The 57,020-nt window shown below is 56.7% G+C and carries 53 protein-coding genes, 1 tRNA gene, 1 rRNA gene and 1 other RNA gene; 22 read left to right on the top strand and 34 right to left on the bottom strand.

All coding sequences use genetic code 11. The features are described from left to right. Positions 1-340 precede the first annotated feature (340 nt). Positions 341-829 (bottom strand): tetratricopeptide repeat protein, encoded by a 489-nt coding sequence (locus tag BMZ24_RS17820; protein WP_092194189.1) that lies wholly within the window; start codon positions 827-829, stop codon positions 341-343. A 216-nt stretch (positions 830-1,045) separates the two neighbouring features. On the opposite strand from BMZ24_RS17820, the gene BMZ24_RS17815 reads away from it, so the two are divergent. The 7 genes from BMZ24_RS17815 to trxC all read left to right on the top strand — a co-directional run bounded on the left by BMZ24_RS17815 (position 1,046) and on the right by trxC (position 11,381). Next, complete coding sequence (locus BMZ24_RS17815) at positions 1,046-2,653, top strand: FG-GAP-like repeat-containing protein (protein WP_092194187.1); 1,608 nt, start codon at positions 1,046-1,048, stop codon at positions 2,651-2,653. A gap of 145 nt (positions 2,654-2,798) precedes the next feature. Continuing rightward, positions 2,799-4,169: an outer membrane homotrimeric porin gene (locus BMZ24_RS17810; RefSeq protein ID WP_092194185.1), complete on the top strand. Its 1,371-nt coding sequence runs from the start codon at positions 2,799-2,801 to the stop codon at positions 4,167-4,169. A gap of 313 nt (positions 4,170-4,482) precedes the next feature. Next, a complete protein-coding gene (gene hisD / locus BMZ24_RS17805) occupies positions 4,483-5,793 on the top strand; it encodes a histidinol dehydrogenase (RefSeq protein WP_092194183.1) in 1,311 nt (436 codons plus the stop codon). After that, positions 5,790-6,689: a phosphoribosylaminoimidazolesuccinocarboxamide synthase gene (locus BMZ24_RS17800; RefSeq protein ID WP_092194181.1), complete on the top strand. Its 900-nt coding sequence runs from the start codon at positions 5,790-5,792 to the stop codon at positions 6,687-6,689. The genes hisD and BMZ24_RS17800 overlap by 4 nt, the downstream gene beginning before the upstream one ends. Positions 6,690-6,715: 26 nt before the next feature. After that, positions 6,716-7,480, top strand: coding sequence for an enoyl-ACP reductase FabI (locus tag BMZ24_RS17795; RefSeq protein WP_092194179.1), 765 nt, complete (start codon positions 6,716-6,718; stop codon positions 7,478-7,480). A 123-nt stretch (positions 7,481-7,603) separates the two neighbouring features. Next, positions 7,604-10,144: a fused MFS/spermidine synthase gene (locus tag BMZ24_RS17790; protein ID WP_092194177.1), complete on the top strand. Its 2,541-nt coding sequence runs from the start codon at positions 7,604-7,606 to the stop codon at positions 10,142-10,144. A gap of 805 nt (positions 10,145-10,949) precedes the next feature. Further along, the gene (gene trxC, locus BMZ24_RS17785; RefSeq protein WP_092194175.1) at positions 10,950-11,381 is read left to right on the top strand and encodes a thioredoxin TrxC; all 432 of its coding nucleotides are present in this window, start codon (positions 10,950-10,952) and stop codon (positions 11,379-11,381) included. Positions 11,382-11,461: 80 nt separating this feature from the next. Here trxC and BMZ24_RS17780 read toward each other — a convergent pair whose 3' ends face one another. Further along, on the bottom strand, positions 11,462-11,848 hold the full coding sequence (locus tag BMZ24_RS17780) for a type II toxin-antitoxin system VapC family toxin (protein WP_092194173.1): 387 nt from the start codon (positions 11,846-11,848) through the stop codon (positions 11,462-11,464). Beyond that, a complete protein-coding gene (locus tag BMZ24_RS17775; RefSeq protein WP_092194171.1) occupies positions 11,845-12,105 on the bottom strand; it encodes a toxin-antitoxin system HicB family antitoxin in 261 nt (86 codons plus the stop codon). The genes BMZ24_RS17780 and BMZ24_RS17775 overlap by 4 nt, the downstream gene beginning before the upstream one ends. 175 nt (positions 12,106-12,280) lie before the next feature. On the opposite strand from BMZ24_RS17775, the gene BMZ24_RS17770 reads away from it, so the two are divergent. The 7 genes from BMZ24_RS17770 to BMZ24_RS17745 all read left to right on the top strand — a co-directional run bounded on the left by BMZ24_RS17770 (position 12,281) and on the right by BMZ24_RS17745 (position 16,695). Beyond that, positions 12,281-12,372 (top strand) — tRNA-Ser (locus BMZ24_RS17770). A gap of 14 nt (positions 12,373-12,386) precedes the next feature. Continuing rightward, an RNA gene (gene ffs / locus BMZ24_RS17765) (signal recognition particle sRNA small type) lies at positions 12,387-12,482 on the top strand. Between the two features lie 175 nt (positions 12,483-12,657). Continuing rightward, complete coding sequence (locus BMZ24_RS17760; protein ID WP_244150409.1) at positions 12,658-13,509, top strand: Tim44 domain-containing protein; 852 nt, start codon at positions 12,658-12,660, stop codon at positions 13,507-13,509. Between the two features lie 83 nt (positions 13,510-13,592). Continuing rightward, on the top strand, positions 13,593-13,715 hold the full coding sequence (locus tag BMZ24_RS20390; RefSeq protein WP_264080956.1) for a hypothetical protein: 123 nt from the start codon (positions 13,593-13,595) through the stop codon (positions 13,713-13,715). A 33-nt stretch (positions 13,716-13,748) separates the two neighbouring features. Further along, complete coding sequence (locus BMZ24_RS17755) at positions 13,749-14,561, top strand: hypothetical protein (RefSeq protein ID WP_092194167.1); 813 nt, start codon at positions 13,749-13,751, stop codon at positions 14,559-14,561. Between the two features lie 243 nt (positions 14,562-14,804). Next, positions 14,805-15,797, top strand: coding sequence for a carbonic anhydrase (locus BMZ24_RS17750; RefSeq protein ID WP_208599884.1), 993 nt, complete (start codon positions 14,805-14,807; stop codon positions 15,795-15,797). Positions 15,798-15,945: 148 nt separating this feature from the next. Further along, positions 15,946-16,695: a transporter substrate-binding domain-containing protein gene (locus BMZ24_RS17745; protein ID WP_161949225.1), complete on the top strand. Its 750-nt coding sequence runs from the start codon at positions 15,946-15,948 to the stop codon at positions 16,693-16,695. Between the two features lie 170 nt (positions 16,696-16,865). Here BMZ24_RS17745 and BMZ24_RS17740 read toward each other — a convergent pair whose 3' ends face one another. Beyond that, positions 16,866-17,258 (bottom strand): NINE protein, encoded by a 393-nt coding sequence (locus BMZ24_RS17740; RefSeq protein WP_244150408.1) that lies wholly within the window; start codon positions 17,256-17,258, stop codon positions 16,866-16,868. 185 nt (positions 17,259-17,443) lie between these two features. On the opposite strand from BMZ24_RS17740, the gene BMZ24_RS17735 reads away from it, so the two are divergent. Beyond that, positions 17,444-18,550, top strand: a complete 1,107-nt coding sequence (locus BMZ24_RS17735) for a M20/M25/M40 family metallo-hydrolase (protein ID WP_092194162.1) — start codon at positions 17,444-17,446, stop codon at positions 18,548-18,550. A 405-nt stretch (positions 18,551-18,955) separates the two neighbouring features. Here BMZ24_RS17735 and gatB read toward each other — a convergent pair whose 3' ends face one another. The 5 genes from gatB to BMZ24_RS17710 all read right to left on the bottom strand — a co-directional run bounded on the left by gatB (position 18,956) and on the right by BMZ24_RS17710 (position 24,755). Then, complete coding sequence (gatB, locus tag BMZ24_RS17730; protein ID WP_092194160.1) at positions 18,956-20,386, bottom strand: Asp-tRNA(Asn)/Glu-tRNA(Gln) amidotransferase subunit GatB; 1,431 nt, start codon at positions 20,384-20,386, stop codon at positions 18,956-18,958. A 17-nt stretch (positions 20,387-20,403) separates the two neighbouring features. Continuing rightward, the gene (locus BMZ24_RS17725) at positions 20,404-21,057 is read right to left on the bottom strand and encodes a DUF4254 domain-containing protein (RefSeq protein ID WP_092194158.1); all 654 of its coding nucleotides are present in this window, start codon (positions 21,055-21,057) and stop codon (positions 20,404-20,406) included. A 9-nt stretch (positions 21,058-21,066) separates the two neighbouring features. Beyond that, positions 21,067-22,209 (bottom strand): murein transglycosylase A, encoded by a 1,143-nt coding sequence (gene mltA / locus BMZ24_RS17720; protein WP_092194156.1) that lies wholly within the window; start codon positions 22,207-22,209, stop codon positions 21,067-21,069. Further along, positions 22,206-23,975 (bottom strand): ARMT1-like domain-containing protein, encoded by a 1,770-nt coding sequence (locus BMZ24_RS17715; RefSeq protein WP_092194154.1) that lies wholly within the window; start codon positions 23,973-23,975, stop codon positions 22,206-22,208. Before BMZ24_RS17715 ends, mltA begins: the two co-directional genes overlap by 4 nt. Positions 23,976-24,215: 240 nt before the next feature. Next, positions 24,216-24,755 carry a bacterioferritin gene (locus BMZ24_RS17710; RefSeq protein WP_092194152.1) on the bottom strand — a complete coding sequence of 180 codons (540 nt, stop codon included), beginning with the start codon at positions 24,753-24,755 and terminating at the stop codon, positions 24,216-24,218. A gap of 179 nt (positions 24,756-24,934) precedes the next feature. Here BMZ24_RS17710 and BMZ24_RS17705 point away from each other — a divergent pair, with 179 nt between their 5' ends. Next, a complete protein-coding gene (locus BMZ24_RS17705) occupies positions 24,935-25,810 on the top strand; it encodes a DMT family transporter (protein ID WP_092194150.1) in 876 nt (291 codons plus the stop codon). A gap of 74 nt (positions 25,811-25,884) precedes the next feature. Here BMZ24_RS17705 and BMZ24_RS17700 read toward each other — a convergent pair whose 3' ends face one another. After that, complete coding sequence (locus BMZ24_RS17700) at positions 25,885-28,017, bottom strand: Tex family protein (RefSeq protein ID WP_092194148.1); 2,133 nt, start codon at positions 28,015-28,017, stop codon at positions 25,885-25,887. 157 nt (positions 28,018-28,174) lie between these two features. Between BMZ24_RS17700 and BMZ24_RS17695 the strand changes: the two genes are divergently transcribed. After that, positions 28,175-28,819: a flavodoxin family protein gene (locus BMZ24_RS17695; protein ID WP_092194146.1), complete on the top strand. Its 645-nt coding sequence runs from the start codon at positions 28,175-28,177 to the stop codon at positions 28,817-28,819. Positions 28,820-28,867: 48 nt separating this feature from the next. On the opposite strand, the gene BMZ24_RS17690 is transcribed toward BMZ24_RS17695, so the two are convergent. The 20 genes from BMZ24_RS17690 to BMZ24_RS17595 form a co-directional block, all read right to left on the bottom strand. After that, on the bottom strand, positions 28,868-29,899 hold the full coding sequence (locus tag BMZ24_RS17690) for a DUF1786 domain-containing protein (RefSeq protein ID WP_092194144.1): 1,032 nt from the start codon (positions 29,897-29,899) through the stop codon (positions 28,868-28,870). A gap of 228 nt (positions 29,900-30,127) precedes the next feature. Then, positions 30,128-32,722 carry an ATP-dependent chaperone ClpB gene (gene clpB, locus BMZ24_RS17685; protein WP_092194143.1) on the bottom strand — a complete coding sequence of 865 codons (2,595 nt, stop codon included), beginning with the start codon at positions 32,720-32,722 and terminating at the stop codon, positions 30,128-30,130. A gap of 25 nt (positions 32,723-32,747) precedes the next feature. After that, the gene (locus BMZ24_RS17680) at positions 32,748-33,062 is read right to left on the bottom strand and encodes a chaperone modulator CbpM (RefSeq protein ID WP_092194141.1); all 315 of its coding nucleotides are present in this window, start codon (positions 33,060-33,062) and stop codon (positions 32,748-32,750) included. A gap of 9 nt (positions 33,063-33,071) precedes the next feature. Further along, positions 33,072-34,028, bottom strand: coding sequence for a DnaJ C-terminal domain-containing protein (locus tag BMZ24_RS17675; protein ID WP_092194139.1), 957 nt, complete (start codon positions 34,026-34,028; stop codon positions 33,072-33,074). A gap of 81 nt (positions 34,029-34,109) precedes the next feature. Further along, the gene (locus BMZ24_RS17670; protein ID WP_092194137.1) at positions 34,110-34,736 is read right to left on the bottom strand and encodes a YkgJ family cysteine cluster protein; all 627 of its coding nucleotides are present in this window, start codon (positions 34,734-34,736) and stop codon (positions 34,110-34,112) included. A 171-nt stretch (positions 34,737-34,907) separates the two neighbouring features. Continuing rightward, positions 34,908-35,255 (bottom strand): DVU0772 family protein, encoded by a 348-nt coding sequence (locus BMZ24_RS17665; protein ID WP_092194135.1) that lies wholly within the window; start codon positions 35,253-35,255, stop codon positions 34,908-34,910. 62 nt (positions 35,256-35,317) lie between these two features. Further along, entirely contained in the window at positions 35,318-36,742 is a 1,425-nt protein-coding gene (locus BMZ24_RS17660; RefSeq protein WP_092194133.1) for a cobyrinic acid a,c-diamide synthase CobB, read from the bottom strand. A 9-nt stretch (positions 36,743-36,751) separates the two neighbouring features. Continuing rightward, positions 36,752-36,988, bottom strand: coding sequence for a dissimilatory sulfite reductase D family protein (locus tag BMZ24_RS17655; protein ID WP_092194131.1), 237 nt, complete (start codon positions 36,986-36,988; stop codon positions 36,752-36,754). A 69-nt stretch (positions 36,989-37,057) separates the two neighbouring features. Then, on the bottom strand, positions 37,058-38,218 hold the full coding sequence (dsrB, locus tag BMZ24_RS17650) for a dissimilatory-type sulfite reductase subunit beta (protein WP_092194129.1): 1,161 nt from the start codon (positions 38,216-38,218) through the stop codon (positions 37,058-37,060). Between the two features lie 14 nt (positions 38,219-38,232). Then, positions 38,233-39,546, bottom strand: coding sequence for a dissimilatory-type sulfite reductase subunit alpha (dsrA, locus tag BMZ24_RS17645; protein ID WP_092194128.1), 1,314 nt, complete (start codon positions 39,544-39,546; stop codon positions 38,233-38,235). Positions 39,547-39,725: 179 nt separating this feature from the next. Further along, the gene (locus BMZ24_RS17640; RefSeq protein ID WP_092194127.1) at positions 39,726-40,349 is read right to left on the bottom strand and encodes a tetratricopeptide repeat protein; all 624 of its coding nucleotides are present in this window, start codon (positions 40,347-40,349) and stop codon (positions 39,726-39,728) included. A 10-nt stretch (positions 40,350-40,359) separates the two neighbouring features. After that, positions 40,360-40,731, bottom strand: a complete 372-nt coding sequence (locus BMZ24_RS17635) for a hypothetical protein (RefSeq protein ID WP_092194126.1) — start codon at positions 40,729-40,731, stop codon at positions 40,360-40,362. Then, positions 40,724-41,260 carry a YkgJ family cysteine cluster protein gene (locus BMZ24_RS17630; protein WP_244150410.1) on the bottom strand — a complete coding sequence of 179 codons (537 nt, stop codon included), beginning with the start codon at positions 41,258-41,260 and terminating at the stop codon, positions 40,724-40,726. The genes BMZ24_RS17635 and BMZ24_RS17630 overlap by 8 nt, the downstream gene beginning before the upstream one ends. Positions 41,261-41,591: 331 nt before the next feature. After that, complete coding sequence (locus BMZ24_RS17625) at positions 41,592-41,780, bottom strand: ferredoxin (RefSeq protein ID WP_092194124.1); 189 nt, start codon at positions 41,778-41,780, stop codon at positions 41,592-41,594. Between the two features lie 177 nt (positions 41,781-41,957). Continuing rightward, positions 41,958-43,112 (bottom strand): sulfate reduction electron transfer complex DsrMKJOP subunit DsrP, encoded by a 1,155-nt coding sequence (gene dsrP / locus BMZ24_RS17620; RefSeq protein ID WP_092194123.1) that lies wholly within the window; start codon positions 43,110-43,112, stop codon positions 41,958-41,960. A 10-nt stretch (positions 43,113-43,122) separates the two neighbouring features. Next, positions 43,123-43,917 (bottom strand): sulfate reduction electron transfer complex DsrMKJOP subunit DsrO, encoded by a 795-nt coding sequence (dsrO, locus tag BMZ24_RS17615; RefSeq protein WP_092194121.1) that lies wholly within the window; start codon positions 43,915-43,917, stop codon positions 43,123-43,125. After that, the gene (dsrJ, locus tag BMZ24_RS17610) at positions 43,914-44,300 is read right to left on the bottom strand and encodes a sulfate reduction electron transfer complex DsrMKJOP subunit DsrJ (RefSeq protein WP_092194119.1); all 387 of its coding nucleotides are present in this window, start codon (positions 44,298-44,300) and stop codon (positions 43,914-43,916) included. The genes dsrO and dsrJ overlap by 4 nt, the downstream gene beginning before the upstream one ends. Then, a complete protein-coding gene (gene dsrK, locus BMZ24_RS17605) occupies positions 44,300-45,931 on the bottom strand; it encodes a sulfate reduction electron transfer complex DsrMKJOP subunit DsrK (protein ID WP_092194117.1) in 1,632 nt (543 codons plus the stop codon). The genes dsrJ and dsrK overlap by 1 nt, the downstream gene beginning before the upstream one ends. Continuing rightward, complete coding sequence (gene dsrM, locus BMZ24_RS17600) at positions 45,931-46,944, bottom strand: sulfate reduction electron transfer complex DsrMKJOP subunit DsrM (protein WP_092194115.1); 1,014 nt, start codon at positions 46,942-46,944, stop codon at positions 45,931-45,933. The genes dsrK and dsrM overlap by 1 nt, the downstream gene beginning before the upstream one ends. A 51-nt stretch (positions 46,945-46,995) precedes the next feature. Beyond that, positions 46,996-47,514 (bottom strand): RsbRD N-terminal domain-containing protein, encoded by a 519-nt coding sequence (locus tag BMZ24_RS17595; RefSeq protein WP_092194113.1) that lies wholly within the window; start codon positions 47,512-47,514, stop codon positions 46,996-46,998. A 54-nt stretch (positions 47,515-47,568) separates the two neighbouring features. On the opposite strand from BMZ24_RS17595, the gene BMZ24_RS17590 reads away from it, so the two are divergent. The 4 genes from BMZ24_RS17590 to purE are packed head-to-tail and all read left to right on the top strand — an operon-like array spanning position 47,569 to position 53,772. After that, the gene (locus BMZ24_RS17590; RefSeq protein ID WP_143077952.1) at positions 47,569-50,139 is read left to right on the top strand and encodes an LPS-assembly protein LptD; all 2,571 of its coding nucleotides are present in this window, start codon (positions 47,569-47,571) and stop codon (positions 50,137-50,139) included. 3 nt (positions 50,140-50,142) lie between these two features. Next, entirely contained in the window at positions 50,143-51,975 is a 1,833-nt protein-coding gene (mutL, locus tag BMZ24_RS17585) for a DNA mismatch repair endonuclease MutL (RefSeq protein ID WP_092194109.1), read from the top strand. A 40-nt stretch (positions 51,976-52,015) separates the two neighbouring features. Next, positions 52,016-53,290: a phosphoribosylamine--glycine ligase gene (purD, locus tag BMZ24_RS17580; protein ID WP_092194107.1), complete on the top strand. Its 1,275-nt coding sequence runs from the start codon at positions 52,016-52,018 to the stop codon at positions 53,288-53,290. Then, complete coding sequence (gene purE / locus BMZ24_RS17575) at positions 53,290-53,772, top strand: 5-(carboxyamino)imidazole ribonucleotide mutase (protein WP_092194105.1); 483 nt, start codon at positions 53,290-53,292, stop codon at positions 53,770-53,772. The genes purD and purE overlap by 1 nt, the downstream gene beginning before the upstream one ends. Positions 53,773-53,835: 63 nt before the next feature. Here the strand turns inward: purE and hflC are convergent, their stop codons facing one another. Next, the gene (hflC, locus tag BMZ24_RS17570; protein ID WP_092194103.1) at positions 53,836-54,684 is read right to left on the bottom strand and encodes a protease modulator HflC; all 849 of its coding nucleotides are present in this window, start codon (positions 54,682-54,684) and stop codon (positions 53,836-53,838) included. Continuing rightward, entirely contained in the window at positions 54,684-55,766 is a 1,083-nt protein-coding gene (hflK, locus tag BMZ24_RS17565; protein ID WP_092194101.1) for an FtsH protease activity modulator HflK, read from the bottom strand. Before hflK ends, hflC begins: the two co-directional genes overlap by 1 nt. A 99-nt stretch (positions 55,767-55,865) precedes the next feature. Between hflK and rnhA the strand changes: the two genes are divergently transcribed. Then, the gene (gene rnhA / locus BMZ24_RS17560) at positions 55,866-56,342 is read left to right on the top strand and encodes a ribonuclease HI (protein ID WP_092194099.1); all 477 of its coding nucleotides are present in this window, start codon (positions 55,866-55,868) and stop codon (positions 56,340-56,342) included. 70 nt (positions 56,343-56,412) lie between these two features. Here rnhA and BMZ24_RS17555 read toward each other — a convergent pair whose 3' ends face one another. Further along, positions 56,413-56,919 carry a DUF456 domain-containing protein gene (locus BMZ24_RS17555; RefSeq protein ID WP_092194097.1) on the bottom strand — a complete coding sequence of 169 codons (507 nt, stop codon included), beginning with the start codon at positions 56,917-56,919 and terminating at the stop codon, positions 56,413-56,415. 24 nt (positions 56,920-56,943) lie between these two features. Continuing rightward, positions 56,944-57,020, bottom strand: a 5S ribosomal RNA gene (rrf, locus tag BMZ24_RS20545); the annotation flags it as partial.

Genomic DNA, 57,020 nt, shown 5'->3' with positions numbered 1-57,020 from the left:
AAGTATTGCAACTTACTGATATTATGGAGTGCTACAAAAACGGACTGCGGAAGTATTCGTCAATGAAGAGCGCCGGAACCGGCCACAAAGCGATTTTTTGCCCAAAACCGGGGCGTTTCGCCCCGCAGGGACATTTCGCCCCAAATGGGAAGTTCGGCAGGCAAATCACCTGGAATCATGGAGGAAATATACACAGGGAGAAGCGAGCGGGGCGTTTTGCCCCGGCCTGGAAGGCAAATACATCGGGCGCGCAAAGAAGCATCTTTCACCCGCAAAAAAAGTCCTTGCGGGACCAAACGCAAAAAACGGGCACAGGTCAAAAATCGAAAGGCTGATAGCGCTACACTTGCATCAGCGCCTTTTCCACGGCCTCGGCCACTTCCACTCCGGTCAAGGGCTCTCCGGTCTCAAAAAGGGCGCGATGCACGTTGATTTCGCGCATGACGGCGATGTGGTCGCGGTCCACGAAGCCTTTCCAGACCTCCATGCACTTTTCCAGCTGGTCGCGCCGGGCATAGGCCAGACCCAGATACAGGCAGGCCAGGTATTCACCGGGATGCTGCTTGCAGACCATGAGCAGATGATCCTTGGCCTGCACGTATTCGCCCAGATGGTAATGGCACATGCCCTGCCTGATCCTGGCCTCCTTGTGGGCGCGGTTCTCCTTGAGCACTTCCTTATACAGGTCTCGGGCGACGCCAAAGTCCTTGCGCACATAGGCGGCATCGGCGGCACCAATGTCCGCGCCGATACCGGAAACGGGCTTGTCTCCGCCCGACTCGCGCAGGCGCCGGGCCATGCCGAAGAGAAGATCGCGTCTTGAGATCATGGATACCTCTATTGTTATTGTTAAGATGCGATGAAAAACAAAATCATGGATTCCCGCCTACCCATGCCGGGCAAACGTGCGCGGGAATGACGCCGAACCCAACCCGTCGCATCCACCGCAGTTGTTGACATTCCCCGGATTCCTTACCATGAAGAACCACTTTATTGTTAGCCATTCAACCGACAAAGTCCGAAATCTGTATTCCCGGAGGAGACAATGTTCAAGAGACTTCTCATCAACCTCGCCGTCCTGCTTCTTTGCGCCGCCCCGGCCCTGGCCCAGGAGGCCAAGACCTTCGCGGTGCTGCCCTTTGGGGTGCATGGACCGCAGGAGTATCAATATTTGAGCCAGGGCATTCAAAGCATGCTGACCACGCGCCTGACCTGGCCCGAAAATTTCACTCCCCTTGATGCAGGGACAGTCAAAAAGACCGTGACCAGCCTGCCAGCGGATTCCGGCGCGGCCGAAAAGATTCGCCAGGCGCTGGGCGTCGACTATCTGGTCTGGGGATCTTTGACCGTCATGGGTCAGGAATGCAGCCTGGACGTCAACACCATGGACCCCACGGGCGCAAACCAGCCCCGCCCCACGCAGACGCAGCTGAGCAAGGTCATTCCGAGCCTTGAGACGGTCGCCCAGGACATCAACACCCAGGTCTTCGGCAAGCCCGAAACGGCCGTGGCCCAGGCGCAGCCCGTGGTCACCCCCATGAACGAAGCCCTCATCGTCAACGAAACCAAGACAGGCACGGCCTACGCCAACCCGTCCCTCAAGTACGAAGACGCCGACACCTCCATGGGCCGCTGGCGCAGCCAGACTTTGCCTTTCGCTTCGCGCGGAATGGTGGTGTGTGATGGAGACGGGGATGGACAGAATGAAGTGTTCCTGATGACGGACAGCAGTCTCATTGCCTACAGGGTCACCAACGGGGAAATGAGGCAGGTTGCCGAACTGGACCTGCCGAGAAACCGTAATTACGTGCGTCTGAACAGCATCGACATCAACCGCGACGGCCGCCATGAACTGGTCATCTCCGCCGCCCTGGACAAGGACCCCAAGTCCCTCATCGTCGACTTCGACGGCAAGTTTTCCGTCAAGGCCGACTCGATTCCTTACTTTCTCGGAGTCCTGAACATGCCGCCGTCCTTTATGCCTACCCTGGTTGGGCAGGGAACGGGACGCTCCAAATATTTGGACAGCAAGATCCACCAGATCATCAAGCGGAACGACTCCTACGACCTCGGCCCGGCTGTCGATCTTCCCTTGGGCGGCACGGTCTTCAACGTGACCTTCCTGCCCTTCGAGGAGAGCCATCAGATCGTCATCATCGATGACTATGACCACATGAGAGTGTACAGTTCCACAGGCACACTCTTGACCACCACGGATGAAACGTATGCCGGGTCAAATCTGGGCATCGAGTACCACTCGGCCCCCTTGGGACTGCAGCCACCCTCTGAACGGGACGTGCCCCCTAACAAGGTATTCATCCCTCTACGAGCCATCCCGTCTAATCTGGACAAGGACAGCCGCAACGAACTCATCATCAGTCGCAACATATCCGTTTCGGCCCAGTTTTTTGCCAACTACAGGGACTATCCCCAAGGCGAGATCCATTCCATGTACTGGGATGGCGTGGGCATGAGCCTTCAGTGGAAGACGGCCCGTATCAAAGGCACGGTCACGGACTACGCCCTGGCGGACATGGACAATGATGGGACCCTTGATCTCGTGGTCAGCATCAACTCCCACACCGGCATGGCCGGGACGGCCAAAAAGCGCACCATGGTCGTGGCCTACCCTTTGGACGTATCCAAGCAGTAGGCGGATTCAAAAAACTGGACAGTTAAAAAAATTATACTTTTATCCCTGAACGCCACAAAAAAGGCTTGCTTTTTGGACCGCAACTGGACTAAACGCATTTCAGGCGTCAGATGAGTTGTTTTTTCACAGCAAAAGGAGAAAGAAAATGAAACGTTTTGCACTCGTAGCACTGCTGGCAGCCATGCTGTTCAGCGTCGCCACCAGCGCTTCCGCCACCGAACTGAAAGTGCGCGGCAGCTTCGACGTTTACGGAATGTGGTCCGCCAACCTGAAAGATCATGATTCCGAAGTTGCCGATGGCGACAACTACACCACCGTGCAGCGCATGCGCACCTACTTCGACTACGTTGCCAACGAAAACCTGAAGGCCGTTCTCGGTCTTGAGCTTGACAACGTATGGGGCGCCAGCAACGGCGGCACTTGGGGCACCGACGGAAAGGGCAATGTTGAAGTCAAGCACGCTTACCTCGACTTCAATTTTCCTGACACCCAGATCAATGTGCAGGCTGGTCTGCAGGCCATCGCCCTGCCCGGCGTTTTCGGCAACCCGGTTTTCGATGACGACGCCGCTGCCATCACTGTTTCCGCCCCCATCAACGAGATGTTCGGCGTGACTGTCGGCTACACTCGCGGTGTTGACGGCAGCAACTCCTTCAGCAACGATCTGCAGGAAGACGGCACCGCAAAAGATGATGTCGACATGGCTTTCATCGTCGCCCCCATCACCCTTGACGGCTTCAGCGTCAGCCCCTACTTCGGCTATGCTTGGGTTGGCGAGAACACTGATAACGAGGCTTCTTTCTACAGCATCAACGCCTCCGGCCAAGTCGAAAAGACCGACGCCGATGCTGGCATCGAAGATGACGGAACCGTTTGGGTTCTCGGTTTCAATGCGGCTCTGACCATGTTCGATCCGCTGACCTTCGCCGCCGACCTGATTTACGGCGTTGGCGAAAGCGATGACTACGAGACCAAGGGCTGGTACGCCGCTCTGGCCGCTTCCTACAAGATGGACATGCTGACCGCCACCCTGTTCACCACCTATGCCACCGGCTATGATGACGAAGAAGACGAAGACAACGTCCTGCCTACTCTGGCTGAAGGTTGGGGCCTGACTCCTTATGTTGGCGGCGCCCGCGCTGGCATCGTTGCTAACGACTCCTTCGGTACCGACGCCCTTGGTGTTGGCAGCGACGGCACCGGCCTCTGGGTTGTCGGCCTGGTCCTGGACGACATCACCTTTGTTGAAAAACTGAGCCACAAGCTTGTTATTGCCTATGCTCAGGGCACTTCCGACGACGATGCTATCAACGCCGCCGGAGATAAAGTTGCCTTCACTGAAGACGACGATCTGTGGGAAATCTGGCTGGTCAACAAGTACATGATTTATGAAAACCTGGCTGCCTACAATGAGCTCGCATACTTCAAGGCTTCCAGCGAAACCTACGAAGACGCTTATAACGATGACCTGGATGCTTCCTACTTCGCAACCATCGGTCTGACCTACAAGTTCTAATTCGGGTTTTCACACCTGACGCCACTTTGGGCCGGAGACGCAAAACTCCGGCCCTTTTTTATTTGTAAGCAGCCTTCATGAGGAGTGAATCGTGTTGACGAGGCTTCACGCCTGATGAAGGAATTGACTTTTGGGGGGTTCGGGGCATAGACTTTTTGCGTTGCGCAAAGCGACTCCCCGGAAAGAGGGGATGGATTCCCGCCTTCGCGAGAATGACACGAAGCTGTGAACGTATTTCTGTCATTCCCGTGAAAACGGGAATCCTGCTTTCATCAGCCCACCACCATACTTCAGAACCCATGCGAGAGCATTCATGCCTTTGAGATTTCTTGAATATACGTCACCCGATGACTGGACCGGGATCACGTCCTGGCTTGCGCGCCGGGACGCTGGCGAGGACAATGTCGAACCGCTGGTGCGAGACATCCTCGCCCAGGTTCGTGACCGTGGTGACGAAGCCGTTGCCGAGTACACCCGTCGGTTTGACTGCCCCAGCCTTACGCCCACGCAACTGGCCGTCCCCAAAGCGGACATTGCCTGCGCCCTGGAACAGATACCCGCAGAGGATGCGGCCATCATCCGTGAAGCAGCCGCCAACATCCGCGATTTTCATCTACGCCAGAAGCAGAACTCCTGGATCACCACCCCGGCCCCCGGAACCACGCTGGGGCAGCTCGTGCTGCCCGTGGACCGTGCTGGGCTTTACGTGCCCGGCGGTCAGGGCGGGGAGACCCCGCTCATATCGAGCCTGCTCATGAACGCCATCCCGGCGCAGGTCGCGGGCGTGAAAACCATCTGCGTGGTCAGTCCACCGCGCAAGGATGGGACACTCAACCCATATATTCTGGCTACTGCCGCCATTCTAGGGATCGACACCATTTTCATGTGCGGTTCCGCCTGGGCCATAGCGGCCCTGGCCTACGGCACCGAGTCCATCCCGAGGGTCGATGTCATCGCCGGTCCGGGCAACATCTTTGTGACCACGGCCAAACGCCTGCTCGTCGGGCAGGTCGGCATCGACATGATCGCAGGACCCAGCGAAATCGCCATCCTGGCCGACTCCACGGCCACACCCAAATGGCTGGCCGCCGACATGCTTTCCCAGGCAGAGCATGATCCGCTGGCTTCAAGCATTCTCATTTCTCCGGACAACCGCCTTCTTGACGAGGTCAAAATGGAACTTGCCCTGCAGCTATCCACGCTTCCGCGTCAGGAAATCGCGTCCAAGTCCCTTGCCGAGTGGAGCGCTCTCGTCCATGTGCCTGATCTTGCAACGGGCATGGAACTCATCAACCGTCTCGCGCCCGAACATTTTGAACTGAGCGTGGCCGACCCCTGGGCCTGGATCGGTTCGGTGCGCAATGCCGGGGCCGTTTTCATGGGCCACAGCACCCCCGAACCCGTGGGCGATTATTTCGCGGGGCCGAACCACGTGCTGCCAACTCTTTCCACGGCACGCTTTTCCTCAGCCCTGTCGGTGGACACTTTTTGCAAAAAAACCAGCCTGATATGCACAGACCAGGCCTACATTGGCACCCACGGTTCAAAGGTGGCCCGTCTGGCCCGCCTGGAAGGCCTGGAAGCTCATGCCCGTAGCGTCGAACAACGTTTGGAGAACCCATGAAAATCGTTACCAAAACTAAAATTCGTGAATTTCCGCTCATCTCTCGCGGAAAAGTCCGCGATATCTACGAAATCGACCCACAGACCCTGCTGATCGTGACCACGGACCGCATGTCCGCCTTTGACGTGATCATGAACGAGCCCATCCCCTACAAGGGCGTGGTTCTCAATCAGATCACCCTCTACTGGATGGAAGCCTTCAAGGACCTGGTTTCCAACCATCTACTCGCCACGGATGTACGCGATTTTCCTGCCGCCCTCGCTCCTTACAGGGACGAACTGGAAGGCCGCGCGGTCGTGGTCCGAAAAGCCAAGCCCCTGCCCATCGAATGTATCGTTCGCGGCTATCTGACTGGCTCGGGCTTCAAGGACTACAAGGCCACCGGATCGGTCTGCGGATACAAGCTGCCCGCCGGGCTGGTGGATTCCGACAAACTCGAGACGCCGCTCTTCACTCCGTCCACCAAGGCGGACCTTGGCGCCCACGATGAAAACATCACCCTGGCCGACGCCAAATCACGCATTGGCGAGGGATTGCTCAAAAAGATCCAGGAACTTTCCCTGGCCATCTATTCCCGTGGCCGGGACCTTGCCGCCGCGCGCGGGATCATCATTGCGGATACCAAGTTCGAATTCGGCCTGAATGAAAAGGATATCCTGCTCATCGACGAAGTCATGACGCCGGATTCCTCCCGATTCTGGCCCGCGGACAAATATGTCCCCGGTCAGTCCCAGCCAAGTTTCGACAAGCAGTATCTGCGCGATTGGCTGAGCGGAACCGACTGGGACAAGACCCCGCCGCCTCCGACACTGCCCGCCGAGGTCATCGCCGAAACACAAAAGAAATACCTGGAAGCTTTTGAACTGCTGACTGGGTCCCCTTTGCAATTGCCGTAAGGCACAAACACAACTGGAGATAATCCATGCTCGTTCAAGGGAAGAAAGCCCTGATTTTTGGCGTGGCCAACGACAAGAGCATTGCCTACGCCATTGCCAAGGAGCTCAAGGACAACGGTGCTTCCATCGCGCTGAGCTACGCAGGAGAGGCGCTCAAAAAACGGGTCGAGCCCATCCATGAGGAACTCGGCAGCGAATTCATGTTCCAATGCGACGTGGCCGACGACGCGGCTATCGCTGAGTCCGCCGAGATCGTGAAGGAGAAATGGGGCAGTTTCGACATCCTCGTTCATTCCGTGGCCTTCGCCAATCGCGACGACCTGAAAGGCCGTTACGTTGACACCTCCCGCGAAGGGTTCCATCTGGCCATGGACATCTCTGCCTACTCGCTGGTGGCCTTGTGCAAGGCGTTTGATCCTCTTCTGAACGACAATGGTTCGGTCATGGCCATGACCTACTACGGAGCGGAAAAGGTCATCACCAATTACAACATCATGGGAGTGGCCAAGGCCGCGTTGGAGTGCAGCGTGCGCTACCTGGCCATGGACCTTGGCGAACGCGGCATCCGTGTCAACGCCATCAGCGCAGGGCCGCTCAAGACCCTGGCCTCGTCCGGCATCTCCGGCTTCAAGACCATCCTCGCCACCATCGAGGAACGCGCCCCCCTGCGCCGCAACATCGTCCAGGAAGACGTGGGCAAGACCGGCCTCTTCCTGGCCTCGGACCTCTCCCGCGCCATCACCGGCGAGGTTATTTACGTGGATTCGGGCTACAACATCATGGGCATCTGAGCCTCTGCCAAAGTCTCTGGCAACCCCTTCCCGCTGAAGGGGTTTTTTTATGCAGGAGTTTTTCAACTCCAATAAACATTTTCGACTGCCGCAAACCGAAACACGCCATTTCAGGAGCTTTGAATGATTTTGCAGCGTTCTTCCTCTACCGCTCTACCGACAAGCAGAATTATCGTTCTTATCCTGGCCTTTCTCCTGTCGGGCATGTGCGCCCTGGCCTATCAGGTTGTCTGGGCCAGAATGCTCTCCCTTGTTTTCGGCAGTACCAATCAGGCCATCTCTACTGTCCTGGCTGTCTTTATGCTTGGTCTGGCCTTGGGGAGCCATGCCGGAGCGAAACTGAGCAGGCGTGGCAAGAATCTTGGCATTATATACGGTTGGCTGGAAATCGCGCTTGGATGTTACGCACTCGCCTTCCCCTTCATTCTTTCCAACATGGAACCTATCCATGCGGCCATATTTTCGGCGTCGTATGATTCTCAGTTGTCTCTCGCCCTGTACAGATTTCTCATCGCCCTGGTATTGCTCATCATTCCAACGTCGCTCATGGGGGCGACCTTGCCAGTGCTCGCGCAGTATATCGAAAAGGATGCAGGCAAGGCCGGGTCACGCATTGGAATTCTGTACGCCATCAACACCTTAGGAGCGGCACTTGGCTCCTTCTCCAGCGCGTTTCTTGCGATACCGTACTACGGACTCAACTGGACCATATATTTCGCGGCGATTTTAAATGTGATGGTAGGGCTGGCATGCATCTTCCTGCTACGCGACACGTTCATGGAAAGTGCTGAGAAGCCTCTGGCGACTTCAAATAAAAAGAAAAAAGTCGAAACACGAAAAGATCGTCTTGATGATGCCGCCTTGATCCCTTTTGCGCTTCCGATTTTCATTCTTTTTCTCATCGGGACAATTGGAATGCTGCTCGAAAACGCATGGAGTCACGCCCTTGTTCTGGTCTTCGGGACTTCGGTTTACGCCTTTTCGACCATGCTCACAGCCTATCTCATCGGTCTTTCGGCCGGATGTTATTTTGCGGCAAGATACCTGCTTCCCTATTGCTCCACCAGATTTCTTGCTGGCCTGCTCATCCTCGACGGTTTGACCATTTTGGCCATCACACCAGTCATTGGCTTTCTGCCCGCGTGGTTCGTCACCATTTTTGGCGACATGCAGGCTCAGTGGCACATGGTCGTGGCCAAGGAATTCCTGGCCTGCGCCGCGCTCATGTTCCTTCCAACTTTCATCGGAGGAGCGACTTTCCCCCTCTGTTTACACATCATCACACGTTCCAGGCAAAACCAGTCCGTAAGCACCGGTGTGTCAACATCCATCGCCTATATCTGGAACACGGCTGGGAGCATTTGCGGAGCCTTGGTAGCTGGTTTTATCATCATACCGCTGGTAGGATCGGAACGCTGCCTTATCATCGCGGCCAGCCTGGCTCTGGGCGGCGCGGCAGTGGTCCTCCTCGGCACCAAACCCCAGACTTCTTTCCGCAAGGTTTTCGCAGGCTTCATCTTCCTCATAGCCCTGACCGCCCCGGTCTTCTTCACCACCTGGGACGCAACAAAAATGAACTCGGGCGTCTATGTCTATTCGAAGTTCTTTGACTCCGAAAGCGCTCTGGAACGGGAAATGAAGAACTACGATCTGATTTTCTACAAGGAAGGATCCGCAAGCGTTGCAGTTCTTGAGTCCTCGCTTGGGCACAGGTTCCTGAGAGTCAACGGCAAGACGGACGGATCCAGCGAAGGTGACAATACCACGCAGATGCTTTTGGGCTACCTGCCGTACTTATACGCACGAAACACCGCAGACGCCCTTGTCATTGGTCTAGGAACAGGCATCACCTCGGCATGTGTACTCGATCTTCCCGTGAACTCCGTCGAAAGCATTGAGATCTCTCCGGAAGTCGTTGAAGCTGCCGGTTTTTTCTCCGCGCTGAACGATCGCGTTTTTAACGATCCCCGATCCACAATTCGGATTCTCGATGGTCGCACGTGGCTCTCTTCCATGCCTAAAAAATACGACATGATCATTTCAGAGCCTTCGAATCCCTGGCAGACGGGCAACGCCAACCTCTTCACTGCGGATTTTTTTCGTATAGCCGGGAACAAGCTCAATGAAGGTGGCGTCCTGTGCCAGTGGATTCCGTATTACAACATGGACAGTTCACATTTTAAACTGATCATAAAATCCCTGCAAAGCGTCTTTCCCTATGTACACCTCTGGATGTCTGGGACGGACACGTTTTTGCTAAGCTCAATGCAGCCCCTTGAAATCAATGTGGAACGCCTCAGCCACTTGTTTGAAACATCAGATGTCCGCAAAAAATTTGAGGACATGCATATTAACACCCCCGGATCGCTACTGAGCTTCTATTACCTTGACAACAATTCTTTGCAAACAATGACTCTCGGAATAACTTCATTGAACACGGATTCATTTCCCGTCGTTGAATTTCATTCTCCAAAATTTTTGCTCGGCCCCAATCGCCCGGACATTTTTTTCGACATTCTGGAAGCGTCCTACGCATCATCCCTTAGAATTTCCGATTCCGAGTTGGACACAAACGCACGCTATCTCCACCGACGAAACTTTTATTCCCACTGGAGAATTCCAGACAGGGTCACGGAAGAAATGCTGCGCCGATCACTCAACTAAACCATCCCTGTACGTACCGACATTCATGAACCAGCAAGTACCCGCACCCTGCCGCGCCATTACCGGCGAAGTCATTTACGTGGATTCGGGCTACAACATCATGGGCATCTGAGCCTGACTGCCCCGCTACTGACACCAACCCCTTCCCGCGAAGGGGTTTTTTGTTGGCTTTCGTTTGACTCTTTGCCTGCCGCCGAGTGGCAGCGTCATTCACGGTTCGACATGCGTGGTCCAAAGAGAAAAAATGGATTCCCGTCTTCGCGGGAATGACGCCTATTGGTCCCGACAAATATGCGTTCTGTCCAGTTTGCATGGACACAGCGGAATCCCGCACAGATCCATGTAATTCCCGCATATCTCCAGGTCATTCCCGCGAAGGCGAGCCATGTCGGGCAACAGCGCGGAATCCATCTTCCAACAGCTCATCGTCGACCTAACGGACATCACCAACGCCTCAAGGCCCGTTGTCGGTATGGCACTCGGCCTCGTCGGCTGTCTGACTGAGCCAGGCATCGTTTGTTGAATCGTTGCCTGTCGCACGGCCTGAATTTTCCGTCCTACACGCAACGATTCAACTCTACGAGGCCGGAGAAGGAGTTCCGGCGGGGCCGAGGGCCATGCCGACAACGGGCCGCGTGCCGCAACGGCAGCTCGAATCTTGAGAGAATCGTGGGCTTTCGCCTTCACGAGGATGACGTTGTGGCATCACGTGTCATTCGCATTTCTTCCTATCACCTTGCCCATCGCAGCCGGATGTTTATTCCCTGTTAGTTCTCAACCTCACCACAAACCGGAGGCCACACTCATGGAAAAAATACATGCCGTCTGCCCGAGCTGCCAGACCGTCAACGCCGTTCTCACCGAACGCATCCGCCAGAACCCCGTCTGCGCCAAGTGCGCCACGTCCCTCCTGCCCGTAAACCCAGTGGAACTCACGGACCAGACCTTCGAGCGCTTCATCACCCGCTCCACCCTGCCCGTGCTGGTCGATTTCTGGGCTCCGTGGTGCGGGCCGTGCAAGATGATGGCTCCGGCCTTTAGCCAGGCTGCCGCAGCCCTCCAGGGGCAGGTGATCCTGGCCAAGATGGACACCGAGGCCCAGCGCACCGTTCCAGCCCGCTTCAACATCCAGTCCGTTCCGAGTCTGGTCCTCTTCCGGCAGGGCAGGGAAACCGCTCGCACGGCCGGAGCCATGCCCGCCGCCCAGATCCAGGCCTGGGTGAAAGGACAACTGTGAAGATCTCCAGCAAACGGTCCATCTTTTCGTAAGAACACAACGGAACGATCATGACGGCTAGAAACGTCAAAAAAGATGGTTTAGCGCAACAGCAGCCCTTCGATTTTTGAAAAATGACTGTCCCGCGTGTACAGGGGAAGCCCATGCTGGGCAGCCGTCGCCGCGATCCAAATGTCGTTAGTGGGTATGGGCGTCCCGCTGCGACGCAATTGGTTGAGGATGGCACAATAATGTTGAGCCGTGTAGACATCGACGGGATACAGGGCCACTCGGGGAGAATCGAGAAATATCCCAAGCTCCCTTTTGTTTTCGTCTTCCCGCGTGCCCCCTTTGAAGCCGGAAAAGAGTTCTCCCATGGATATAACGCTCAAGCCGATGTGCTCCGCCTGCCGTAAAGCGCCTACTATCTCCTGATCGCCGCGAAGGGCACCGGAATAGATGTTGGTATCGATGAGCATCCTGTTCATGCCCAAAGCTCTTCGTCGATCTGTCGCTGTGTGTCGATCCTGCCTTGAATGGCCGCGTATTCCTCGGCGCTCCAGACGCCAAAGAGGCTGTCCAGATCGTCCCATTCCCTCGAAAATCGCCTCTCCTTACCCATGCCCAACTGCTTGCGCAGGGTGTCCAGCACAAAATTATTGACGCTCTTGTCCTCTTTCTTGGCAGCAACCTTGATACGTTTGGACAAATCCTCATCCACACCGCGAATACTCAATGTCTTCATCTTTGCCTCCATTTATGACATCACTTTGCATTTAAAATATGCTTTCACTCTGAAGATTGTCAACGGCAAGATAAAATCAGACCCAAAAGCCGTGATCGATCTTAAATTTTGATTTCGGACAATTTTTCCCTTGCCAAACAAAGTCCTCTGACATAGAGACGTTTTTCCCGATCGCGGAGAGGTGGCCGAGTCTGGTTTAAGGCGCACGCCTGGAAAGTGTGTGTACCTCAACGGGTACCGGAGGTTCGAATCCTCTCCTCTCCGCCATTTATTGAAAAATGAAAGGGAAGCCGGGTGGCGGAAACGCTGCCAACCCCGTCAGGTCCGAAAGGAAGCAGCGGTAACAGTTGTTTTCGGGTACCCGGCTTCCCTGGCAGGTGCGAATTTTTTTCGCTCCTGCCTTTTTTTTTACATTTGGAGTTGTTCTTCCGCGCGCACAACCCTTCCCCATCCTCATCGGATCATTATAATCACCAATAACGCGCATTCATGTTTCCAGTTTCCATCCCGTGCCCATATCGGTTACAGGATCAAACTCATCAAGGAGGACTTGTGACAAAATTCTCATTCTTGGGAGCCATCATTCTCAGCCTTGGAATTGTCTTGCTGACCATGCCTGACCTGGCCGAAGCAAGACGTCTGGGTGGCGGTGGCTCTTTCGGGAGCAGGCCGTCCTATTCCAAAAGCTATCAAAAACCCGCGGCGCCCACTTCCTCGCAAACGAAACAGGCAGCACCCGGAGCCTCTCCCATGGGTGGACGCGGCATGTTCGGAGGACTTCTCGGCGGCATGCTCATGGGCGGCCTGCTCGGTTCGCTCTTTTTTGGCGGCGGTTTTTCCGGGATCTCTTTTATCGACATCCTGCTCATCGGCGGAGGTCTTTTTCTGCTCATGCGTTTTCTGCGCAGTCGCCAACCGGCAACGCAGACCGCAGGAGGACCTGCCCGGGTTCACGACATGAACCGGGGTGCATGGGACAACCTGCGCAGCTCGCAGCAGCACGCCGCATCCACGGCTCCCGATTACCCGGCAGGATTTGACGCCGAAGACTTCCTGCAAGGCGCCAAGGCTGCATACACCCGTCTTCAGGCGGCCTGGGACGCCCGCGACTTGAATGATCTGCGACAGTTCACCTCCGAGGACGTCTTTGCCGAAATCCAGGCTCAGGCGGCGGCGGACCCCAACCCCGGAAAGACGGAAATCCTGCTTCTCGAAGCCACTCTTCTTGAAGTCAAGACTCTGGGCAATCAGACCATCGCCACGGTTCTTTTCGACACCATGCTGCGCGAAGACTCGACCTCGGCGCCAGCCGAACAGGTTCGCGAGGCATGGCACTTCAGCCGTTACGAATCCGGCGGCGAAAAGCACTGGGTAGTGGAAGGCATCCAGCAGCTGGAAAAATGATGCACGAGGGTAACTCCCGCGATATCGACGACATCACCTGCCCGATCTGCGGCAAGCCCGCGCGGATCACGGGCAGGTGAGCCGTGGCGCGCATCTCCTGCAGGTACTGCGGGAGCGACGTCCTGGCCAGCGCGTACAAGGACGCCATCGAAGCGTACAAACAAGGCTTGTGCTCCGGGGATGATTCGGACCTGGGCGCTCTTTGAGACCACAAACTTCATTTCATAAGGAAACCGTACATGAAAAGAATCCTCTCCCTGACGGTGCTCTTTTGTGCCGTTGCCGTGTCCGCTCTGGCCGCCGCTCCCGAGGCTGCCCTCAAGGCCCTGTCCCTGGGCAATGAAAAATTCGTCCTGGAGCAGAGCCTTGCCCCGGCTCCCCTGGCCATCGTCATCGCCGATCCGGCCATTTCCGTGCCCGCAACCGAACTCTTCGGCCTCAGCGAATCACGGCTCGCCGTGGTCAAGCCCGAAGGCGGCTTTGGACCCACGACCGGCATTGCCGTGCAGGCTGTGGATCTCACCGCGCCCCTGGTCGTTGTTCTCGGACTGACCGAAGACGCGGTGTGGACGGTTTATGCCAATACGCTGGTGGCTTCTCCCGACCTGATCCATGCGGTGCTGAAGGGCCAGATTTCAGCCGTGGGAGCCACGGTCGACGCGCAGAGCGGAGCCGTCAAGGTCCTGGGCGCTCACCCCGAACTGCAGATTCTGGTCGGACAGTACCTGCTCTCGCAGCCTTCCGGAACCGAGACCGAAGGGGCGGCTGAACCCGCTTCAGAAGTCGCTCCCGAAACAGAAGCCGCGACCGAACCGCAGGCGGCCGTGACGGAAGAAAAGGCCGCCACCGAAACCCATGAAGCCGTGGTGCAGGAAGACGCCGCACAGACGGAAAACCACGCTGCTCCCGCCGAAGCCGCACACGCCGCACCCGCCGAGGACGCCCAGGCCGGACAGGAATCCGGAGGTTCGGGTTTCATGCTTGTCCTGGTATTCATCGCTGCCCTTATCGGTGTGATCGTGTTCATGGACAAGACCGTGCTCAAAGCCTAGTCGCGCGGGCACTTAAACTCCGTTTGCAAGCGGCGCATGGCTTCGGCCTTGCGCCGCTTTTTTGATTGCCGGCCCAGTTGCGTCTCCCCCGGCAAAAGAGACTTTTTCCCCGCAACACTCCTTGAAATGCACCGGAAGCTGCGCTAAAATCGAGAACCTTTTCTCAAGCATCAGTCACGCATCATTCACGCACAAGATCGCAGCCAAGGCTGCTCACCTCAAACATTCAATCAGGGGTTCAACATGTACATCAAACGTTTTGTCCTGGCATTTCTGCTCGTCCTTGCTCCGTTTGCGGCCATGGCGTCAGCTCCCGGCGTCCACCCCGTAAGTCCCGATACAGGGCTCAAGATGCTTACCGAGGGCAACCTGCGCTTCGCCCTGGGCCAATCGACCCACCCCAACACCAGTTTTTCCAGACGCCTGCTGACCACCACTGAGGGACAGGCCCCCTTCGCGACGGTCATCGCCTGCTCGGATTCGAGAGTCCCCGTTGAAATTCTTTTTGATCAGGGCGTCGGAGATTTGTTCGTCATCAAGGTGGCCGGCAACGTGGCCGACACCGATGAAATCGGGTCCGCCGAATATGGAGTGGATCACCTCGGCACACCGGTGCTGATGGTGCTCGGGCACACCTATTGCGGCGCCGTCACGGCCGTGACCACCGGAGCCGAGGTCCATGGCAGCATCCCCGCCCTGGTGGACAACATCGTGCCTGCGGTGGAAAAGGCCCGCCACGAGCACCCCGACGCCGACACACCCGAACTCATCGTCAAGGCCATTGAAGCCAATGTCTGGCAAGCCATCGAAGATCTCCTGGGCAAGAGCCACGCCATCGCCGACCGCGCCAAAGACGGCCGCGTCGTGGTGGTTGGGGCCGTGTACGACATCCTGACCGGCAAGGTGAACATTCTGGGCACTCATCCACGTCAGACCGAGCTTCTGGGTGGAGTGACGCCCCCGGCCCACGCCGACGCCGCCATGCACGCCGAGCCCGCAAAAGATGTCGTCGCCCATGCGGAACCGGCTCACGCGGAACCGGCCCATGCGGAGCCTGCCGACGCCGCCCATACGGAACCCGCCGTGGAAAAGGCCAAGGCTGAAGGCCACGGCGAGGCGGCTGAAGCCCCTTCGTCCGGAGGGTTCGGATTCTTCTCCTTCATCGTGTTCGTCCTGCTGCTCATTGGAGCGGTCTTCGTGCTCGACAAGAAGATACTCAATCCCGATCAGAACTAGGACACAAACCCGGCCCGGCCGGGTTTCTCATTTCCGGGCGCCAGGATTGCCGACGACAGACCGTAAAAGTTTGCATCCCGGCCTTGTTCAACCACGGAGGATTGGGTAGATACTCGCAATGACGCCCCTCAATTCCCGTGGAGTCCCCATGATTCGAATTTTATCATCTCTCGTCCTGATCATTTGTCTGGGCTCCGTTTCCGGACTGGCCCAGGAATCGCTGACCTGCGGCGTCGCGATCGGGTTCCCGCCGTATCAGTTCGCCATTGATGACGAACCTGCCGGATTCGATGTGGACGTTGCAAAGGCAGTCTGTGCCCGGCTTGGGGTTGCGGCCCGTTTTAAGCAGGGCAAGTGGGACGATGTCATAAACATGCTCCTCTTCGACCGGATCGACATGGTCGTGGGCATGGAGGTCAACGCTTTCCGCCACGGATATTTCGAGTTCTCCACACCCTACGCCACGCGCCACGACGTGGTCTTTGTCCTGGCAAACAGCACCGTGTCCAGGGTCGAGGACCTGTTCGGGCTCGTCATAACCGGAGACAGGCATTCCTTTGTGGAATTGCGCTGGAAAGAAGTGGGCATCCATCAGAAAATCCGCATCATGCAGACCGGGAGCAAGGAAGAGTCCATGGACCTGCTGGCTCGCGGAGAAACAGCGGCCGCCATCATGCCGCTTGAAGTCGGCAAATACCTGGCCGCCCTGAGGGGGCTTGAAATCCGGACGCTCATCAATCCGGACCCTGGCTCCGATGTCGCCATCGCGCTCCGTAAGGGCCACCCCGAATTGCTCAGTAGAATAAACGGGGCGCTACGGGATCTTCAGGCTGAAGGAAAACTCGATGCCCTGGCCCGCAAATGGTTTTCGGGCACCGCCCCGACAAGACGGAACTAGAAACGCCCGCACTTCCCCACCGGCTATTGAAAGTTGCAACTGCCCGGCCGGCAAACAATGGAGAAGTCGAGGAACAAAGAAAATCCAGGCCTGAAACGTATCATTACCTACGCTTCGGGCCTGGACCCTTTTAGCAGTGATGGCTCAGATCGTCGTTTCGGGACAGGCTGCTAGCCGTTGGAGGCGTTCAGGACCGTGATCTGGTCGTTCAATGTCCAGAAATCATAGATGTACCCAATCAGAAAGAATCCTCCGGTCAGCATGTACAGGACACCCGTAACCCACTTGCCCATGTACATGCGGTGCACGCCCAGAACACCAAGAAAGGTGAGCAGAATCCAGGCCAGGGAATAATCGATGCGTCCGGGCCGAAAACGCAGCGCGGCCGAGCGTTCCATGGACGGGATCAGAAAAAGGTCCACGATCCAGCCTATGAAAAGAAGGCCCAGGGTGAAAAAATAGATCGTCCCGGAAATGGGGCGTCCATAATAAAAACGGTGCGCGCCGGTGAATCCGAAAACCCAGAGCAGATAGCCCATGAATGTACTGTGTGTTTCAACCATGTTCTCTCTTTGCATGAATGCTCCCTGTTTCATTGAATTTTCCGCCGACAGTCCATATGGTTTCGCGAAGCGAAATTGAGGGCGGACATTGCCAGGCCAGTGCCGCGTCGTTTCTGAATTGTTGACCTTTTCTACTCAAAAAGCAATGATCCCGGCAACTCCCATCCACAAGGAACCGCATCCCCATGATAAATAAAGATCGACTGATAAACACATTTTTCGACCTGGTCCGCCTCGACAGTCCCTCCGGACAGGAGAAACCCGTGACCGACCATCTGTGCGCCCTGCTCCGTGCCCGGGGCTATGACGTCCACGTCGACAACGCGGGCACTTTTTTCGGCGGCAACTCAGGCAACGTCATTGTCCGCGTGCCCGCCACCGGCCCCGGCGACGCCATGGCGTTCTCGGCACACATGGACTGCGTGGATCCCTGCCTGGGCGTTGAACCCGTCCTGACCGACGGAATCATCCGCTCCGCCTCGAACACGGTCCTCGGCGGCGACGACAAGGCCGGCATCAGCGCCATTCTTGAAGCCCTCTTCCATCTTGAGGAGGACGGCATCCCCCACCCCGAACTTTTCCTGCTGTTCACGGTCTGTGAAGAGTCCGGGATGTTTGGGGCCAAGCACATGGACTTTTCACGGGTCAAGGCCCGGGAGGTCGTGGTCCTCGATTCGAGCGGGGACGTCGGCACCATCATTGTCCGCGCGCCATCCAAGGCCGGCATGACCATAACCTTCCATGGGCGCTCGGCCCATGCCGGCATCGAGCCTGAAAAAGGGATCAGCGCCATCCAGATGGCAGCCAATGCGATCAGCCGCATGAAGCTTCTGCGCATCGACGAGGAGACCGTAGCCAATCTCGGACGCATCGAGGGCGGCGGACAGACGAACATCGTCCCGGACAGCGTGACCCTGACCGGAGAGGCCCGGGCACAGAGCAACGCAAGGCTCATGGCCCAGATCGAACACATGCGCCTGTGTTGCGTCGAAGCGGCCCAGGAAGCGGGCGGAAACTTCGATTTCAGCCATGAAATCTCCTACCCTGCCATGGACGTCCCCGCCGACAGCAAACTCCTGCATCGCGCCCTGCATGCCTGCAACGATCTGAACCTCATCGCCGCGGTCAAGGGCACGGGTGGCGGCAGCGACGCCAACATCTTCTCCGGCCAGGGCCTGTCCTGCATCAACCTTGGCATCGGCATGAACCGGGTGCACACCACGGACGAGTTCATCCGGATCGACGACATGGTAAAAGCCGTGCAACTGACCGCGGCGCTCATGCAGAGATAGGAGGCCGGGAGATTCCGCGATGTGCGGCCCGCGACCCACTGTCGGCACGGCCCTCGGCCCCGCCGGAACTCCTTCACCGGCCTCGTAGAGTTGAATCGCAGCCTGCAGGGCGGGCAATCAGGGCGACGCACCAGGCTGCGATTCAGCAAACGATGCCTGGCTCAGTCAGACAGCCGACGAGGCCGAGGGCCATGCCGACAGCGGGTCTTGAGGTGCTGGCGGGGGATGTCATTCTTGCGGACAGGTGCAGGAAAATGGTTTGGTCCATCCCGCCTACCTATCTGGGGACACTTTGCGGCAATAGCATGATGACGAAGGGAGAATTGCAGCGCCCTTGCGCTCAAACGCAAACGGGCGACCCTTGAGCCGCCCGTTTCGTTTTTTTGTGAAGCCTTTCGATTCCGCCTAGCCCATCTTCTTCGCCAGGAGCTGATTGACCAGCCCCGGGTTGGCCTTGCCCTTGGATTTCTTCATGACCTGGCCGACAAAAAAACCGGTCAGCTTCTTGTCCCCGCCCTTGTACCGCTCAACTTCCGACGGATTCTCGGCCAGAACCTCGTCGACCAGGCCTTCGATGGCCGAAGTGTCCGAAATCTGCACCAGGCCCTTGGCCTTGACGTAGGCCTCGGGATCGCCGCCGGTCTCGAAAAGTTCCTTGAACACGCCCTTGGCCATGCTGCCGCTTATCACGCCGTCATCGACAAGCTTGACCAGCCCGGCCAGATCCTCCGGCCGAAGCTTGCATCCGTCCAGCGTCACGCCGCGGTCGTTCAGCTCGCGCAAAACCTCGCCCATGACCCAGTTCGAGATCTTCTTGGGCTCGTTGTGGGTCGCAAGCGCGGTCTCAAAATAGTCGGCCACCTCTTTTTCCGCCGTCAGCACCTGGGCGTCGTAAACGGGCAGCCCCAAAACATCCTGGAAACGAAGACAGCGGGCCTCGGGCAACTCCGGCAGCTCGGCCCGCCACTTGTCCATCCACTCTTCCTCGATGATCAGGGGCAAGAGATCCGGGTCGGGAAAATAGCGATAGTCGTGAGCCTCCTCCTTGCCGCGCATGGAGCGGGTCACGCCCTTGACCGTATCGAAAAGCCGGGTCTCCTGTACGACCTGCTCCCCGTCCTCGACCAGATCGATCTGCCGCTCCACCTCGTACTCGATGGCGCGCTGGATGTTGCGAAAAGAGTTCATGTTCTTGAGTTCCGCGCGGGTGCCGAATTCCTCCTGCCCACGAGGGCGAATGGATACGTTGGCGTCGCAGCGAAAGCTCCCTTCCTCCAGATTGCCGTCACAGATGCCCAGATAAACCAGAATGGCGCGCAGGCTCTTCAGGTAGGCCACGGCCTCCTCGGCGGAACGCATGTCCGGCTCGCTGACGATTTCGATGAGCGGCACTCCGGCCCGGTTCAGGTCCACGTAGGACGCGTTGTCTGTAGATGAATGAATGTTCTTGCCCGCGTCGTTCTCCATGTGGATGCGGGTGATGCCGATGCGCTTCTCACCCTTTTCCGTGTGGATGACGATGTGTCCGTGCTCGGCCACGGGCAGCTCGAACTGCGATATCTGGTAGCCCATGGGCAGGTCGGGATAAAAATAGTTCTTGCGCGCGAAAAGGGAGCGGCGATTGACGGTGCAATCCACGGCCATGGCCATCTTGACCGCGTATTCCACGGCCCGGCCGTTCAGGACGGGCAGTTGGCCCGGCATCCCGGTGCAGACCGGACAGGTGTTCTCATTGGGCCCGGCCCCGAACTGGGTCGAACAGGAGCAGAAGATCTTGCTCCGGGTCCTCAGCTGGGCATGGACTTCAAGGCCGATGACCACTTCGTAATCACGCATACTGGCTCCTTCCCGCGTCAGCCCGCGACAGGCTTTGCGGCATACAATTCCGGATTGAGGGCCGGATCGTTATACATTTTGCACTGAAAATAGACCTTCGGACTTTTCACGCCTTGGGCGTAGTCGTCGATCAGCTCCAGGATGGACCGGGAGAGGTCCCGGTGCTGGGCTTCAAGCAGGGCGAGCCTGTCCCGGCAGCTCTCAAGGTGCCCGGCGTCCACGTCCACGCGACCCGTTTGCTCGCGCATGTGAAAAATCTTGAGGCTCAGAATGGAGAGGCGATCCAGAGCCGCGCCCAGCGTCTCGGTGTTGAAGCGGCGCGACTCCTCGGGCAGATCCTTCTGGGCGGCAAAGGCGGCCACGGCACGCACCAGCCAGGCATCGACCTGCTCCATGAGATCGTTTCGCTGCTGGTTGAGACCGTCGATCTCACGCTTGCAGCCGGTGATGACGCTGTCGTCCACATCCTTGCGCCGGGCCCTGTCCTCGACGTGCCAGAGCAGAAAATTCTTCAGATGCTGGCGCAGGACAAGTTCCACCAGCCCGTCGCCGGGACGCGCCGGGAGGTCCGCCGGGGCCTCCTCTTCATGCCACAGGGCGACGCTCTCGAGCTGCGCCGTCCAGGCCTGACGCAAAAGATCCTTCAGGGTCAGGGGGTCCATGGGCTGCATGATCATTCCTTATTTCTTGAGCAGAAGATAGACGCGGCTTTCGGCTTGCAGATGCCCGGCCAGAAATTCGGCCCTCTGCCCCGCGCCGCAAAAAAGATCCAGGCGGCTGCCCTTGATGGCGCCGCCACGGTCCTGGGCCAATCCCAGAAACGCCGTCCGTGTTTCCGTGCCGCCCGCATCCGGCAGCGCGGCATCCACGGCCAGGATCGTGCCAAGGGGCAGAAAGGCTGAATCAGTAGCCATGCTGACCATCGGCGTCAATGTTCGCCCCATGGCCCCAAGCGGTCCATCCTGCGCCAGCCGGAAAAAGACGTAGCTCGGGTTGGTGTTCAGAAGTTCCCGGACTTCGTGCGGATGCTCACGCAGATAGGCCCGGATGCGCTGCATGGACATCTCCTCCGCCGGGACAAGCCCGCGTTCGATCATGACCTTGCCCAAGGAAACGTATTCGTGACCGTTCTTGCCTGCGTAAAGGACATGGCGCACCGAGCCGTCCGGCAGGTTCAACCGGCCCGAGCCCTGCACCTGCAAAAAGAAGACGTCGACGAAATCCCGGGTCCAGGCGATGGGCGTCTCCGTCTGGGCCAGAGCGCCCTGGACGTCGATCTCCTCCCTCGAATGATACGGCGCGATGCCCTTTTCATCCAGGCGATAGGTCAGCCGCTGCCCTTTCCAGCGCGGATGAAACCGGCCCAGATCGGCGCTGCGCAAATCGGCCGGGAGTCCGTATATGGGCACCGGAAATCGCGGGTCCGGCTCAAGGCTGCCATCCATCCATGGCTCGTAGTAGCCGGTCATGAGCGGCTTTGGCCGGACTTCGAGCCAGCGGAACTCCCGGGTCAAAAGTTCTGGATCTTCCGCGAGCCTGGGGACGAGCAGGCGCATGTGCTCCAGCGAGTCTCCAAGCTCCCCCCATGTGCACGCCGGGCCGTCCGTACCGAAAGGCTTGCTGTCCGCGGGACGGGTACGCACGTAGGCCAGGGAGTGTTCGATGGCCCGGGTCAGCGCGGCCGGATCATCAGCCGCAGTGGCCGCGACACGCGCCGCAAGATCCCCCCCGGGCCCCTGCTCCACAAGCAGGGGCTGCCTGGGCGCCACGGCGCAGGCGCACAGCAGCGCCAGACACAGACACACCGCAAGCAGTCTCCTCACAGGCTGCGCCCCTTGTCCGTGATGCGCGCATCGAAATACTTGCCAACCCCGTACTCCATGCGCCTGAAGAAACGCTTGGGATCAGGGCCGATGATCTGCATTTCAGGATGCTTCTGCTGCATTTCAAGGGCGATGTTCATCTCCTTGGTGCAGCCGGTGGAGAAGGTCGAATCCTTGCCGTGCCATTCCGCGGGGACCGCCTCGCCCATCAGTTCGAAGCTGGTCTCGATGTCGGCCACGGTCTGGAAACGCCAGACATCGATGAACCCGCTGCGCTGGACCCGCTCCCACATGTACATGAGATCATCCCCGTCCATCCCTTCCACGAAGTGTTCGGCGGGGTTGATGATCAGGAGGTTGGCGTGCCTGGACCGCAAATGGGAGACAAAAGTGTTCACGACGCCAAGGGCGACCTTGGTCTGCCCCGGTATGCTGCCGATGATGGCGCTGTAGAACATGACCTGGCGGCCCATTCCCCTGGCCGTGCGCATCTGCGCGATGATGGCGTCGGACTGGGCCACGATCTGGGATTCGGTGATCTTGGTCACGCGCGATGATTTTTCCTTGAAGCGGACCTGGTCCAACCCGTCCCGGTCCCGGTACAGGCAGAGAATGTCGCGCGTGAAGAGGTGGGAATTCTTGATCAGCCTGCGATGATGGGGGAAATCCTTGGCAATGATCAGGTCCGCCTCTTTCCAGGAGCGGGCGAAAGTCACGCTGGTACGCCACAGATTGAGCCGCTCGCGGGTGCCGTCGGAGATGACCAGAAGCGGGCTCTCGCGCTGGGCGCGCAGGAGTTCGTTCTTGCTCATGCGGCTGTTTTCCACAAAGAGAGCCTCGCCCAGGGCGTCCTGCAGGGCCTTGTCGTGCTCTGCGTCCCAGATCACTGTGCTGTCCAGACAAAAGCCTTCCTTCAGAGCCAGGATGACCTTGTGCCCCAGACGGATCAGCACACGGATGAGGCGCAGATCGAAGATGATCCCGCCACTGCTGCCGGGCAGATACAAAATTTTGAGCCTTCTCTGTTCGCTCGATGGGCCCATGATCCTGGTCATGATCTCGGCGAACTCCGGCCACGGAGCGCATATCTTATCGAAAAAGGCAGGGTCGTCGCGGACCGTGTCCGGCTGTTCCCAGATCTGCGAACGTAGCGATAGCCTGCAGAGGCGGGCCATCTCAAGCAATTCGAGTTCCCAGCGCAAGTGTTTGATGCTGGAGCAGCCCAGGTTGGATTCGGGGCAGGCGTAAAGGCTTCGGGTCATGTCCGGGCTGTTCATGAAATCCAGGGCACGCTTGTTGGCCTGGCGCTTTTCCCTGCGCTGCGGATCGTGAACCCCGCTCATGGCCATGAAGATGGTCATGAGCTGCTTCAAAAATCGGGAAGGGATGAGAAACGGAGCATGAAGCACCTGCCGGACCTTGTGCCGGGACAGGGCGAAAATCTTGCGACGGGTGTAGCGATCCTTGATGTTGATGCGCGCCAGGTGCACCAGCATGCGCCATTTCTCCCGGTACTCCTGGCGCAGGGCCGAAGAAAGGCGGGTGTGCAGAAGATTCTCGAACATTTCGTCAGAACAGGGCACGAAGACCTGGTCGTCATCGACGTCGACCATGAAACGCAACTGCTCCTGCTGGGCATTTTCAGCCGGGTTGACCGTGGGCTCGATATTGTTTTCGGTCATGAAATGCAGCAGCCAGGCGTCCAGATAGGGGTCCAGGCCGTAGCGCAGTTCACGGACCGAAGTAAAATCCGGCAATTTGGACATCAACACTCCCGTCTGTATAAGGGACAATGGGTTTCATGCCAGCGGAAAGCAGGCTCCGCGCATGCAAGATCGCCCGATAAATTGGCCTGTAAACCATCCCCGGTCAAGCACCGGCTTCGCATGCCGCAGGGGACAAGCACGGCCCGGCACCAGGGTTTGAAGGCTCTCCCTGGGCCTTGAAAACAAAAAGGCGCACGGGCATCACGCTCGTACGCCTTGCGGCTTTCGGGCCGAGGAGAATCAGTTGCCGCCGCTGATCACAAAGCCCTTGGTGGAGGGGCCGGTGGAAGCGGAGGTGCCCGCGATCTTGGAGAGATAGGTATCTCCGAGGGTATCGATATGCGTGCCCACATTCTCGAAATAGTTCATGTGAGCCTGCTCCTCTTCGATGATGGTCTCGAAAAGCTTGGCGCTGATGGCGTCGCCGTTGTCACGGCAAACCAGCAGGAACTGGCTGTAGATATCGATGGTGTCGTCTTCGAGAACCGCGTCGTAGGGGTAGATGCTCCGCACGTCCTGGGCCTTTTTCAGTTCGCCTTCATACGATGTGGTCGGCTCGCCGCCCAGTTCCTTGATGCGCTCGGCGAACATCTCGGCATGGCGCATTTCATCGATGGCGATGAGCTTCATCTTGGCGGCCAGTTCGCCGTAGTCCATGCTGTCCAGACCGTAATGCTGGTTCATGTACTGGGTGATGGCAAAAAGCTCCATGGCGCGAGCCTGGTTCAAGGCGTCGATGACGTTCGCCCTGCGCTCTTCTCTGGAAAGTCTTGCGGTCATGTTTTTCTCCTGGAATATTCATGGTTCATTGATTCAACAAAAGATGCGATGACCCTAGCAAAGACCGGGGGCGCGGGGCAAGTCATTTCAAAACCGATTTCAAGCTTTAGCCTCTTGAAGCCCCGTCGCTTCGAGCGTAAGCAGCTTTTTTTTACATCTTGCGACAATCAGGAATCTGCATGCTCGTCTACGCAAAACTCGTCGGGTCCGTCTTCTTCTGGGGCGCCACCTGGATCTCCGGGCGCGTCCTGGCCCAGGACATGGGCCCGTTCTCCGCCGCCCTGCTCCGCTTCGTGACCGCCTCGATTTTTCTTTTCCTGTGGTCCTGGCACGCAGGCCACGGCTTCCCGCGTTTGCCCAGAAAGGAAATCCTGCCCGTGGCCTTTCTCGGCCTGACCGGCATCTTCCTCTACAACGCCTTCTTCTTCACCGGCCTGCAGACCGTGCCGGCCGGTCGAGCGGCGCTGATCATCGCCTCCGTGCCCGTGGTCATCGGAGTCATGTCGGCCCTGTTCCTGGGAGACAAGCTCACCACCGCTAAAATCCTGGGCACCCTGCTATCCTTGAGCGGGGCAGCCATCGTCCTCTCCGGCGGAAATCCCCTGGTCCTTTTTCACGGCGGACTCTCGCGCGGGGATCTCATGATTCTCGGCTGCGTGGGCGCCTGGACCGCCTATTCCCTGGCCGGCAGCAGGGTCATGCGCAGGCTCGACCCGCTCCTGACAGTGACCTGGTCCTGCCTGCTGGGCACCCTCATGCTCATCGGTCCGGCCCTGACCCACGGCCTGACGGCCGACATCGCCCGGGCAGGGCTGGTGGACTGGGCCAACATCCTCTTCCTGGGCGTCATCGCAACGGGCGTGGCCTTCACCTGGTACTACGCCGGAATCAAGGCCATCGGCCCGGCTAGGGCCGGAATCTTCATCAACCTGGTCCCGGTCTTCGCCATCACCATGGGCTACGTCATCCTGGATGAACCCGTGACCTCCTCGCTGTTGAGCGGCGGTGCCATGGTCATCTCCGGGGTTTGGCTGACCAACCGGCCTTCTTCCTGAAGGTTTTTTATAGGTCGTATAGGTCCCCTGGGTCGTATATGGCCCAGGGACCTATTTTCTCCAATTCAAAAAACCTATTGCCCCGTACGCATGGACAGCCCTATGCGCCTGCGCTTGGCCTCCACCTCCAGCACCGTGACCCGCACCTGCTGGCCTGCACGGACCACTTCGCCCGGATCGCTGACGTAGCGATCGGCCAAGTTGCTGATGTGCACCAGCCCGTCCTGATGCACGCCCACATCCACGAAGGCTCCAAAGCGCGTCACATTGGTGACGATGCCCGGCACGGTCATGCCCGGGTGCAGGTCCGATATGTCGTGCACGTCGGCGAAGCGAAAAACCTGGAACGCCGGACGGGGATCGCGGCCAGGCTTTTCAAGCTCCGCCATGATGTCCCTCAGGGTTGGAAGGCCCACCTCACCGTCCACATACCTGCCGAGCTCGATGCCCTTGCGGGCGCTTTCATCCCTCAGCAAATCCTCAACGCTACAGCCAGCATCCTTGGCCATGCGCCCCACCAGTGTGTACCGCTCCGGGTGGATGGCGCTTCCGTCCAACGGGTTTTTGCCGCCCACGATGCGCAGGAAACCCGCGCACTGCTCAAAAGCCTTGGGTCCCAGACGCTTGACTTTGAGGATGCCCTTGCGGTCCGTGAAAGGACCGTGCTCGCGGCGATGCTCGACGATGTTCGTCGCCAGTACGGGTCCAAGGCCCGAGACATGGGCCAACAGCTCGGGACTGGCCGTGTTCACATCCACGCCGACCTGATTGACGCAGGACACGACCACGTCGCCCAGGCTCTTCTTCAGGGCCGTCTGGTCGACGTCGTGCTGGTACTGGCCAACGCCTATGGACTTGGGGTCGATCTTGACCAGCTCGGCCAGCGGGTCCATGAGCCTGCGGCCGATGGACACCGCGCCGCGATAGGTCAGATCCAGATCCGGAAACTCCCGGCGCGCTATCTCGGACGCGGAATAGACCGAAGCCCCGGCTTCGTTGACCAGAATCACATCCACCTCGGCAGGCAGGCCCAGACCACGTACGAAGGTCTCGGTCTCGCGCCCGCCCGTGCCGTTGCCAACAGCAATGGCCTGCACGCGGTGGCTCTTGACCAGCGCGGTGATGACCCGTCCAGCCTCTTCGGCCTGCCCCTTACCGCCGACGGGAAAAATCGTCTGCCAGTGCAGCAGATTGCCCTGCTCATCCAGGCAGACGAGCTTGGCGCCTGTGCGCAGGCCGGGGTCCAGGGCCAGAATCCGGCGCGGGCCCAGCGGCGGAGCCAAAAGCAGCTCTCGCAGATTGGCCGCGAAAACGCCGATGGCTTCGGAGTCGGCCTTGGCCCGAAGCTCGCCCCAAAGCTCGGTTTCCAGCGACGGGGCCAACAAGCGGGAATACCCGTCGGCCACGGCCTCCTGTACCACCGCGTGACAAGGACCCTTCGGGAAGGGAAAGAGATTGGCCAGACCGGTCAGGGCCTTATCCTGATCGGGACGCAGGGACAGGGAGAGAATCTTTTCGCGCTCACCGCGCAGCATGGCCAGAATGCGATGCCCCGCCGCCGTGCGGGCGGTTTCGCGCCAGTCGAAATAATCCCGATACTTCTCGCCCGCCTCGTCCTTGCCCTTGCGCACGGTGGAGGCAATGACGCCCCCCGCCGCAAAAAGCCTGCGCATGCCCTCGCGGCAACGGCGATCCTCGCTCATGATTTCGGCGATGATGTCCTGTGCGCCGGCCAGCGCGCTCTGCACGTCCGGTACGTCCAGTTCCGGGTTGACGAACCCGGACGCGGCGGCCTCCGGCACCACTTTTCCGGCCAGAATAGCCTGCGCCAGAGGCTCAAGGCCCCTCTCCTTGGCCATGGTCGCCCGGGTGCGCTTCTTGGGTCGGTACGGCAGGTAGATGTCTTCGAGTTCGGCCAGCGTGGCAGACTTCCGGACGGCCTGCCCCAAGGCGTCGGTCAAAAGCCCACGTTCGGTCAGGCTCCCGAGGATGGCCTCACGGCGCTTGTCCAGCTCGCGGCCGCTTTCGAGCGCGTCACGCACGTTCTGGATGGCGACCTCATCAAGACCGCCGGTGCGCTCCTTGCGATAGCGAGCGATGAAAGGCACCGTCCCTCCCTCGTCCAGAAGCGCGACCACGCTCTCGACCTGCCCCTTTGGAATGGCGCATGCGGCGCTTATGCGTTGATATATGTCCGTTCCCGGCATGTGTTTCTCCCTTTGGGTTAGTGACGAAAAATGCGCCTACATGGCGGCGAAGGCCAGGCGCCTCCTTCATCGACAGAAAAAACTTCCCGGTGTACCCCCAAACCAAACGACGGCGCGGACATCCGGCACCCGAAACCCTTTACCAGGAGGCCTGACCATGAACGCACGGGAACACCTCATCAGCAAAGGCACCGACCTCACCCCACCGCAAGCCAGGATACTGGGCATCGGCGGGAGCCCCAGAAAAGGAGGGAACTCCGACACCCTGCTCAGGTCCATGATTGACGGAGCCCGCAAGCACAAGGTCGAGACTCATGGCATACACCTGCGCGACGTGAGTTTTCAGGGTTGCGTCGGCTGCGAAAGGTGCCGGAAAGACAAGATCTGCACCGGCCTTACGGACGGCATGTCCTTTCTGTACCCGGACATCCTCGAATCACGCGGTCTCATCCTGGTCTCGCCCACCCATAACTACAACATCACGGCCTGGATGAAAGCCTTCATCGACCGCCTGTACTGCTTCTACAACTTCAACCGGGAATGTCCCCGGGGCTGGTCCAGCCGTCTGTCCGGCCAGGGCCGCAAGGCCGTCATCGGGGCCATCTGCGAACAGGTGGACGAAAGGGACATGGGCTTCACCGTCGACGCCATGCGCTTGCCGCTGGAAGCGCTGGGATACGAAGTCATCGGCGTGCTGCCCGTGTTCAGGGTGTTCGAGAAAGGCAAGGTCAAGGAAGACGGCGAGACGCTCATCCGAGCCGAACGGCTCGGGTCGGAGCTGGCCAACGCGCTGCTGCGCTGAGGGCCCGCGCTCGTCAATGGGCCCAGCTTGCGGGCCAGAACGGCCGGATTACCAGCCCGCCTCCCGCCATCCCTTCAGAAGTCCGAAGCATCCGGCCAGCATCATGTCGCCGCCCGGAGCCAGGAATTCCACTTTGGCGTCGGCCAGCAGGGCGCGCCGGGGGCCGAGAACCACGATGCGCCGAAAACCATCGGGCAGATCCGCGACGGTCACGCAGCCATGACCTCCGTCATCGAAGACTTCCTGGTTATCAAGCTCCCCACGCCGAAATCGCGCCAGATGATCCAGAAGCTTGGTCTCGTCCAGGTGTCCGGTATGGTGTTCATAAACACCCAGAACGTGGCGCCCGAGCACAAGGAAGGCGATGGTGTGGCTGTTGCCTACATTGAGCACGAGCACGCCGTCCGTGGCGGCCGTCCGCTCGACGCCGGGATCGAAGAGGGCCCCGAGCAGGGCGGCGGAACCCGTATCGGCCACGAGTCCCACGCCGATGGAGCGGCGCAGGCACTGTAGGCGGGTCATCTCTTCCGGCGGGTCCGCATAAAGGAGTCGGGACAGGTCGCCACCGTCCTCGTTCATGAAGCGCTCCCAGTACGCGAAACGCGAAATGCGGTTGCTCTTGCCGGGATGGAAGCCGTGGTCCTGGACGCAGGCCAGGACCAGGTCGGGCTGGGACAGACCGGCGTGCTGCAGCAGACCGCGCCAGAAACCGGGATCGAAATCCGTCAGGAGCACCTGGGATGCCGAAAGCGGCGGGACCGAAGTAATGTCGATGCCATGCCCGCGCACCTGATCCAGATCATCCCCCAGAGCCAGCGCCGCGTCCGGATGCGCGAAGACCTTGAGCCCGGCGTCCTGATGGGCCTTGACCGCCCGCCAGAATCCGCCGCCCATGTTCTGACCATGAAGATAGATGTCCCGTCCGAGCGCGGTCAGTTCCCGGATGCGAGCCGCCACGGTCCGGGCAGGCGATGGCAGGATGAACTTGGGGCAATTTTCCAGCTCCAGGCCCTCCTGATACAAGAGAACATCCTGGGTGCCGCTGCCGATGTCGAGAATGAGACAGGTCTTGGCTGTCATGCTGGTGCTCCTTGAAATATGCTTCCACGTCCACGGCGCGGTGCGCAGGGAAGAGTCATACGCGTTCGCGGGCCAAAGCAAGCCGAGTTAATCCGTTTCGGCCTCAAGGTCCAGAAATGAAGCCGCGCCTTGCGTCCGGATTGTTCCTGAATTCAAGCCAAAACCACAAAAAAAGGCCGGCCCCGGCATGGTCTGCCGAAGCCGGCCGATCGGATCCGATCGCGGTATCTAGAGTTCAAAGCCAAGGGTTCCGTCCAGCTCATCCACCACCACTTTCTGCCCGTCGTGCAGGCGGCCGCCGATGATCTCCCTGGCCAGCGGCGTTTCCAGATGGTGTTGCAGGTATCTGAGCAGCGGCCGCGCGCCATAGACGGGGTCATAGGCCTCGCGGGCGATGAATTCCTTGGCCCTTTCTGTCAGCTCAAGGGTGATCTTGCGCTCATCCAGGCGCGTCTGCAGGTTGTCCAGAAGCAATTCAATGATGCGCTTGATCTGTTCGATAAGAAGCGGCTTGAAGAGCACGATCTCGTCCACCCGGTTCAGGAACTCAGGGCGGAAATGCCCGCGCAGCACCCCCATCACTCCTTCACGCACGCCCTCGCGCAGCTCTCCGGTCTGGCTGATTCCATCCAGAAGCATGGGCGAGCCGATATTCGAGGTCATGATGATGATCGTGTTCTTGAAGTCCACGGTTCGGCCGTGACTGTCGGTCAGGCGACCATCGTCGAGGATCTGCAGAAGCACGTTGAAGACGTCGGGATGCGCCTTCTCGATCTCGTCGAAGAGCACCACGCTGTATGGCTTGCGCCGCACGGCCTCGGTCAGCTGGCCGCCCTCGTCGTAGCCGATGTAGCCGGGAGGGGCTCCGATGAGCCGTGCCACGGTGTGCTTTTCCATGTATTCGCTCATGTCCAGGCGCACCATGTTCTCTTCGGTATCGAAGAGGCTTTTCGCCAGGGTCTTGCACAGCTCGGTCTTGCCCACGCCCGTGGGCCCAAGGAACATGAAGGAACCAATGGGGCGCCGCGGGTTCTTGAGTCCCGCCCGGGCACGCAGCACCGCGTCGGCCACGGCCTGCACGGCCTCGTCCTGGCCGATGACCCGCTCGTGGAGAATGTCCCCAAGTTTCAAAAGCTTCTCGCGCTCTCCCTCGACCAGCTTGACCACGGGGATGCCGGTCCACTTGGAGATGATGGCCGCGATGTCGTCAGGGCCGACCTCTTCGCGCAGGAGCCGCTGTTCGCCGTCGTTTCCGCCCGAGAGCGCCTCAAGCTTGCGCTCAAGCTCGATGAGACGGCTGTATTTGAGTTCCGCCGCCCTGTTCAGGTCGTATTCGCGCTCGGCCTTGGCGATGGCCTCCTTGGTCGCCTCCAGATCCTTCTTGAGCTGGCTGATTTCGTCGATACCGCTCTTTTCCCGTTCCCATTGCGCCTTGAGGCCCGTCTGGCTTTCCTTGAGCTCGGCCAGTTCCTTTTCCAGACGCTCCAGCCTTTCACGCGACGCGGCGTCGGTTTCGCGGCGCAGGGCTTCGCGCTCGATCTCCAGCTGCATGGTCTTGCGGTTGATCTCGTCGAGTTCAGTAGGCAGTGAGTCAATCTCCGTACGGATCATGGCCGCGGCCTCGTCGATGAGATCGATGGCCTTGTCGGGGAGCTGCCGGTCCGAGATGTAGCGGCTGGACAGGGTCACGGCGGTGACCAGGGCCGAATCGGAGATACGCACCCCGTGATGGACCTCGAAGCGCTCCCGAAGGCCGCGCAGGATGGATATGGCGTCCTCGACGCTTGGCTCTTCCACCAGCACGGGCTGGAAGCGGCGCTCCAGGGCCGGGTCCTTCTCGATGTATTTGCGATACTCGTCGAGAGTGGTCGCGCCGATGCAGTGCAGCTCGCCGCGCGCCAGCATGGGCTTCAAGAGATTGCCCGCATCCATGGCGCCTTCCGTCTTGCCCGCACCGACGATGGTGTGCAGCTCGTCGATAAAGAGGATGACGCGCCCTTCGGACTTCTGCACCTCCTTCAAAACGGCCTTGAGGCGCTCCTCGAATTCGCCGCGATACTTGGCCCCGGCGATGAGAGCCCCCATGTCGAGGGCGAAGACGGTCTTGTCCTTGAGGCCCTCTGGCACGTCCTTGTTCAGGATGCGCTGGGCCAGGCCCTCGACGATGGCCGTCTTGCCGACACCGGCCTCACCGATCATGACCGGGTTGTTCTTGGTGCGGCGGGACAGAATGCGAATGCAGCGCCGAATCTCGGAATCGCGGCCGATGACGGGGTCGAGCCGGCCCTTGCGCGCGTCATCGACCAGATCGCGACCGTATTTCTTGAGCGCGTCGTAGGTTTCCTCAGGGTTGTCCGATGTGACCCGCTGATTGCCGCGCACCTCTGCCAGCACTGCCAAAATCTTGTCCTTGGTCAGTCCGAACTGGCGCAGCACCACGGTGATGGGTCCCGTTCCGGGTTTTTCCAGAATGGCCAGCAACACGTGTTCCACGCTGACGTATTCGTCCTGCATCTTCTTGGCCAGATCCTGGGCCGCGAGCATGACCTCGTTCATGCGCTGGGTGACGTATATCTGTCCGGGCTGGGCTCCGGGGCCGCTGACACGCGGCATCTTGCCCAGCTCCTGGTCCAGGGCGGCAGTCAGGGCTCTGACATCATATCCGGCCCTTTCCAGAAGGCGCGGGACCAGTCCGTTCTCCTGATCGACCAGGGCGCGGAACAGATGATCCGCATCAACCTGCTGATGCCCCAGACGAATGGCCACGGCCTGGGCCTCGGCCACTGCCTGCTGTGATTTTTGCGTGAATTTACCAAGATCCATGAGATTCCTCCCTTTATCAGCGTCGTCAAATCCGATTTGACAAATCGCGCAATCGCTCTTCCAAATGATCGATGCGTTCCAGCAGATCGACAATGATGATGCCCGCCACAGGGCTCAGCTCAAAATCAGCACATAGCCTCCTGTACTTTCGACCACGCAGCACATCCATGCTCACAAACAGAAATTCCTGCTGGGCCGTTGTGGATGGCACGATCCAATCCATGCGTACAAGTTCCAAAAGTGTATCTTCAGTGAGGCCGGTCAGTTCCAGAAACTCCCTGGTGCCAATGCGCTCGGAAGTCGCCGGAAGCCCATGTTCGTGAATCTGCACAAGTGTCATTCCCCGCTCCTACCTGGCCTGAAATGTGGATATTGCGGACAGTTCGTCCCAGAGTTCGCGCTCCCGATCCGTCAAGGACTTGGGCGACCGGATGACTATGCGCACGAACTGGTCTCCCTGACTCGCGCCCTTGCCAAGCCCCTTGCCGGCCAAACGCAACTTCTGACCGCTGCTCAGGCCCGCCGGAATGTTCATGTCCACAGGACCGTCCAGGGTTGGGATGCGTACCGAGCAGCCAAGCACGGCCTCCCAGGGCGCCAGACGCAGATCATAGATCACGTTCACGCCTTCGAGGCGAAACAAGGGATGCTCGGCTATGGAGACTTGCAACAACAGGTCGCCCGCCCGGCCGCCGCCTGATCCCGGAGAACCCTGGCCGGAGAGGCGGATCTTGGCGCCATCCTTCACGCCCGCAGGGATGTTGACCTCCAGGGTCTTGGACTGCAGGTGCGGCATGCCGTCGGCGCCGCGGACCTGCTCCTGCAGGGTGATGGTCTTGAGACCGCCGCGATAGGCTTCTTCCATGCTGAGGGTCAGACGCACCTCAGCGTCGTGGCCCTTGCTGCGCATGGGGCGCCCGAAAGGGTCACCGCCAAAACGACTCCCGAAGCCTCCGGACTGGCCAAAACCTCCGGCCTGACCAAAAATCGTTTCAAAAAAATCGCTGAAACCCTCTCCGCCGAATCCGCCTGAACGGAACTGGAAATTCTCGTACCCTGGAGGCGGCTGAAAATTCTGCCCTTCCTTCCAGTTTGGTCCCAGTGAATCGTAAAGCTTGCGCTTTTCCGGATCCTTCAAGACTTCGTAGGCTTCGTTGATTTCCTTGAACTTGCCTTCGGCGGCAGGATCGCTCGGGTTCAAGTCGGGATGATATTTTCGGGCAAGTTTCTTGAAAGCCTTGCTTATCTCTTCCTGGCTTGCACCCTTGGCCACTCCGAGCAGATTGTAATAATCTTTATATTCCAAAGCTGTACCACTCCTTATGCTCGTAATGTACGCGAATAGATAATACCCGACCCAATCAAGTCAACAATTTGACACAAAATTTCAGACTTGATCATAACGCGAAAATTCAGGGTTCAACGGTAAAAGAGCAAGCCAAAGAGGGCGTCCAAAATACGCCCATAAATCCACGTCCACGGCCCCCACCTTTTCGGCGAGAACCCGCCTGAAATGGATCTCCCGTCTGATCAGGCCGTCGAGTTCAAAACAGATCGCGGTCGCGGAGTCTCGCTCTGTCTGGGCCAGGCGAAGGGCTTGCGTCATGGGAAAACTGCTTTCATGCTCTTCGATGCAGGCCCAAAGCCCCGATCCCTTTTCGACTATGTCCTCGCGGGACAAAGTCGGCTCGGCCATGGCCTTGTGGATCGCATCGGTGTCGGCACAAAAAAGAGACCTGCATTCAAGAGGCCTATGGCCGTACACCGCGCACGACTTTTCCCGGGGCAGGAAATACACGCATTCCCAGCCCGCGCCTTTCCCACGAATCTTCATCAATTCCAAAGGCAAAGGCTGCAAGGACTGTGTCCGTGGATCAAAAGCCAATTCCCCTCGCCTCAGGCATACTACATCCTTCATGGGAATGTGCTCGAGCAATCCCTTATCCGCCTCGTGCAGAGCGGGCCCGCCCTTTTCACAACATGTTCCGCATCGCCGACATGTACTCAACGCCATTTTCTCTCCACGGTCTTAAGATCAGGTCAACACTCTAAAAACAGCTCGTCCAGCTCCCATCGTCGTCTGCTTCATTCTGATAGCCCCATGACCAAAACAGTCAATGCCCCGGAAAAGCGAAAAGCCGGACTTGCCGGCTTTTCGAGGATATTTGCGAGATGGTTTCAGCAGCTAGTTGTAGAGCTCACTCTCAAGCCACTGCTTCACATCGGCGTTGACGGGATAAATGCCCTTGTGGTTGTACACGCCCTTCATGAACTTGTCGGCCAGTTTTTCAGGAAGCGGCAACACGGCCAGTTCGTCGGCTCCATCGGAGTTGCGGTACAAAAGCGTAACTATCGGCTTATCATCCCAGGTATTCACGACAAAGTAGTGAGAATGATCTTCCTTTCCCTTGACTGCGTACTGGTAGCCACCGCGATAACCGTTGTTTCCCCATTCCAGATAAATGGCGACCGCATCTTCAGGGGTCATTTCCCAATCGATTATCAGGTCCTTGAAAGCTCTTAACTGTCCCATAATTCACCTCCGTTTCTCTTGAGATGAATTATTAATAACAATTACTAGAAACGTCAAGAGGACTATTTCAATCTGATATCAGGACACGGTTGGCCGGCGTTGCGGCATTCCCTGTAAATCCTGGCGGCTGAAACGAAATTCCCGGCCCAAAGCGGGTTCCCCAAGGCATGCATATGCGTATATCCAGCCAGACAATTTCGGTGCAAGACGCCATCGTGCCCCTTGGCCATGCCTTGCCCGAGTTCAATCTGAAAGACAAAAGAGTCTATGCCGCTGGTATCGACGCAGCGCGAATAGTGAAATTCATGTCCGGTCAGACGGGTTTGTAGGGGATAAAACGGGTTCGGAGAGGCTATGAGAGCGCTCGTGTACCCGTGCCCCTGCGGTTTCTTGAAAACCTTGGTCTCCAGAGGGAAAACATCAGCCATGGGGTAAGAAACGCCTTCGTAGTGAAGCTCCCGACTCAAGTACATGAGTCCTCCGCATTCGGCATAAAGCGGCATGCCGCCAAGGACGCGCTCTTGGACAGACTTTCGCATGGAGGCGTTTTGAGTCAAACCCTCCGCCAACGTCTCGGGAAACCCACCACCCATGTAAACAGCATCGACTGCGGGAATCTCGTGGTCTGCCAAAAGGCTGAATTCAACCAATTCGGCTCCGGCGTGACGCAGGGCATCGAAATTTTCCTGGTAATAGAACCATAGCGCGGCATCGCGGGCGACACCGATGCGCACTGGGGCGGCCGTGCGAGAAGTTGGATAAAGCGGAGCCAGATCCATCTGGGCAGCAGGAGCTTGGTGGGCGATATTCAGACAGGCATCAAGGTCGGCATGCGTGCGTAAAAATGCGGCAAGCTCTGAAAAGGGGTCACGGCTGTACTCGGCATCGGAGATGAGTCCCATGTGCCGTTCCGGGATGGGATTGTCCGAAAGCTTGGGCAGAACGCCAAGAACCTGCACATCTGTATACTTCTCGATGGATTGCCGCAGAATCTTTTGATGTCTGCCACCGGCGGTCCGGTTCAGGATCACGCCCCTAATATCCACTTCGGGGTCGAACATGGTCAGGCCAAGAATGATGGCGGCCATGGTCCTCGTCACCTTGGTGCAGTCGGCCACGATGATAACAGGACATTTGAGAGATTTGGCAAGTTCGGCAGAGGAGCAGGAACCCAGGACATCCTTGCCGTCATAGAGTCCCCGGTTGCCTTCCAGCAGAGCTAGGTCAAAGCTCTGCGCCCTGGACCAAAAAAGGTTCCGAAGCACTTCGGAAGACAATAAAAAAGGATCCAGATTGCTTGTGATGCTCCGGCTGGCTAAACCAAGCCACTTGGCATCAATATAATCTGGACCCTTCTTGAAGGCCTGAACTGTCAGACCTTGCTCTGTGAAGGCGCGAGCCAGCCCCAAGCTGACGATAGTCTTGCCGGAACCGCCACCAAGGCCGGCAACAAGTATCCGGGGACACGTCAGTGAAGAGGCAGGCATCAGAAAATCTTAATCTTCGCCTTCTGTGTGTGCCTGCTTTCCAGCGCCGGGAACACCGTACATGGTGGTGCTGCCGCTGGACCAGTATTCAAGAACACCTTCAGACACAAGCTGGTTGATTACTTTTTTGGCTTCGCGCATTTTCATATCGGGAAAAAGAGCGGCCAAGTCATTGAAGTAAAACTTCGATTTCTGCTTGGACTTGGACTGGATGAACTCCAACACGATCTCTTTAGGATCTGCCATGCTCGCCTCTCTTATGGTTTAGGGCCGACTTGCGTCGGCCCTATAGGTTGTCGGTTCTTAGCGACCAGTTTAGAACTTGAAGTTCGTGGTCTGGCGCCAAGTGTAGTACGCAGGATCACGGAAGTCATCAATCATGTGCTCGGAGAAATCCAGTTCGCACTTCTCGAAGAAACGCTCCCAACCAATGCGCTCAGCCCAGTCACCAACACGCTCGTACTTGCGGGCGTCGGCAGCGTAGGCTTCGACGATCTGGCGGATGGTCTTGGCCAGTTTGGGCCAGCGAGGCGGTTCGTTGGGGATGAAGGCCACGACGACCTTGGAGAACTTGGGATTGCTGATGCGGTTGGAAACCTTGCCACCGGCCATGATGACCAGGCCGTCACCAGTCTGGTCGGACAGGGGCAGGGACGGACACATGGTGTAGCAGTTACCGCAGAACATGCAGCGCTCGTTCTTGATGGCAACGGTGTTCACGGTCTTGGTCTCGCCCTTTTCGGTGACGATTTCCTTCTTGGTCGGACGGATGGCGCCTACGGGGCAGGCGGCAACGGCCAACGGAATTTCGCACAGGTTGTCCAGCCACTCGTGGTCGATGACCGGAGGCTTGCGGTGATAACCAAGGATTGCGATGTCGGAGCAGTGTACGGCGCCGCACATGTTCAGACAGCAAGCCATGGAGATGCGAACCTGGGCAGGCATGCGCATCTGGCCGAACTCTTCGAAGAGTTCATCCAGAACGACCTTGACAGTGCCGGAAGCGTCCGTCGCAGGGGTGTGGCAGTGAACCCAACCCTGGGTGTGGACGATATTGGTGATGCCGGCGCCGGTGCCGCCAACGGGGAACTTGAAGCTGCCACCTTCGAACTTCTGGGCATTCAAGTACTCTTTAAGCTTCTTGGCTTCATCAAGAGTGGTGACCATGAACTCGATGTTGTTACGGGTGGTGAAGCGCAGGTGCCCACCGCAGAACTTGTCGGCGATTGCGCAGATTTCGCGAATGTGGCCGACAGACATCAGGCGAGCGCCGCCGCAACGAACGGTGTAGACTTCGTCGCCGCTCTCGGCCTTGTGCATCAGGATGCCGGGTTCACAGATTTCATGCCACAGCCACTGCCCTTTGTTCTTGGCAATGACCGGAGGAAAGAAGTCGGAAGCATGGCGGGGGCCGATGTCCGAAATCCTGTTTTCCATTGGTTTTTCGGGATTGTATCCGGAAGAAACAAAAGCCATTTTCAACCCCCTTCTTATCTCTGATGGTGTTTACGGTAATCCGCGATGTCGCGATCCCAGCCGCCTTCAACGTCCTCTTCCTTCCAGAAGATGTACGGGTTGTGACGGGGTTCCATAACATGCTGAGGCACAGGAGTCAGGCCGACAGCGGCGATGGCCTTGGCCAGGCCCTGACGCTTGATGAGCTCACCAAGACGCTCACGGTTCTTGCCTTCTTCCATCCACCATTCCCAGATACCTTCGATGATTTCCTTGATCTCATCGTAGGGATCTTCGACCTTGATGAAGGGCACGAGCAGGGAACCCATCTGGGCGCCATCGAGAATCGGAGCCTTGGCGCCAACCAGGATGGAAAGACCGCGGTCATTACCGATGCGCAGTGCGCGGGGCATGACGTTCAGACAGTGCATGCAACGGGTACATTCGCGGTTGTTGATCTGCAGCTTGCCATCTTCCATCCACATGCATTCGGTGGGACACAGATCGATGACTTCCTTCTGGATGTCAAAGGCTCCCCAATCCTTACCGGAATGCGCGCCGCCGTTGGGCTGGATTTCGCCACCGACATAAGCGGCGACAGCTTCCTGGTCGATGCGGATGTCGTCACGCCATGTGCCGATGAAGGACATGTCGGAACGAGCGATGGAAGCCACACAACCATTCGGGCAACCATCAAACTTGAATTTAAACTTGTAGGGGAAAGCAGGGCGATGCAGTTCGTCCTGGTATTCCTGAGTCATCTGATAGCACAGTTCCTGAGCGTCGTAACATGCCCATTCGCAACGGGAGTCACCAAGACAGGAGGCGGGGGTACGCAGGTTGGAACCGGAACCACCCAAGTCGTTGTTCATCTTGTGGGTCAGCTCAAAGTAGAATTCTTCCAGCTGAGGAGTGGTCGTTCCCAGCAACACGATATCGCCGGTGGCGCCATGCATATTGGTCAAACCGGAGCCACGCATGTCCCACAGGTCACAGAGCTGCTTCAGGAAATCGGTCGTGTAGTACATGCCCGCGGGCTGAGCGACACGAACGGTATGAAAATGAGCAACGCCGGGGAACATCTGGGGCTGGTCACAATAACGGCCGATTACGCCGCCGCCATAACCGAATACGCCGACGATTCCGCCGTGCTTCCAGTGAGTGGTGCCATCCTTGTAGGACAGTTCCAGGATTCCGAGAAGGTCATCACAAACGTCAACAGGAATCTGGTATTCCACGTTATTCTCGTTTTTATGACGTCTCTCGGCTTCCTCCTTGATGTCCGCCACAAAACTCGGCCACGGACCGCTCTGAAGCTGATCCAGCAACGGGGTCGCATGTTTAGCCATTACACATCCTCCTTAAAAAGATTAGACCGTGCACAGTCATCGCGCTGGTATTAAACTACTGCGCGACCCTCAACCTCTTAACAATTTCAGCTAGTTCTGAAAAATTGATGCTCGTGAATCTTCGTACAATGCCGTCGTTTTGTCAACCGGTATTTCGTTCAACCCAGTCTGGGCTTGACTTAACGGTACTGCTTGATTTCTTCAAGCACTTGAGCTTCAATCTCAAACCCCGTTTCTAAAGCCTTGTCGAAATACATGATCGCCTTCTTGGGTTCGCCCTTGTCAAGATAGGCAAGACCGATGTTATTGTATGCAGGGCCAAACATCGGTTCAATTTCGAGCGCTTTTGAGCATTGCATGATGCATCCGTCCGGATCGCCAAGAGCAAGATAAGCACTGCCAAGCGTAGTATGAGCCTGGATGAATTGCGGATCAAAGCTCAATGCCTTTTTAAGCGCCTTCACAGCCTTGTCGGGATTTTGCTGCTGCATGTGCACAAATCCGATGTTTCCCCACGGAACAGCAAAGCGTGGCCGTACTTCGGCAGCTTTTTTGTTCATCTTGAGACATTCATCGAGATCACCCTCGTGCATCGCCAAACCGCCAAGCTGCACATAGGCTTCGGCGATGTTTGGCTCCAGCGCCAGCACTTCTTCAAATGCTTTCTTCGCTTCAGTCAGGTTCCGATCAGCAACCAGAGAAACGCCCAGATTATACAGAAGTGCAGCAGAATCCGGATTATCTTGCAATGCGGCCTTTAATGCATCGACACTTTTAGGACCATAATCAGCTCTTTGTTTCATAAGTACCTACCTAGGGCATATAGTCGTTGATATCGATATTGTGCTTTTCAAGTTCTGCAGCATACCATCTGGAAAATTCGAACATTCCAATGTATCGCTCATCACCGTTCACCATGCCCAAGCACATTTCAAGAACGCCCTGCCCATAGGCATTGCTGTACTTTTCAGGGGCATGATTCTGCAAATATTCACGCACAAGCTGCTGAGTCGTGCGCTTTGTTCCGTCGGTCCGCCATTCGATCGGCTCCTTTGGCTCGGCAAAAGGATTCCAGCGATCGTAGCCTATTCGGTCAACGAACTTGCGCCTGCGTGGAGCCATCTTTTCATAGATGGCCTTCTTCTGCGCTTCGTGCTCGTCAGTCATGTTCATGGGTCTATGCATCTTTGCCTCCGGGTTCAGAAGTCCCCTGCTCAATGGGCGCCTCGGCCTGGACACCGCCAGTGCCAAAAAAATCATCGGAATAAACCGTCATGAGCGCCGTGGAGACAGGCACGTGCATCAGGCGAAAATCGGCATACTGGGAACCAACAGAATCCAGAACCCGGTTACTGAGCGACAGGAGCATGTCCTGAATACGCTCAAGCTTGACGGCTGGATAGGGTCGACCGGGTTCGAAACCCGACAAACCGCAAGTATGGGATTTCCCGCCGATATCAAGAGGGATTCCGTAAATCCGGCACGTGATTGGACGGTAAGAGTAAAGAGCGCACTTGTCTGTGGAATCGAGGAGCGGACAGCGAAGGCGTTCCTTGGCCGTCCTGAGCAAAATTTCGGAATGATCGACTTCACCGGCCTCTTTCGAAGCTTTTTTCTTGAGAAGATACGCTTTGCGGTCGGCCTTGTCGGCTTCGATCAGAATTTCATTCCTGCGGATTTCATCAAGCTCGAAAAATTTGTGATTGAGGTACATGGCCTCGATCAGCGTAACATCGAAAAGGGCGTGACAACAATCGCTGCATCCTTCCTTGCAACGCACTTCAGAAGCGAAATTGCCCGAAACCTTTTGAAAGACGGCATCGACTTGAGCCACAAGCGATTCATATTCCGTGAAAAATTGCGATAAATCCAGATTCATGGAGAAATTCCCTCGCTGGGATACGTTCAATCCCGCAGAAATGGCGATTACATGAAAAAAAAGGGACTTAGGATAAAAACTTCAGGCCGGGCACAGCGTGAAATTCAAAATTGAAATTGCCGGAGGTAACTGGCAGGCCCCGGCAGGGCCTGCCATAAAAAAAGACCTAGTTTTCTTCGATGACGATGGCGTTCTGCTCGCAAACTTCGATGCAGGATTCGCAACCAAGACATTCCTCTTCGTTCACAGGGACGGCCTTGCCATTCTGAAGCTCATACACTTCAACAGGGCAAACATCCACACATTCGCCACAACCGATGCACTTGTCGCTGTCGACGATAACCGAATAACCCATGATCAACCTCCAAAATTCTTTTTAATTCCCGCTTATGCGGGTTGAATAAGGGACCCTTACACACCTTCAAAAAGGCTGTAAACCTAAATAGCGGCCTTGATGACAAAGGGAATTAACCCTTTAATTTCAAGGGATAAGAAAATGCGGGCGCTATAAATAACGCCCGCGATTATCTTGTTATTCGATTTCCTGCTTAACGCCGATCGCGACCTTGTAGAGGATGGTCAAAACCAGGAAGCCCGTGGCGTAGATGCCCAAGGATACGCCAAGCTCCAGTTGGCTGGGCACATATTCGGTGATCTCATGCAGCGGGTTCGGCACAAAGCCACCACCGATCATTCCCAGGCCCTTATCGATCCAGGCGCCGATGAAGATAAGCAGGCAGCCGATGATCAGCAGGTTGTCCTGCTCCCTGTTCTTGGGAACGATCAGGATAAGGATACCGACAACGGCCATGATCATGGCCGACCACATCCAGGGCACCAGCACTCCGTGTCCATGATAGCCGACGAACAGGTACTGAAGGTGAGCCATGTGCGAGGGAATCTGGCTGTAGAAAACCGTGAACACTTCGCACAGGAGCAGAAAGAGGTTCACGCACATGGCGTAGACCACCGTCTTTCCAAGCGTGGACAGTACGCCCTTACCAGGATCAAAGCCGGTAAAGATCTTGGCGATATACGTCACCAGAATCAGGAATGCGGGGCCTGCGGCGAAGGCTGATGCCAGGAAGCGCGCGGCCAGCACGGCGGTCAGCCAGTAACCGCGGCCGGGCAGACCGCAATACAGGAAGGCCGTGACCGTATGGATGGAAACAGCCCACGGAATCGACAGATAAATGAAGAACTTGATCCACTTGGGGGGCGCGACCTGTTTGCGCTCGGCCTCAAGGGTAACCCAGCCCACGAGTATGTTGATGAGCAGGTAGCCGTTCAGAACCACCATGTCCCAAAACAGCACGGAGTTGGGTGTGGGATGAAGGAGAACGTTCATCAGACGCTGCGGAGAACCGAGGTCGGCGACAATGAACAACAGGCACAAAATGACCATGGCCACGGCGTTGAACTCACCAAGAATGAGAATCTTGCCGAACTTCTGGTAGTTGTGAAGGTATTTCGGAATCACCAGCATGACGGCCGATGCGGCCACGCCGACCAGGAAGGTGAACTGCGCGATGTAAAAACCCCAGGTGACATCACGGCTCATACCCGTGATTGTCAGACCGTGCGAGAGCTGTTGCCAATAACAAGCAGCCCCGATGCTCATCAGCAGGAGCAAAAAGGCTATCCAACCCCAATAAATTTTTGATCCATTTATGGCTTTTTCAAGCATGACTTACCCCTTACACGAGATAGTAAACACAAGGTTTGGTTCCAAGGTACGGGCTGCGCCTGATCGAAAAGCGCTCAGCTAGCAACTGGCGCACATTGGATTCGGGGTCATCCAAGTCCCCGAAAGTAATGGCCCCTGCGGAGACTTCAACGCACGAAGGCATTTTTCCTTCAGCCAGGCGCTCGGCACAGAATTCACACTTCTCGACCACGCCCTTGGTACGGGTGGGGTAATCAAGATCAATCTTTTCAATGAACGGACGCGGATCCTTGAAGTTGAAGCTTCTCGAACCGTAGGGGCATCCGGCCATGCAGTAACGACAGCCGATACAGCGATGAAAATCCATCATGACGATGCCGTCTTCACGCTGGAAAGTGGCCTTTGTGGGACAAACCCGCACACAGGGGGGATTATCGCAATGGTTGCACAAGGCCAAGGCCGACTTGGCTCCGGCTTCAGGCTGATATTCGTGATGGTTGTCCAGGAAGAGATGTTCCATTGATGTTTCCCAGATCCACTTAAGGTTCTGATTACCGGGAATATTCGGAACATTATGCGTAGTGTGGCAAACGTTTGTCACATCCGCAATTATCTCATCGGACAATTTGGCGGTGTCGATGACCATGGCCCACCGGGAGGCCTTGAGGGCATTGGGACCGGAGTGAACAGAATGCCGGGACGCAAAAAGCAATCCTTCTCTTGCCGTCCCTCCTCCGGCAGCAAGCAGCTCGGAGGCAGGACGGACTCCCCAGCCCAAAGCCGCCACCGCAGCGATCTTCAAGAAGTCTCTACGCAAAGTTTTCATTTGTTTTCCCCCTTCGGATCAACATGACAATCCCAGCAGTAGGGGTTCACCGAAACGGTCGCATGGCATTTGTCGCAGAACTGATCCTTTTTCTCATGGCACTTCATGCAAGTCTTGCTCAGACTCTTCTGGAAAACCTGATGGTTGGCCTTGGAATGATACTCATGCTCCCCACCGCGAACGACTTCGTCGCGCCAGTTGTTGAGCATGGCCATGTGCTCGGCGCGCATGAATTCCACGCTTTCCACACAGTCCTTGGCGTTCTTGGGCTTTTCCAACTCGGGTCTTTGATATGCGGCGCTGCCGATGTTGTTCCAAAACGGATAGGTCATGAAGACCACGAACACGGCAAGACCGATCAGAATTTTATTCTTGTCGTACATTATTCATCCTCCATCCCGGGCAGGTCTTCACCGCGCAGATCGGTTTCGCGTTCCTTTTCACCAGGAAAGACCAGGGCATTGGCAACAAGTTCATGCAAGCCGCAAACATCGACTTCCGGTACCCAGTACTGCATGGAATTGGGCAGTACAGCCCGGTCGATGGCGCAGACGCATCCGAGCATGTTCACGCCGTATTTGTCATGGACATACTTGACGGCATTGGCGCGGGGCAGTCCGCCCATCATGCGCAATTCGTCGTTCTCACCGGCATTCAGACCGGCGCCGCCACCGCAGCAGAAGGTCTGCTCGCGGATGGTGCCCTCAGGCATTTCGGTGAACTTCTCGACAACGCTCTTGGCGACGAAACGGGGTTCGTCGAGAAGACCCATGCCGCGAGCGGGGTTACAGGAGTCATGCCAGGTCAGATGAATGTTGGCGTTGCGCTTCTTGTTCAGATTGAGCTTGCCGTGCTTGATCAGGTCCGCCGTGAATTCGGCGATGTGGACCATCTTGGTGCTGGCCGCATTCTTGAACACCGTTCCGGTAATCGGATTGGAGGGCACTTCCATGCGTGAATGCTGGAATTCGGGCCCGTTCAACGTGTCCATGTACTGATGGATGACGCGCCACATGTGACCGCATTCGCCACCAAGAATCCATTTCACGCCCAAGCGGTCGGCTTCCATGTACATCTTGGAGTTGAGGCGTTTCATGGTCTCATGGGAGGTGAAGAAACCGAAGTTTCCGCCCTCGGAAGCGTAGGTGGACCAGGTCACGTCCAGTCCGTATTCGCGCTTCAGGTACTCGAACAGCATGAGATAACCCATGCAGGTATAGGTACCCGGATCGGCGAAAACGTCTCCGGAGGGGGTGATGAAGAGAATGTCGGCGCCCTTCTTGTTGAACGAAGGCTCTGGACGGATACCGGTGATATCTTCGATGTCGTCACAGAAAAAGTCGATCATATCGAAGAAAGCGTGCGGCTGGATGCCAAGATGGTTGCCCGTACGGTAGCAATTGGCCACCGGGGTGGCGATCCAGTCGATGTTGAGGCCCAGCAGGTTCAGGAGTTCGCGGCCGATGATAGTCACCTCGGCGGTATCAATGCCGTAAGGACAGAAGACGGAACAGCGGCGGCACTCGGAACACTGGAAGAAATAGTACCACCATTCCTTGAGAACCTCGGGAGTCAGCTTGCGCCCACCGGCAAAGCGGCCCAGAATCTTGCCGAAGGTCGTAAATTCGCCGCGATAGACGGAACGCAGCAGCTCTGCGCGCAGCACAGGCATGTTCTTCGGATCACCGGACCCGATGAAGAAATGACATTTGTCCGCGCAAGCGCCGCAACGCACGCAGATGTCCATGAAGATTTTGAACGAGCGATACTTCTGCAGACGCTCGCGCAGGCCGTTAAAGATGATTTCCTGCCAGTTCTCCGGGAGCTTCCAGTCGTCGTCGAGAGGATTCCACTTGCGGGCATGAGGCAGGCCCACGTAGTTCACGCTGTCCGGGTTGGCTGCGTAACAGTACCGGCCGGGTTTGATCTCCACCGGCACGTCCATCCAGTCCGCCTTGGGCGGAGTGTAGTCGATATTCGCAAAAAGCGCTTCAGGGCGTGGCAGATCAGACATTACTCGGCTCCTTCTGCTAGAGGCTTGTCCACGGGAAGATCCTTGTCGACCATCTTCTCACGGAATTCGTCCTCGTATTCTTCATATGTGTGATAATGAACGTTCTCGAACTTCCAGGGGTTGATGTGCCTGAACTTTCTGGAAGCACAGTTCATGTTGCGAGTGGGCGAAAGGAACACGCCGCCCATATGCATGAGTTTGCTGAGCGGAAAATAGGCCAGCAGGACGGAAACCAGGAACATGTGGATGTAGAACATCACCCCGATCCCTTCCGGAACGACCCAGGAAAATGTCACCAGCCCCATGGCCAGCTGCTTGACGGAAATGATGTCGACCTTGGCGAAATACCGCATGAAAATTCCCGAAAAGGCGATGCCGAGAATCAGGAACAGCGGAAAGTAATCCTGCACCAAAGATATGTAACGGATCTGGGGAACCACTACGCGGCGCACAAAAAGATAGGTCACGGCGGCGACAAACACGACGTCGGTAAGATAGAGCGTCGGAGCGCCGATCTGCAGCATGCTGTCCATGGCTTCAATGCCGGCGATAATGCCTGGCACCGGCTCTGTGAAAAAGCGCATATGCCGCAGGACAATGGTCAAAAAGGAATAGTGGAAAGCCAAGGCGCCAAGCCACAACCATTTGCTTGAGCTGTAGGTAACCTTTGTACCTTCGTGCAGATCAACCTTGGTATTGCGAAACAGCGACCTGAACAACAACACTTCCAAAAGCATCCGCATCACGACGCCGCCCGTGGTGGATGGATTTTCGATGGTGCTCTGCTTGATCCATGGCAGGGACTCCTGCTGGCCGCATGTAGTGGGGATACAAAACGGCACAGCCGATTTCCCCCAATCCACAACTCTCATACAGAATCCCACCACAAAAACCGCGACTGCCAGGAAGGGTATGTACAGCCCAAAGGCTTTTTCCATACCCAACGCCCCGGCGCCCACTAGGGCTAATGCCGCGAGGGCAAAGACCAGGAAAAGGGAGTAAAGAGCTTTCATGTACCTTTTACCTCGCTAAAGGGTTAACACAAAAAATATACTTAACGGACACTACCCCGCTACCTCCTCGTCTTTCAATAAATTAGCCCTCTCAAGCAATTTATGAGTTCTACTATATAACTGATTCGCTTTTTGCTTCCAAAGAAGCTCTCTGCAATTCATGTAAAGATCAAATCCGAGCATTGTCAGTCTATCGACACGAGTGTTCCAGTCATGCAGCATGGCGCTAGCTTCTGGGGCAGGACAAGTCTTCTCAAGCTGACGGAGAACTATCTCCTTGAGGGCAGGAAGAAAACACAGCGCAACAGACGGAGCGAAGCCTTGCACAGCTCTGATGCGCAAGATTCCGTCGAGATCGGTGGAGCACTCATCAACGTCCGCATCGCTGAGCAGTACCTTATATATGCGCTCGACGTTGTTGCGAAAAGTATGTCCCACGGGATTGGCGAACTGATTGGAAGATCCGGAAAAAAACTTGGCGCCCTCTTCAGGATAGGTCTTGATGATAGCCTCTGACCATAGAGCACAAATGACGTGATGGTTGTCGGCCAAAAATTTGTGTAGTTCCATAAATACCTTAAATCACAGCGTGTTATACTATTTGCCGGTTGACCGCGCAACGCGTTGGAAGAACAGGACAGATTTGCGGGGTTCTTAAATCACCTCCCCATCAAGGTCAAGCTGTTTGTGAAAAATGAGACAAGGAGGCGCCCCAAACTTGGTCATGAATCCAGTACGTTAATCGACCTTGCTGCTGCCGGGTCTCAACCATCAAATGATGCGATTAGTCAACTCCCCAGTGGGGTGCATGCACACTTCGGACTAGGCATCCAGCGTCGCCTATGCTACCTGTGCCGCCACATCCACACCAACTTTCGACCATTCAACGGCGTATCCATGAAGCTGCGAATTCTTTTCATTTCCCTGCTTTGCGTCACCTCCTTGCTGGCCTTGTCCGTCTTTGACCCCGCCGCCGCGCAGGACGAAGCTCCCCAGTCCTGGCGCCTGCTGGCCGACAAAACGGCCGCAAGCCACGACAACCAGTACCTTGAAGCATTCGGAAACGTCGTCCTGGACAGGGGTAGCGACTATATCCGTGCCGATTATGCGCGTTATTATCAGTCCACGAAATGGGTCTTTCTCAAAGGCAATGTCGACGCCAGATTTCAAGGCGATTTCATGAAGGCCGAGGAAGCGGAGTTCGATCTCAACACGAATACCGGATGGCTCAAGAACGGCCAGATCTTCATGCAAGACCCGCATATGTATTTTGAAGGCGCGGTTCTCAAAAAAACAGGCCAGGACACGTACGAATTTCGTGAAGCCACCATCACGGTCTGCGATGGAGACCGGCCGGCCTGGTCGATCAAGTCGTCACGAGGCGACATCACGGTGGACGGCTATGCCCACCTCTGGACGCCCAGGTTTCAGATTCTCGATCAGCCCGTACTTGCCGCGCCCTACGCGGTGATACCAGTCAAGACCAAAAGACAAAGCGGCTTTCTCCTCCCGGAGATCGGCACCAGCGACCGCCTCGGCATCACCTACGACCAGCCCTATTATCAGGTCATCGACGAAGAGCAGGACGTCACGCTCTATTCGCACCTCATGACCAGCAAAGGCCTCATGCTCGGCGCCGAATACCGCATGGTGCCCGACATCCACAGCAAGGGAATCTGGAAGCTCGATTATCTCTATGACCAGCAGACCGAAAGCGAGTCGCTTTACAGCGACAACGCCGACATGGCGCGTGAAAACCGCAATCGCTGGTGGGCTCGCGGCAAATTCGACGGCTACCTCGGCGAGCCTGACTGGAATATCAAATTCGATCTGGATATGGTTTCTGATCAGGATTACCTGCGTGAATTTTCGCGCGGATACTCCGGTTTCAACAAAAGCCGTCGTGATTTTCTTCAATATTTTGGTCGCGACATCGAAGACAGCGACAGCAATCTGCGGATCAACCGTGCCCTCCTGAGCCGCAACTGGGGCGACATAGGCTTCCAAGGACTTCTGGAATACACGCAGAATCTTGAATACGGCAGCAATAATAACCTCACCGAAAAACAAAGAGCCTCCGACCCCACGCTGCAGAGGCTCCCTGAACTCAACCTTCATTTATATCAGACGCAGCTGTTTGACACTCCATTGACCGTTGAAGGAAGTTCACAGCTGGCCTCATTTTGGAGAGAATACGGGACTACAGGCAACCGTTTTGATATTCATCCCGTAATCGGCATGCCGATGCACTTTGAATATGGATCCATAATTCCAAAAGCAGGCATGCGCAGTACAAGCTATTTCATACAGCGATTTGAAGGCGATGATGACAATGTCGACACGGACAAGAGTACTCAGACAAGATTTCTTCCTGATTTTTCCACAACGGCCTACACCGAATTTTCTAAAATTTTTACCATTAATGAAGAAAGCAGCATCGATAAAGATGCACAAACTCCGACATGGCTGAAATTGAAACACGCTCTTCAGCCGCGTCTGGAATACAATTATATCCCCTATTCCGAGCAGGAAAAATATCCCTATTTTGACGAAACTGATCGGATTGACGCAAAAAACGAGCTCAAATACTCCATTACGAATATTTTCACCTGCAAAACCGGAAAATGGCAGCCAAGTCCTGAAGAAAAGGGGGAGCCTGGTCTGCAGATGGACTTCTTTGAAATGGCGAGACTGCGCTTTGAGCAGTCTTACAGCCTCCGGGAAGAAAGACGGAACGACGACACGGACGAGTACCCCAACCGTCCCTTTTCCGACGTGCTGACGGATCTGACCACCAGAATCAATCCCTGGCTTTACCTGAACAACAAGACTTGGTTCTCCACGTACGAAAGCCGGATTACCGAGCATGAGCACTCCCTTTCAGCCTACTATGACGATCTTTTGTACGCCTCGTTCGGCCTGGATTTTCTTGAAGAGATCGACGAATACCTGCGTCAGGAACAGGAGCGCCAGCGCATCGCCTCTTTCGGCGGCGGGATTGCCATAAACAAGCAATGGAGCGCCGCCTTTTTGTACCGTGTCGATTGGGAAGCCAGCACCGATCTGGAAAAAAGGCTGACCTTGCGCTATGACCACCAGTGCTTCTCCGCTGAAACATCATGGAGCCAAACCGACGAGGACTCCCGCTTCGAATTTCGTGTCATCCTCGCACAATTGGGATCATTGGGCCGTTAAGACATGCATCCGGAAAAACAGATCCGCCTCCTTCCTCCCGAGTTACAGAACCAGATCGCTGCCGGCGAAGTTGTCGAACGGCCCTCCAGCGTCCTGAAGGAACTTGTCGAGAACTCCCTGGATGCGGGCGCGACCCGAATCCGCATTCAAATCCGGGACGGTGGACAATCATCCATCAAAGTCAGTGACAACGGATTCGGCATCCCGGAAGAGCAGCTTGAACTTGCCGTGACGCGCCACGCCACCAGCAAATTGGAAAACCTTCAGGACCTGCAGGACATAAAAAGCTTCGGATTTCGCGGAGAAGCCTTGCCAAGCATAGCTTCGGTCTCCCGCTTTCGCATTGCCTCCGCCCGCCAGGATGGCGATGGCGGGGCCCTGGAAGTTTTGCATGGGCGCATTGTGCGTCAGGACAAAACCGCCATGCCCCAAGGGACGGAAATAGAGGTCAGCGATCTTTTCTCCAACGTCCCGGCCCGCCTCAAATTCCTGAAAAAACCAGGCACCGAGACACGCAAATGCGCCGAACTTGTAGCTCGCATCGCACTTGCCAACCCCCATGTAGATTTTGAGTTCCTGAATGCCGAACGCAGCGTACACCGCTTCCTGGCAGGCCAGGAAGTCTCGCAGCGACTTGCGGCCATCTGGCCGAGAGAAGTTGTCGAATCCATGCATGCAGTCAGCCATGAGGATGAGCCGCTGTCCATTCACGGACTTGTCGGCGACCCCGCCATGGCCCAGGCCCGGCCGGACCGCATTCTTATCTACGTCAACGGCCGCCCTGTTCAGGACAAGACGATCCTGAGCGCCATCCGCGAAGCGTACCGGGGAAGAATTCTTGGCAAGGAGTATCCGCAGGCGGTCATTTTTCTGTGCATCCCCCCGGATGAGGTCGATGTGAACGTGCATCCGGCCAAAACCGAAGTTCGTTTTCAGGACGACGGCTCCATTTTCCGGATCGTTCGCAGAGCCGTCCTTCTGACCTTGGAGCGCAATTCACACCAGACGCAGACCGTTGATCACTCCCAGCCGCTTTCCATAAGCCAGGTGCATACGACTTTGCCCGTGATGGAGCCTCGTTTTTCCGCATCCGCCCAGGCGCAGGTTGAAACGGGACCGAATCTCCCCATCTATGACCAGGATTGGCCTCAAAAATTTGCATCCTCGGCCGCCGCGCAAAAACTCTTCGAGACTCCGGACGGCGCGTTCCCCAAAGCCGACCAGTCAAGTCGGCACACACCTGCGTTCCAGCCATCCTCAGATCCGACGAGCGCTCAAAAAGCTCCCACGCCATCGGAAGTACGATATCTCGGACAATTTGCCCAAACATACCTGATCCTGGCCGCACGCAGCGAAATCACGCTTATCGACCAGCACGCGGCCCACGAACGCGTCCTGTTCAACATGCTGCGCGCCCAAAGCACGCGCGGCGACAGACGGCCGCTTCTCCTTCCCCTTGAAATTTCTCTTCATCCCGCGCAGGCGATCCTGGCGCAGGAAATCTGGACAAAACTCGACGAGCTGGGGTTTTCTCTTGAACTGGCCCCGGGACTCCTGATGCTGCATTCCATTCCGACGCTCCTGACACCATCCAAGGCCAAGGAATTTCTGCAGGACATCCTGACCGAGAAGGCCACCTCCATGGAAGATCTCTGGGCGATGATGGCCTGCAAAGCCGCCATCAAGGCCGGAGACACCCTCACGCCGGACGAGGCGATGGCGCTTGTCGAATCATGGCAAAAACTGCCGGAAAAAAATTACTGCCCGCATGGCCGCCCGGTTGCGCTGCGGTGGGGTGTAAGCGATCTGGAAAAATTGTTTAAACGCCGCTCCTAGAGCGCTCATTTCCATCAGAATTGGACCACAGGAGGATTGTTTGAATATTCTTATAGTTGGAGCCGGTGGACGGGAACACGCCCTGGCATGGAAGATCAGTCAAAGTCCGCTTCTGGACAAATTGTTCATAGCGCCGGGCAATGGTGGAACCGCCCTTCTGGGCACCAACGTCCCACTCAAGGATAACGACGTGGAAGGCATTGTCGCTTTTGCCCGCGACAACCAAATAGGGCTTGTCGTCGCCGGACCGGAGCTGCCCCTTGTCCTTGGGCTGAACGAGGCCCTGAAAGCGGTGAATATCCCTTGTTTCGGCCCGTGCACTTTTGACGCTCAATTGGAAGGCTCCAAGGCATTCGCCAAAAACATGATGCGGGAAACCGGAGTACCGACAGCAGACTTCCAAGTCTTCGACAGTCATGAGCGGGCTCTGGAATATGTGCGCGGGCACTCCCTGCCCATGGTCATCAAGGCTGACGGCCTGGCTGCCGGAAAAGGCGTGGTCATCGCCCAAAGCATGGACGAAGCAGAAGAGGCCCTAAGGGATATGATGGTCACGCAGGTGTTCGGAGAGGCCGGACAAACAGTCGTGGTCGAAGAGGCCTTGATCGGCGAGGAAGCTTCTTTCATGGCTTTTTGCGACGGGACCACGATCGTGCCCATGCCATCGTTGCAGGACCACAAGCGCATCGGGGACGACGACACCGGCCTCAACACCGGCGGCATGGGTGCCTACAGCCCCGCCCCCATTTTGCCGCAGGAGAATTACGAGGCCATGGCCGATCTGGCCATCCGTCCTATTACCAGACATCTGGCGTCCATTGGCCAGCCCTTCAAAGGCGTTCTCTATGCCGGCTTGATGATCACTGAGCAGGGCACTATGGTGCTGGAGTATAATGTCCGCTTCGGTGATCCCGAATGTCAGCCGCTCATGGCCAGGCTCAAATCTGATCTGGTGGAAATCATGCTTGCTTGCGTGAACGGCACCCTTGCTCCAGAGCTGGTGGAGTTCCACGAGGAGACCAGCTGCTGTGTCGTGATGGCCGCTCTGGGCTACCCGCAAAGTTATCCCAAAGGAATGGCCATCAACGGCATCGAAGCCGCGGAGCAGATCGAATCCGTCAAAGTCTTCCAGGCCGGCACACAGTTGCAAGACGGCATTCCCGTCAGCAGCGGCGGGCGGGTCCTGGGCGTCACAGCCCTGGGCACGGACCTGCGTCAAGCGCGTGAGCGGGCTTACCAGGCGGTGGACAAAATCCATTTTGAAAACAGCTATTATCGCAAAGATATCGCTAACAAGGGCTTAAGGAGGTCATGATGCCACAGGTAGCAATCTTCATGGGAAGCAAGTCCGACGAGAGCACAGTGCGCCCTTGCGCGGATGTCCTGGAAAAACTGGGAATTTCCTGCACCTTCACCATCACGTCAGCTCATCGTACACCGGAGCGCACCTCCCGCCTGATCAAGGAACTGGAAGAAGACGGGGTTCAGGTCTTTATCTGCGCTGCCGGCCTTGCCGCTCATCTGGCAGGTGCTGTTGCGGCCAAAACGGTGCGTCCGGTCCTTGGGATACCAATTTCCGCGTCATCGCTGGGAGGCTGGGATGCGCTGCTGGCCACCGTTCAGATGCCCCCCGGATTTCCTGTTGGCACGCTGGCTCTGGACAAGGTCGGAGCACGCAACGCGGCCTGGCTTGCAGCCCAGATTCTGGCCCTCCACGATCCTGAGCTTACGAAACGGATACTTGAGGAACGGCGTAAGATGATCGAGCAGGTGGAAGAAGACGCAAAGACTCTGTAAAATCATGAGCACAAAAAAAAGGCGACCCGATGGGTCGCCTTTTTTTTGTGCTTATTTATTATCTTATTGGAGGTACTTGAAGAACTCGCTCTGCGGTGTCAGGACAAACTGGGTCTGATCCTTCATGGTCTTCTTGTAAGCATCCATGGTCCGCACGAATTCATAAAAATCAGGATCCTGGGACAGAGCCTGTGCATAGATGGCCGTTGCGGCGGCTTCGCCTTCGCCTCGGGTAGCCTCGGCGGCACGGCGAGCATCGGCCAGAATGACAGCCCGCTGGCGATCCGCCAGGGTCGTGATCTTGGTAGCCTCTTCCCGGCCTTCGGAGCGATACTGCTTGGCTTGGCGTTCACGTTCGGCCTTCATGCGGCCATAGATCGCAAGCTGGTTTTCCTGGGGCAAATCAGTCCGCTTAATGCGCACATCAATGATGTGAATCCCGTATTCACCCAACAGTACGTTAGATTTTGTTGTCACTTCGTCCATGATTGTGGATCGCTCAACGGCCACGATTTCGGTGAGCGTATAACGGCCCAAGGCTTCGCGCAACTGTGAGTAAACAATATCATCAATGCGGGACAAGCCATTTTGTACACTTCGAACTTTTTGATAAAACAAAAGGGGATTGACAATCCTCCATCTGGAAAAGTTGTCAACAACCATGTTTTTCTTATCCTGGGTAAGAATTTCTGCAGCAGGTGCATCGTATTCGAGAACCCTGGAATCAAAAAATATGACATTCTGAACAAAAGGAAGCTTGAAATGCAGGCCAGGTTCATAGTCAGCATTGCCGACAGGTTTACCCAGCTGCAAGACGATAGCTCGCTCAGTCTGATCAACCACAAAAACACATTGCAGCAGAATGAAAACAGCTATGCCTATTCCGGCTATTGCAAATTGAATTGATCTCATCAGTTCACTCCTCCGTCTTTACCCTGGCCGTTCACGGCAGCCTTTCCGGAGCGCTGCAAAGGCAAATAGGGGAATACCCGCTGCATGGAATCATTAGAGATAATAATTTTCTCCACTTCGGGCCTGGAAAGGATCTCTTCCATTGTTTCAAGATAAATGCGCTTTTTGGTGATGTCCTTTGCTTTCCGGTATTCTTCAAGGACATAAAGAAAACGATCGCTGTCACCCTTGGACTGCAGGATCTTGGTTTCCTTGTAAGCCTGCGCCTGGTTCATGATGGCTGCGGCCTCACCTCGCGTGCGTGGAACCAGATCATTCTCGTAGGCTTCCGCCTCATTGATGAAACGACTCTTGTCCTCTTTGGCGCTGGCGACATCCTTGAAGGCGTCAATGACCTGGCGAGGAGGATGAACATCCTGCAACTGAACGGCGACAACCCTGATGCCGATCTTGTAGCTGTCCAGGATTTTTTGCAGCAGATCACGCGTGTCATTCTGGATGGTCAGCTTGTCATCGGTGAGGGCGGCATCGATCTTGTTATAGCCGATGACTTCACGCATGGCCGCTTCGGCAGCATCCTTGACAGTTTTATCCTGATTGGCGACGTTGAACAGATAGTCCTGTGCGTTATCGATCAGGAACTGAACGATGAACTGGACGTCGACGATATTTTCGTCGCCGGTGAGCATCAGGGATTCCTCTGGGACCTGCCGTACCTGGACACCTGAACCTGCGGTAAAGGCGGTGCTCCCACGAAATCCAACTTCAAGCCGCTGAATCTTGGTGACTTGAGGAGTCAGCACGGATTCAAACGGAAAAGGCAGCCGATAATGCGGTCCAGGTTCAGTGGTGCGTTCATAGGCACCAAAGCGTTTGACAACGCCAACTTCATCCGGCTGAACGATATAGATACCGCTCCCGAGCCAGAACAAAAGGGCCACAAGCAAGATGATTCGCCAACCTGGCAAATTCATCTGTTTAAACTGTTTGACTTTTTCGTTTAAATCACCAAGATCCGGCCCAGGCATGGGGCCAGACTGCCTCTGTCGTTTTTCTTGTAGTTTTTCCCAGTCCCAATTCATAGTGCTCCTTCGTAAAAGACTCCCACCGCAAGGTCAAGGAATCGTGGACAACGCCTGGATAATCGCATCAACCTGCCAAACAATAAAAATGAGGATAACGTGAGCGATACATTGATTACTATCTATACCGACGGCTCAAGCCTGGGCAACCCTGGTCCGGGTGGCTGGGGCGCAGTGCTCCTGTGGGCCGATTCGAGAAAGGAACTGAGCCGAGGGTACATTGAAACCACGAACAATCGCATGGAAATCCGGGGAGTTATTCATGCCCTGGAGCACCTAAAAAGGCCGTGCACCGTGCATATCCATTCAGATTCGCGCTATGTGTGCGACGCCATATCCAAAAAATGGATTCAGTCCTGGATAAAGAACGGCTGGCTGACCTCGGCCAAAAAACCTGTCAAGAACAGGGACCTTTGGGAGCAGCTCCTGGCTTTGTTAAAAAAACACAAGGTGATATTCCACTGGGTGAAAGCTCACGAGGGAAACCCGGAAAACGAACGCTGTGACGAATTGGCCAAGAATGCGGCCAAAGCTTATGATCGCGAAATTGATGAAGGATATTCCGGGAATATATGACATGTCCATCCCTAATCGTCACTGCAAAACTCTAAAAAAAACGAACTTTTTAGAGACCACTCCGAAATTTTCAAACCCGGAAGAGCAGTTCGAATGCGTGGACAAGAAACGCGATGCCTATCCCTATTTTGACGGCCAAGCCAAGAACCTTGCCAATCATGGCGCCCAAAGCCGCTTTCTTGGCCTCGACAAACGGGCGATGGTTCATCAGCTCAACTCCAAGACAACCCAAATAAGCCCCGCCTACCGCGCCTAAAAGGGCGCCAAGGCCAAGAAAAAAAGGGGCTCCAAGAATCGCTCCAAAGATGGCACCGGCAAAGGCACCCCAGTTCCCCGAGGAAGACGCACCATATTTGCGAGCGCCGACGGCTTGCAAGGCAAACTCGATGCACTCGCCAAGAAAGGCAACTGCAACGAATACCAAAAAAGTGGTCAATGTAAGGGGAGATTCAGGAGTAATCCAGGACCAGGCACCCAAGATCAGGATGATGAACCAGTTTGCCGGAAAAGAAAAAATATGGGTGAAGAAAGCGAGGACAAGCAGAAGAAAGGTGAGGATGGCGAGAGTGACACTCATTGTATGGAGAAGAGAATAAAAAAGTCCTGGCGACGACCTACTTTCCCACAAGTGAACTTGCAGTATCATCGGCGCTGGAGGTCTTAACTTCCGAGTTCGGA

It is taken from the genome of Desulfomicrobium norvegicum, from assembly GCF_900114595.1.
GTDB lineage: Bacteria > Desulfobacterota > Desulfovibrionia > Desulfovibrionales > Desulfomicrobiaceae > Desulfomicrobium > Desulfomicrobium macestii.
Note: the sequence above shows the minus strand (reverse complement) of the source record. Positions and strands in the feature narration are given on the sequence as shown.

What these genes read in the sequence shown, in the direction of transcription:
- BMZ24_RS17820 (WP_092194189.1), bottom strand. Translation starts at nt 829, where the DNA reads ATGATCTCAAGACGCGATCTTCTCTTCGGCATGGCCCGGCGCCTGCGC.
- BMZ24_RS17815 (WP_092194187.1), top strand. Translation starts at nt 1,046, where the DNA reads ATGTTCAAGAGACTTCTCATCAACCTCGCCGTCCTGCTTCTTTGCGCC.
- BMZ24_RS17810 (WP_092194185.1), top strand. Translation starts at nt 2,799, where the DNA reads ATGAAACGTTTTGCACTCGTAGCACTGCTGGCAGCCATGCTGTTCAGC.
- hisD (WP_092194183.1), top strand. Translation starts at nt 4,483, where the DNA reads ATGCCTTTGAGATTTCTTGAATATACGTCACCCGATGACTGGACCGGG.
- BMZ24_RS17800 (WP_092194181.1), top strand. Translation starts at nt 5,790, where the DNA reads ATGAAAATCGTTACCAAAACTAAAATTCGTGAATTTCCGCTCATCTCT.
- BMZ24_RS17795 (WP_092194179.1), top strand. Translation starts at nt 6,716, where the DNA reads ATGCTCGTTCAAGGGAAGAAAGCCCTGATTTTTGGCGTGGCCAACGAC.
- BMZ24_RS17790 (WP_092194177.1), top strand. Translation starts at nt 7,604, where the DNA reads ATGATTTTGCAGCGTTCTTCCTCTACCGCTCTACCGACAAGCAGAATT.
- trxC (WP_092194175.1), top strand. Translation starts at nt 10,950, where the DNA reads ATGGAAAAAATACATGCCGTCTGCCCGAGCTGCCAGACCGTCAACGCC.
- BMZ24_RS17780 (WP_092194173.1), bottom strand. Translation starts at nt 11,848, where the DNA reads ATGAACAGGATGCTCATCGATACCAACATCTATTCCGGTGCCCTTCGC.
- BMZ24_RS17775 (WP_092194171.1), bottom strand. Translation starts at nt 12,105, where the DNA reads ATGAAGACATTGAGTATTCGCGGTGTGGATGAGGATTTGTCCAAACGT.
- BMZ24_RS17755 (WP_092194167.1), top strand. Translation starts at nt 13,749, where the DNA reads ATGAAAAGAATCCTCTCCCTGACGGTGCTCTTTTGTGCCGTTGCCGTG.
- BMZ24_RS17750 (WP_208599884.1), top strand. Translation starts at nt 14,805, where the DNA reads ATGTACATCAAACGTTTTGTCCTGGCATTTCTGCTCGTCCTTGCTCCG.
- BMZ24_RS17745 (WP_161949225.1), top strand. Translation starts at nt 15,946, where the DNA reads ATGATTCGAATTTTATCATCTCTCGTCCTGATCATTTGTCTGGGCTCC.
- BMZ24_RS17740 (WP_244150408.1), bottom strand. Translation starts at nt 17,258, where the DNA reads ATGGTTGAAACACACAGTACATTCATGGGCTATCTGCTCTGGGTTTTC.
- BMZ24_RS17735 (WP_092194162.1), top strand. Translation starts at nt 17,444, where the DNA reads ATGATAAATAAAGATCGACTGATAAACACATTTTTCGACCTGGTCCGC.
- gatB (WP_092194160.1), bottom strand. Translation starts at nt 20,386, where the DNA reads ATGCGTGATTACGAAGTGGTCATCGGCCTTGAAGTCCATGCCCAGCTG.
- BMZ24_RS17725 (WP_092194158.1), bottom strand. Translation starts at nt 21,057, where the DNA reads ATGCAGCCCATGGACCCCCTGACCCTGAAGGATCTTTTGCGTCAGGCC.
- BMZ24_RS17715 (WP_092194154.1), bottom strand. Translation starts at nt 23,975, where the DNA reads ATGTCCAAATTGCCGGATTTTACTTCGGTCCGTGAACTGCGCTACGGC.
- BMZ24_RS17710 (WP_092194152.1), bottom strand. Translation starts at nt 24,755, where the DNA reads ATGACCGCAAGACTTTCCAGAGAAGAGCGCAGGGCGAACGTCATCGAC.
- BMZ24_RS17705 (WP_092194150.1), top strand. Translation starts at nt 24,935, where the DNA reads ATGCTCGTCTACGCAAAACTCGTCGGGTCCGTCTTCTTCTGGGGCGCC.
- BMZ24_RS17700 (WP_092194148.1), bottom strand. Translation starts at nt 28,017, where the DNA reads ATGCCGGGAACGGACATATATCAACGCATAAGCGCCGCATGCGCCATT.
- BMZ24_RS17695 (WP_092194146.1), top strand. Translation starts at nt 28,175, where the DNA reads ATGAACGCACGGGAACACCTCATCAGCAAAGGCACCGACCTCACCCCA.
- BMZ24_RS17690 (WP_092194144.1), bottom strand. Translation starts at nt 29,899, where the DNA reads ATGACAGCCAAGACCTGTCTCATTCTCGACATCGGCAGCGGCACCCAG.
- clpB (WP_092194143.1), bottom strand. Translation starts at nt 32,722, where the DNA reads ATGGATCTTGGTAAATTCACGCAAAAATCACAGCAGGCAGTGGCCGAG.
- BMZ24_RS17680 (WP_092194141.1), bottom strand. Translation starts at nt 33,062, where the DNA reads ATGACACTTGTGCAGATTCACGAACATGGGCTTCCGGCGACTTCCGAG.
- BMZ24_RS17670 (WP_092194137.1), bottom strand. Translation starts at nt 34,736, where the DNA reads ATGGCGTTGAGTACATGTCGGCGATGCGGAACATGTTGTGAAAAGGGC.
- BMZ24_RS17665 (WP_092194135.1), bottom strand. Translation starts at nt 35,255, where the DNA reads ATGGGACAGTTAAGAGCTTTCAAGGACCTGATAATCGATTGGGAAATG.
- BMZ24_RS17660 (WP_092194133.1), bottom strand. Translation starts at nt 36,742, where the DNA reads ATGCCTGCCTCTTCACTGACGTGTCCCCGGATACTTGTTGCCGGCCTT.
- BMZ24_RS17655 (WP_092194131.1), bottom strand. Translation starts at nt 36,988, where the DNA reads ATGGCAGATCCTAAAGAGATCGTGTTGGAGTTCATCCAGTCCAAGTCC.
- dsrB (WP_092194129.1), bottom strand. Translation starts at nt 38,218, where the DNA reads ATGGCTTTTGTTTCTTCCGGATACAATCCCGAAAAACCAATGGAAAAC.
- dsrA (WP_092194128.1), bottom strand. Translation starts at nt 39,546, where the DNA reads ATGGCTAAACATGCGACCCCGTTGCTGGATCAGCTTCAGAGCGGTCCG.
- BMZ24_RS17640 (WP_092194127.1), bottom strand. Translation starts at nt 40,349, where the DNA reads ATGAAACAAAGAGCTGATTATGGTCCTAAAAGTGTCGATGCATTAAAG.
- BMZ24_RS17635 (WP_092194126.1), bottom strand. Translation starts at nt 40,731, where the DNA reads ATGCATAGACCCATGAACATGACTGACGAGCACGAAGCGCAGAAGAAG.
- BMZ24_RS17630 (WP_244150410.1), bottom strand. Translation starts at nt 41,260, where the DNA reads ATGTACCTCAATCACAAATTTTTCGAGCTTGATGAAATCCGCAGGAAT.
- BMZ24_RS17625 (WP_092194124.1), bottom strand. Translation starts at nt 41,780, where the DNA reads ATGGGTTATTCGGTTATCGTCGACAGCGACAAGTGCATCGGTTGTGGC.
- dsrP (WP_092194123.1), bottom strand. Translation starts at nt 43,112, where the DNA reads ATGCTTGAAAAAGCCATAAATGGATCAAAAATTTATTGGGGTTGGATA.
- dsrO (WP_092194121.1), bottom strand. Translation starts at nt 43,917, where the DNA reads ATGAAAACTTTGCGTAGAGACTTCTTGAAGATCGCTGCGGTGGCGGCT.
- dsrJ (WP_092194119.1), bottom strand. Translation starts at nt 44,300, where the DNA reads ATGTACGACAAGAATAAAATTCTGATCGGTCTTGCCGTGTTCGTGGTC.
- dsrK (WP_092194117.1), bottom strand. Translation starts at nt 45,931, where the DNA reads ATGTCTGATCTGCCACGCCCTGAAGCGCTTTTTGCGAATATCGACTAC.
- dsrM (WP_092194115.1), bottom strand. Translation starts at nt 46,944, where the DNA reads ATGAAAGCTCTTTACTCCCTTTTCCTGGTCTTTGCCCTCGCGGCATTA.
- BMZ24_RS17595 (WP_092194113.1), bottom strand. Translation starts at nt 47,514, where the DNA reads ATGGAACTACACAAATTTTTGGCCGACAACCATCACGTCATTTGTGCT.
- mutL (WP_092194109.1), top strand. Translation starts at nt 50,143, where the DNA reads ATGCATCCGGAAAAACAGATCCGCCTCCTTCCTCCCGAGTTACAGAAC.
- purE (WP_092194105.1), top strand. Translation starts at nt 53,290, where the DNA reads ATGCCACAGGTAGCAATCTTCATGGGAAGCAAGTCCGACGAGAGCACA.
- hflC (WP_092194103.1), bottom strand. Translation starts at nt 54,684, where the DNA reads ATGAGATCAATTCAATTTGCAATAGCCGGAATAGGCATAGCTGTTTTC.
- hflK (WP_092194101.1), bottom strand. Translation starts at nt 55,766, where the DNA reads ATGAATTGGGACTGGGAAAAACTACAAGAAAAACGACAGAGGCAGTCT.
- BMZ24_RS17555 (WP_092194097.1), bottom strand. Translation starts at nt 56,919, where the DNA reads ATGAGTGTCACTCTCGCCATCCTCACCTTTCTTCTGCTTGTCCTCGCT.